The sequence below is a fragment of the Stenotrophomonas sp. STEN021 genome (assembly GCF_056760175.1).
On sequence record NZ_JBRREH010000024.1, the window covers coordinates 1 to 51,466 of the forward strand.

Consider the following 51,466-nt stretch of genomic DNA (forward strand, 5'->3'; position numbering starts at 1 on the left):
GCGCAGCCCCCGTCGGCGGCGGGGGGGTTGGGCCCCCCCCCCCCCGCCCGCCCCCCGCCCCCCCCCCCCCCCCCCCCCCCCCCCCCCCCCCCCCCACTACGGTTTGGCTTTGCCGGGAAAGCCCCTGCCGAGCATGGCTCGGTACTACCTGTTTGGCATTGCCGGGAAAGCCCCTGCCGAGCATGGCTCGGCACTACGGTTTGGCTTTGCTGGGAAGGCCTCTGCCGAGCATGGCTCGGCACTACATGCTGGTTAGCCGGTGTTCTGCACGCCCTGCGATACGCCGTTGACGCAGGCGACCAGCGCGCGCAGCAGGCCCTCGTCCTGGCGGTCGCTTGCGCGCCAGCGCTGCAGCAGGTCCACCTGCAGGATGCTGATCGGGTCGATATAGGGATTGCGCAGGCGGATCGACAAGGCCAGCCGCGGGTCCTGTTCCAGCAGTTCCTGCTGGCCGCTCAGGCGCTTGACCCAATGTGCGGTCAAGGCCAGCTCCTCGCGGATCAGCGGGAAGAACTGATCATGCAGCGGACCGGCCAGTCGCGAGAACTGTTCGGCGATGTGGATATCGCCCTTGCTCAGCACCATCGACATATCGTCGAGGAAGGTCTCGAAGAATGGCCAGTCGTGCGCCATTTCGCGCAGGGTCTGCTCATGCCCGGCATCGGCCGCCGCCTGCAGGCCACTGCCCACGCCGAACCAGCCCGGGATCACCGCACGCGCCTGGCTCCAGGCAAACACCCACGGAATCGCGCGCAGGTTGCTCAGCGCCGCATCCTGGCCCAGACGCCGCGAGGGGCGTGAGCCCAGCGTCATGCGCTCGATCACATCGATCGGCGTGGCCTGGCGGAAGTAATTCATGAACTGCGCATCGCCGACAAAGGCGCGGTAGGCCACCGAGCTCTTCTCGGCGACCAGCGCCATCACCGGCTTCCACTGCTCCTCGCGCGGCTCCTCGGCGCGCGGGCGCAGGCTGGCGCGCAGTACCGCGCCTGCCGACTGCTCCAGCGAACGCAGCGCCAAGGCGCGGATGCCGTACTTGCGATGGATCACCTCGCCCTGCTCGGTCACACGCAGGCGGCCACCAATGCTGCCGCGCGGCGAGGCATTCACCGCATGCGTGGTCTTGGTGCCACCGCGGCTGATCGAACCACCACGACCGTGAAAGAAGGTCAGCTTGACGCCGTATTCGGCGGCGGTGTCCAGCAGCTCCACCTGGGCGTGCTGCAGGCCCCAGCGCGAGGCGGCGATACCGCCGTCCTTGCCGCTGTCGGAGTAACCCAGCATCACCATCTGCACGTTGTCGCGCGCGTCCAGATGCGCGCGGTAGACCGGATCGGCCAGCAGGTCGCGCAGGGTGGCGGTGCCACGCTGCAGGTCGTCAACGGTTTCGAACAGCGGTGCGATATCCAGCGGCACGGCATTATCCGCATCGACCAGACCACCGCGGCGCGCCAGCGCCAGTACCGCCAGCACGTCGCCGCGGTCATGCGCCATCGAGATGATGTAGCTGCCCAGGGCATCGGCACCGTGGCGACGGCGTGCGTCGGCCAGTGCCGCGAATACCTTGTCCAGGCGCTGCCCGGCCTCGTCTTCGCCACGTGCCAGCACTTCGCTGCCGGCCGCATACGGCGACAGCAGCTGCGCGCGGGCGACATCGTCCAGTGCATCGAACGCATCCTGCCCGCCCAGCACTTCGGCCAGCGCGCGCGAATGCACGCTCGACTCCTGCCGCACATCCAGCCGCGCCAGATGGAAGCCAAACGTGCGCACGCGCCACAGCAGGCGGCGCACCGAGAACCAACCGGCATGCTTGCCCTTGTTGGCTTCCAGACTGTCCAAGATCAACTGGATGTCATGGATGAATTCTTCCGGCGATGCATAGGCACCCGGCGCATCCTCCACGGTGGCCTGCAGGCGTGCACGCATGCGGTCGTTGAGCAGGCGGTACGGCATGTCGGCATGACGCGGGCGCGACTTCACCTGCGGCAGCAGCTGCTGGTACTCCTGCACACGCGCCTGCACTTCAGCACTGACGCCAACCAGTTCGGTCGACTGGCTGAGCAGGCTGGCCAGCGCCAGCATGTCCTTCAGGTACAGCGCGAGCACGGCGTTGCGCTGCGCGTTCAAGGTGTTGGTGATGGTGCCGGCGTCCACGTTCGGATTGCCGTCCATGTCACCGCCCACCCAGGTGCCAAAACGCAGCAGGCGTGGCAGCGGCAGGGTGCGGCCCCAGGTGTCGCGCAGCGCCTGCTCCAGCGATTCGTAGAACACCGGGATCACCCGGTACAGCACACGGGTCAGATAGAAACCGACATGCTCGCGCTCGTCGTCCACGGTTGGCCGCACCGGCGAAGAATCGGCGGTCTGCCAGGATGCGGTCAAGGCCATGCGGAAGCGCGCGGCATCGGCCGCCTGCTCGCCGGGCGTGCGTTGGCCGTCGAGGTTGTCGACCAATGCGGCAACCATCAGCTGTTCTTTTTCCAGCAACGCGCGACGCACCGCTTCGGTGGGATGCGCGGTGAACACCGGTTCGATGTCGATCTGCGGCAACCACTGCGCCAGCTCTTCCGGCGTCACGCCCTGCGCCTTCAGCGCAAGCAGTGCGTCATGCAGGCCTTCCGGCTGCGGGCGCTTGGTGCCTGCACGCTGGTAGTCGCGACGGCGACGGATGCGATGCACGCGCTCGGCGATGTTGACCACCTGGAAGTAGGTACTGAAGGCACGCACCAGCGCTTCGGCGTCGCGCGGCGAACGCCCGGCCAACTGCGCGCTGAGCGGAGCCAACGGCGCTTGGCTTTCACGACGGGCAATCGCCGCCGTGCGCACGTCTTCCACCTCGTCGAGGAAGCCGGGCGACACCTGTTCGGAGATCAGATCACCAACCAGTGTGCCGAGGCGACGCACATCGTCGCGCAGTGGCAGATCGGGGGTGGCGAAGACAACGCTGCTGCGGTACTCGTTCATCTAAGACGTAGAGCCTGAAGAGCGGAAACCCGTCAAGCCTACCGCAAAAATCAGCACAATTTTGCAGTGCACCAAACCTGAAACAGTTGCATCTGAATGTTGTCTGGCAGCTGTCCTTTTGGACAGAAAGGTACGCCGGAGAAGTCAGTTCAAGGACATGACGAAACAGCGCTTCACCTGTAGTGCCGAGCCATGCTCGGCAGAGGCTGTGCCAGTAGTGCCCCAATGCCGAGCATGGCTCGGCACTACAGATGGGCGCCAAAGGCTACCCCTCCCCAGCCCTCCCCTTTGCGCTGCGCGCAAAAGGGAGGGAGTCGTTCGTCAGCGCTTCTTGCCGGCTTCGGCACCCAACCAACGGTCCAGCCACTCTTCGCTTTCGGCCAGCATGGTCATGATCGATTCGCGGGCGCGGTAGGCATGCGATTCGTTCGGCAACATCACCAGCCGCGAGGTGCCGCCCAAGCCCTTCACTGCGGCGAACATACGCTCGCTCTGGATCGGGAAGGTGCCGGAGTTGTTGTCATCCACACCATGAATGAACAGGATCGGGTCCTTGATCTTGTCGGCGTAATTGAACGGCGACATCTGCTGGTACACGTCCTGCGCCTGCCAGTAGTTGCGCTCCTCAGCCTGGAAACCGAACGGCGTCAGCGTGCGGTTGTAGGCACCCGAACGCGCGATGCCGGCCTTGAACAGACGCGTATGCGCCAGCAGGTTGGCGGTCATGAAGGCACCATAGGAATGGCCGCCAACCGCAATGCGTTCACGATCACCAACACCACGCTTCACCACTTCGTCCACTGCTGCCTGTGCGCTGGCAACCAGCTGCTGCACATAGGTGTCGTTCGGCTCGGTGTCACCTTCGCCGACGATCGGCATGGTCGGGTTGTTCAGCACCACATAGCCCTTGGCCAGGAAGGCCTGCGGCCCCCAATAGCTGATGGCATTGAAACGGTACTTGGAGCCGCTGACCTGGCTGGCGTCGGCAGCGGATTTGAACTCGGCCGGGTAAGCCCACATCAGCAGCGGACGCGGGCCATCCTTCTTGGCGTCATAACCCGGCGGCAGCAGCAGATCGGCGGTGAGCTCCACGCCGTCGGCACGCTTGTAGCGGATCTGCTCCTTCTTCACTCCACGCAGCTGCGGCAGCGGATGGGCGAAGTGGGTCAGCTCGACCGGCGTGGCATCAGCGGCCAAACCACGCGCGTACAGATTGGCCGGTACGTCATTGGATTCGCGATAAGTCAGGATGCGACCTGCTTCGCCTTCGATGATGCCCAGCGGCATTTCGTAGTACGGCGCCTGCGAATGGAACAGGCGCTCGCTCTTGCCGCTGGCCAGATCGACGCGGTCCAGGAACGGACGATCACCTTCAACCGATGCACCGTCACCAATGCGATAAAAACCTGAGCCATCGGCGGTCAGCTGCAAACGCGAACGGCCGCGACCGTCCATCTGCAGCAGCGGCTCGCCCGGGTCGCTGTAACGGTCATCCTCCGAACGCTGGACCAACAGCGTCGCGGCCTGATCCAGGTGATCCGGGGCGATCTTCCACTGCTTCACCTGGCGGCTCTTCCACCAGTACTCATTCAGCAGCGCCAGCTCGCCATTGGCCCAGGTTGCGCCGGCATAGCGTGAACCCAGCTGCGCCAGGGTCACTGGCGACTTGTCGAACGGCGCCGCCTGCATCAGCACCGCATCACGCACCTTGGCCTCACGCGCAGGGTCACCGCCATCCTGCGCTTCAGCCCATACCAGCGTTGCCGCAGCGTCAGCACGCCAGCTGATCGAACGTACGCCGGTCGGCACCGCGTCATTGCCGGTCGGCAGGCCATCCACCAACGGCAGTTTGGCGACGGAATGCGCCACCCTGCCCTGCGCATCCAGCACATCGATATGGCGCGGGAAGCTGCTGACCGGCACCGCATAGGAGAACGGCCGCTGCACGCGCTGGCTCAACAGGTAATTGCCATCCGGCGAGGCCGACAGGCCCAGATAGATGCCCGCCGCGCCAACCGGCTTGCTGTCACCGCTGATCGACACCCGCACCGGTTGTGCCTGCATGTAGTACTCGAACAGACGCGCGTCGTCTTCGTTCTTCAACAGGTCCTGGTAGGTGCGCACCGTGCGCACGCCCTGCCCGGCCTCGGTCTGCTGCACCGCCGGCCCGGTAGGAACACCGTCACCGTGCGGCGGCTCACCCTGCCCGGCAGGACGCTGCATGACCAGCAACGCATCACCGCCCGGCAGCCACGCATAACCGTTGCCGACAATGCTGTTCAGGCGTTCGGCTACCCGCCGCGCACTGGCGGTCTCCACATCCACCAGCCACAGCTCGTTACTGCCGGTAGCCGGATTCAGCTGGTTGAAGGCCAGGTACTTCTGGTCCGGCGACCACGCCAGCGAGGCCACCGACAGCGGCTGCGGCAGGCCGCTGATCTGGCGCTCCTTGCCATCGGAGGTGGAGGCCAGCCACAGCTTGCTGCCGAACGAGAAGCGGCTGTCGGACACGGTTTTGGGATTGATGCGCAGGCCGGCCAGCTTCAGCTCCGGGGCCGCCACCTGGGCGATGGACGGCAGCGCCGGGGTCTGCAGCAGCGCAGTCAGGTCACGCTTGGGCGACAGGTAAAGGCTGGGCGCACGCGGGGCATCCACCACCGCCTGCAACGCGGCCGACGGCAGCCGGTAGCCTTCACCCTGCTGGGCGCCCTTCTGCGCCGCAGGCGGGGTCAGCGCCATGACCGGCGGTACCGCCAGCAGCAGGCCGGCGCACAGCACCAGTGCGGCTGAAGCACGACGACGGCGGTGGGGAGACAGATTCATGGCGCATTCCTATTGGACGGAAACAATCCCCCAACTTAACAATCCCCCTCGCCGATGGCCCCTGCCGTTGGTTGGGCCCGCGGCGCGGGCACCTCGCCGCGATATACTGAGCGGCCCGTTCCGAGGGGCGCTGCGACCGTTGGGTGGACCTGTCCACTACAGCCCGTGTTCTTGCACGGACGTCACCAACGGCCAGGCTCGGACGGCTTTCACGCAACAACGGCGCCCGGCGAACGCGAGCCTGCTCGCACCACACCGGAGCTCTGAATGAACGCTGTTGCCGCTACCTTCTCGCAGGAAGGTGATTACAAGATCCGCGATATCTCGCTGTCCGATTGGGGCCGCAAGGAACTGGACATCGCCGAGCACGAAATGCCGGGCCTGATGTCGATCCGTCGCAAGCACGCCGCTACGCTGCCGCTGAAGGGCGTGCGCGTGACCGGCTCGCTGCACATGACCATCCAGACCGCGGTACTGATCGAGACCCTGAAGGACATCGGCGCCAACGTGCGCTGGGCCTCGTGCAACATCTTCTCCACCCAGGACCACGCTGCCGCCGCGATTGCCGCCACCGGCACGCCGGTGTTCGCCTGGAAGGGCGAGTCGCTGGAAGAGTACTGGGACTGCACCCTGGACGCGCTGACCTTCACCCTGGCCGACGGCACCCTGACCGGTCCGGAGCTGGTGGTCGATGACGGCGGCGACGTCACCCTGCTGATCCACAAGGGCTACGAGCTCGAGAACGGCAGCAACTGGGTCAACGAGCCGGCTTCCTCGCACGAAGAACAGGTCATCAAAAACCTGCTCAAGCGCGTTGCCAGCGAGCGCCCGGGTTACTGGGGCCGCGTGGTCAAGGATTGGAAGGGCGTCTCCGAAGAGACCACCACCGGCGTGCACCGCCTGTACCAGCTGGCCCAGGCCGGCACCCTGCTGATCCCGGCAATCAACGTCAACGACTCGGTCACCAAGAGCAAGTTCGACAACCTGTACGGCTGCCGCGAGTCGCTGGCCGATGGCCTGAAGCGCGCGATGGACGTGATGCTGGCCGGCAAGGTGGCCGTGGTCTGCGGTTACGGCGACGTCGGCAAGGGCTGCGCGGCCTCGCTGCGTGCCTACGGCGCGCGCGTGGTGGTCACCGAGATCGACCCGATCTGCGCCCTGCAGGCCGCGATGGAAGGCTTCGAGGTCAACACCATCGAATCCACCCTGGGCCGTGCCGACCTGTACGTCACCACCACCGGCAACAAGGACATCATCCGCATCGAGCACCTGAGCGCGATGAAGGACCAGGCCATCGTCTGCAACATCGGCCACTTCGACAATGAGATCCAGGTCGATGCGCTGGTGGCCTACAAGGGCGTGCAGCACGTCAACATCAAGCCGCAGGTGGACAAGTACATCTTCCCGAACGGCAACGCGATCTTCCTGCTTGCCGAAGGCCGCCTGGTCAACCTGGGCTGCGCCACCGGCCACCCGAGCTTCGTGATGTCCAACTCCTTCGCCAACCAGACGCTCGCACAGATCGACCTGTGGGCGAACAAGGACAGCTACGAGAACAAGGTCTACCTGCTGCCGAAGAAGCTGGACGAAGAAGTCGCCCGTCTGCACCTGGAAAAGATCGGCGTCAAGCTGACCACCCTGAGCCAGGAACAGGCCGACTACATCGGCGTGCCGGTCGACGGCCCGTTCAAGCCGGACCATTACCGCTACTGATTTGCTTTGCCCTGCTTTGCTTTGGCCCCTCTCCCTTTCACGGGAGCGGGGTTGGGGTGAGGGCAGCTTCGGCCGGTAAAGCCCCTGCCGAGCATGGCTCGGCACTACAGTCTTCTCGCGCACGCTGGAAGGGTAGGAATGAGGGCAGGCTTTGCAAGGAACGGGCGCCGCAAGGCGCCCGTTCTGTTTGCGGCACAATCGGCCCTACACGATTGTCAGCCGCGGCCATGACTGCACCTGTCCCCGAAGCCATCACCACACAGCTCGCCCTCGCCTGCGATGTGATCCAGCGGCAGCTGGCAGCCAACCTGCTCGCCATCTACCTGTACGGCTCCGCACTCGACGGTGGTTTGAAGCCACGCAGCGACATCGACCTGCTGGTGATCGTGGCCCAGCATCCCGACACCGTTACCTTGCGATATCTGCAACGCGACCTGCTGGCGATCTCGGCGCCGCCTGGCCGGCATCCAACACTGCGTGCGCTGGAAGCGACGGTGATCGCACAAACCGAAATCAAGCCTTGGCGCCATCCAGCACGTCGCGAACTGCAGTTCGGCGAATGGCTGCGGCAGGGCATCCTGGCCGGCATCCTGGAACCGCCCATGCAGGACCCCGACCTCGCCATCCTGCTGACCAAGGCCCGCCAGCACAGCATTGCCCTGCATGGCCCCACCCTCGCCGAACTGCTGCCGCCAGTGCCTGGGCACGACTTCAAGCAGGCATTGGCTGACACCCAGGTGTTGTGGAACACCGCAGAGGATTGGCACGGCGAAGAAGCCAATATCGTGCTCACATTGGCGCGCCTCTGGTACAGCGCACAGACCGGAAACATCGCGCCGAAGGATGTCGCCGCGGAGTGGCTGCTGCAGCATCTGCCGGAGCAGCATCACGCCGTTGTCAGGCAGGCGCGGCAGGAGTACCTCGCCCCGACCGGCGCCACTCTCCCTTGGCCTGCCGCACCACTGGCTGCTTTCATTCACACCGCCAAGGCGCGCATCACCGGGATCCTGCAGGCGGGCACCAGCTGAGTCGCCAACAAGCGACCTTTGCCGCATCATTGCCCAGCCTCCCTCCTTCCTGGAAACGCAGATGGCCAGCAGCGAAAAAGTCCAAGGCCCGGCATCGTACTTCCCGTCCATCGAGAAAACTTACGGCAAGCCGGTAGCGCACTGGCTGCAGCTGCTCGACACCGTCAAGGACAGGAAGCACATGGAACAGGTGGCCTTCCTCAAGGAACAACACAAGATCGGCCACGGCCATGCCAATGCGCTGGTCGCTTACCAGCGGGCACAGAGCGGAAGCTGACAGCACCCGTATGCGATAGGCGCATGCCCCTTTCGGACGAGAGTCACGACATGCAACCCACCCTCATCGAGCGCCCAGCTTTCACCGTCATCGGCATGGAGGCGATCTTCCGCGACGGCGAAGATGGCTACGCCGAACTCTGGCAACGCTTCATCCCGCGCGAAAAAGAAGTCACCGGCAGGGTCGACCCCGTCGTCAGCTACGGCGTATGCGAGCCGCAGCCGGATGGCACGGTTCGCTACATCACCGGCTTCGAGGTACAGGACGACGCGGCGATCCCGCAGGGCATGGTTCGCTTCCAGGTTCCTGCTCAACGCTATGCCGTGTTCACCCACACCGGCACCGCCCCGCAGATCAGTACCAGCTTCCATGCCATCCACGATCACCTGCTCGCCGAGCACGGACTACAGGCAAAACAAGGCATTGACCTGGAGCGCTACGACGCGCGTTTTGACGATCCGTTTGATCCGGCCTCGCAGATGGAGCTGCACATCCCGATCGGTTGAGCGGCAGCATGCAGTCCCAGCTGGCAACCAAGCCAAACGGGCGCTCTACGGCACCCGCTTCGCATGCGCGCGGAACGTCAGCCGCGGTGAATCGAGACACCACCATCGACCAGCATCGCCGCGCCGGTCATGAACGAAGACTGGTCCGAGGCGAGAAACATCGCCGCTGCCGCCAATTCGCACGGATCAGCGATACGCTTCAATGCATGCAACTGCGCCACCTGCGCCATCGCCTCGGGCGAACCATTCATTTCATGCGCCATCGGTGTATCGGTGCCACCGGGCAGCAAGGCATTCACCCGCAGCCCCTGCGGCCCGAACTCCGAGGCCAATGCCTGGGTCAGGCCGATGATGCCGGACTTGCTGGCGGCATAGGCGGCGGCACCGGCGAAGCCCACCGTATGACCAACGAAGGTTGAAGTGAATATCAGGCTGCCAGCTCCGCCACGCAGCATTGCGGGTGCCTGGTATTTGGCGGCCAGGAACATCGCGGTGAGGTTGGTGTCCAGCGTGCGCTGCCAATCGGCCAGAACCAGCTCCGGGGTCGGCCCCAATGGCCCCATCGTGCCCGCATTATTGAAGGCCACATCCAGCCGGCCGAACCGGTCCAACGCCAAATCGACCAAGGATTTTGCATAGCGTTCTTCGCAGACATCGCCCGGCAGGCAAACCGCGCTGCCGCCCCTGCTGGCAATCTCAGCGACAAGCCGTTCCAACTCGGCAGCGCGGCGCGCTCCCAACACAAGTGCCGCTCCTTCGGATGCGAACAACAATGCTGCAGCACGACCAATACCGGAACTGGCACCGGTGATGATCACAACCTTTTCATGTAACTGCTTCATGTAAGCTCCAATCAACGAAGGAGTTGCATGCTGCACCCACGGCGGCAGCGTCGCCCGCCAGATTCGGACACCAAAGCCGACAAGCCAGAGCCACAACCGGGGTCAACGCTCGATGGCTGATACCACGCCACAGGAGATGACATGAGCGACTTCACCGATGTGCGCTTCACCCTCGCCGTGCAGGACCTGGCAAGGTCCACCGACTACTACGCTTCAGTGCTCGGCCTGCAGATGGATTTCACGGCGCCCGGCTGGAGTTTCATGTCACGCGGCAGCTTCCGGGTGATGCTGGGCGAGTGCAGCGACGCCCTCCCTCCGCAGGCACTGGGTGACCATTCCTGGTACGGCTATGTGACAGTCTCCGATGCTGCGGCCCTGTTCCAGGAATACCGCGCAGCCGGGGCCGAGTTCACCCAGGCACTTGCCGACAAACCCTGGGGCATGCGTGAATTCGGCGTCCGCACCATCGACGGCCACCGCCTGATGTTTGGCCAGGAGCTGTAACGCAACACGCTGGTGCAGGCCAGAGGAAGTTCCGTGTGACAACGCGCAGCATCTGATCAGGAATCACCCGCATGCAGTGGATTGATGATCTTGAAGTAGAGGCCTGGAACACCGTGATCGAAGAACTGGTCTGGCACCTGCGCAACGGCCGCACGCCGACCACCATCACCCGCCAGTTCGAGCCCGAACGAGGCATCGCATTCCGCTTCAGCAGCGCGCCTCCCTGCTTCCTGGCCATCGCCGATAGCGCGCTGGAGCATCACTGGAAGGATGCCGTCGCCATCATCGGCCGTTTCCCACAGCTCAACGCCACCCGCCTGCATTGCAGTTCCGCCGGCCCGGCGCCGCCACGTCGCGGCCCCGCCTAGTTCGCCTCCGGCCGCCGACGCAGGCTGCCCAGCAGCTGATCCCATACCTGCAAGGCCTCTTCATCACTGGCGAACGCCTGCGCTGCCTCCGTGCTCAACTGCAAGGAAAGGAAGGGGCGTTGCAAGGACTCCGGCTCGCCCTGGAATTCCCACAGGAACCGGTATTCGCCACCATCGCGGACCAGCAGTTCCTCGCCTCCCAGACCGTCCACATCGCGCCTGCCAGCGCGCAGTCGCCGCGCGTCGGCAGGCAGCACAGCTGTACGTTGCAGCAGCCCAACATCGGCTCTACCCACCACTCGTGACATCACGCTCAACCGCGCCCCCGCGTGATCTGGAACCTGCAACGCGACAATCAGCTCCTCGGTATTGATGCGCGCACCATGGATGAACCCCGAATCGACGCAGAATCCGGGCCCGCTCGGCAATGCCGCTGTATCCCGATAGTGGATCCGTGAGCGCAGCGCACGAAGGTTCTCGATCGCAGCAGGACGCCTTGCCGCCTCCGTCTGCCCGCTGATCAGGAACATCACCTGATGAACGGGATCAAGAACATGGAGTTCCTGCAACTGACCCGCACGACTGCTGTCGCTGAGCCAGGATGTCTGCACCACCGCATCCGCGTCCAGATCAGTACTACCCACCCACATGGCATCACCCGCGCGGTGCTGCTTGCCACGCAGCTCTGCCTCGCGCGCGGCAAGCATCTGCTGGAAGTCGGCGCGGGATACACCCTGCTGTGTGCTGATGCGCTTGCCCGCATGGATGTAGGCGGACTGCGTTGCAGGCGCCGACAGCGCATCAATCAGAAACCGTCCGATACAGGAAGTGCTTACCGGAGATGTTGCCTGCCCCGTCTGCGTCAACATCAGCAGTGTGAGGGCCACCAAGCCACTGATGCGGCACCGGAAGCGCTGTTCTGTCATCGAAATCACGGCATTGCGCTCCATGCACCGTCCTGTTCGAAATCCAGCAGCCCGCAGCATCATCTCCGTGGCTGCCGAGATGAAAACCGCAGGGCATGGAATACCATGCCCTGCCGATCTTACCTCTGGGCGTCTCCGGTGTGGCCCCACGTGAGACACCGGAGCCTTGATTCAGGCCAGATCCGGGTGCCGGTCAACCAGACCCTGCTTGCGGCGCTCCAGCTCGGACAGCTTCGTCTGCAGGTCACTGATCTCGCCATCAAGCTCTTCCACGCTGGCTTCGATGTGATCATAAGCCTCCTGCAGCAGCTCGCGCGCTTCGCGGCGGCTGCCAGCGTTGGGCGTATCACCACGCATCGGCTTGTTGGCCGTCTCATGCATGAAGTACGCAGTTACCAGGCCAATCAACGCCACCACCATCAGGTAGTAAGCAGGCATCATCAGATCGCCAGTGGTCTCAACCAACCAGGCGGCGAGCGTCGGGGTAACACCGGCAATGATCACCGAGATGTTGAACGCACTGGCCAGCGCGCTGTAACGCACGCGCGTCGGGAACATCGCAGGCAGGGTCGCTGCCATCACACCGATCAGGCAGTTCAACAGCACCGCCAGCAACAGCAGGCCGACGAAGATCAAACCGGTGTTGCCGCTGGTGATCAGGTGGAACGCCGGAATCGCGGCAACCAGCAAACCAAGGCTACCTGCGGCGATGAACGGCCGACGGCCGATACGATCACTGGCCATGCCAACGAAGGGCTGCACGAACAGCATGCCCACCATCACCACGATGATGATCAGCACACCATGGTCCTCGGAGTAATGCAGGTTGTGCGACAGGTAGGTGGGCATGTACGTCAGCAACATGTAGTAGGTGACGTTGGTCACCAGCACGATACCGACGCAGACCAGCAGCGAACGCCAGTATCTGGTCACGATCTCCTTGAAGGAGATGCGCGGTGCGCTGCCCACTGCATCTTGGTCTTCCTTCTCCATGCGCTCGAGCTGCTCGGTGAACGCCGGTGTTTCCTCCGCTGCGTGACGCAGGTACAGGCCAATCAGGCCCAATGGTGCAGCGAGGAAGAACGGAATACGCCAGCCCCATTCAAGGAACTGCGCTTCGCCAACGATGCTGCTCAGCAATACCACCACGCCGGCACCGGAGACGAAGCCGATGATCGAGCCGAAATCCAGCCAGCTGCTGAGGAAGCCACGTCGCCGGTCCGGTGCGAACTCGGCAACGAATACCGCGGCACCGGTGTACTCGCCACCGACGGAGAAGCCCTGCGCCAGTTTGCACAGCAGCAACAGGATCGGCGCGAGTATGCCGATGCTTTCATACGATGGAATCAAGCCAATGCAGAAGGTACTGACCGCCATCAGGATGATGGTTGCCGACAGCACTTTCTGCCGGCCGAATTTGTCCCCCATGACCCCGAAAAACACGCCGCCCAGCGGACGTACCAGGAACGGCACCGAGAATGTCGCCAATGCGGCGATGGTCTGCACGCTGGGCGAGGCTTCGGGAAAAAACACCTTGCCCAAGGCATAGGCGACAAAACCGTACACACCAAAATCAAACCACTCCATCGCGTTTCCCAACGCGGCGGCAGTGACTGCTTTCTTTACTTTTGCCTTATCGATGACGGTGATGTCTTCGATTTGCAGCGGCTCATTGCGGATAGTGGATTCACCTGTAGACATGACAGGACCAGTCCTCCCGTTACTGAGTTGATTGCGTGCTTGGCCTTGGCTTGCATGAGTTCGCGCAGGCCGTGATGCGCACGAAGGAATGCCCCGCGGCGAGGCCACGGGAACGGTCAGGGACAGAGAAAACCGGGGTCATCCCGGTAAGGCGCAGTGCCGGCTGTCCAAGCATCAACAGGCAAGGTGCCTGTGCGTAATCGCTGAATGATGCTGAGCCGATGCATTCTACGCGAACAGCTGTTAAGGCTTGTTAAAGACGCGTCCACAGTGATGTCATGCAAACGCGAAGCACACTGAGCCTCAACGATGAATGCGGCGAAACATGCCTGATAGCAGCACGATGAGGCCTGTCATAGCGCAGCCTGCTGCGTAGCAGATGATGTCGCCCCACGAAAACGTGTTGCCGATGATCGTGTACATCACATCGCCACGCACATAGCCAAGCCGCTCGGCGACATGGAAGTACTGGGCGAATTCGATGCCACAGGCGAACACGAACACCATCAGCAGAACCAGATAGTCGTTGATGCGCAGTACGCTGCGGATCATCGCATAGAGCAGGACCACCACCAGCACATCGCCGAGATAGGCACGTATCCACGACACATGCGGCAGACGTGTGGCGATGATCACCTCGACAGCGAACACCAGCAGCGCCAGCAGCAGATGCCAGCGACTGATAGCGAACCTGCCACTCAGCTTCGTACTGAGCGGAACTCGATCAACGCCAGTTTGCATTGGCACCCCAGAATTCCACGGCACGTGCATAGGCAGCACGATCAATCGGCACACCGGAGCCACCTTCTTCAACACCCAGCGCATTGCGCATCATGGTGATGGGTGCCATCGGGATTTCTTCAGCAGTTGCGGTATACAGGCAACCCACGACGCCCCAGTCGGCTTCGATCGGCGAACCTTCCTTCTCCAGCTGTTCGCGGCTGTAAAGGATGACCACCAGGTAGTTGGCTACCGGCGGTTCCACACCTTCAAACCAGCGCACCAATACCGGTAGCTCCTCGCGACTACGCGCCTCGTAGCCAGAACGCAGCAGGTGCCGGTTCTGCTCGGTGACCGGTACGGTCAGGCAGCGGGTGCTGGTCCAGTTCCTGTAGACGTGCAGCTTGCAGAACGGCGCATAGCCATCGAGTATCTTGTCGGCAGCATGCGTGTTCAAGTACTGCTCGAACTGCTCGGCACTGCAGTCCTGGATGGTATTGGCACGCGGCGTGCGCGGAAACAAACGGGTACGTGCAAACGGCGTCAGGTAGATGGACATCATCGCTTCCAGCAAAGGAGGGCGACATTGTCGGCGATCAATGCGAAGACCGGAACCATCGCACGAACGCCCACTGCATGCAGTGGGCGTCCCGGATCCATCTCAGGCCTGCGCCTGCGCCTCGTGCTCGGCGACATCCATCGAAGGCGTGCGCCAACCAGAGTTGACGCCCCATAGATAGAACACGATGCCAATCGCCGCCACTAGCAACAGATCCCAGCCGTAGCCGAGGTAGCCAGCACCGCCAAACGTCGTGCTGCCAGCCCATGACACCAGCGCCAGCAACGGCAGATAGCAGATCAGCCACAACGCGCCTTTCAGCTGGCGACCGAAATCATGCCAACCGATCTTGCGCTGGTAATAGATGTACACAGGCAGGGCGACAACCATCAGCAGGATGATTTCACCGGTCAACGGCCAGCGTGCCCAGTACAGCAGCTCGGTGGCCATCACGAACGCCACACCCGCCAGTATCGGCAGCGCGATGACCCGCAACGGGCGATGCATGTTGGGCGCGGTGCGGCGCAGCGACATCACGCTGATCGGCCCGGTCATGTACGAAATGACGGTGGCTACCGAGATCACCGCCGCCAGCGTGCCCCAACCACGGAAGAAGAACAGGAACAGGAACGACACCACCAGGTTCAACCACATCGCCGGGCGCGGTACGCCCCAACGCGGATGGATGTCGCCCAACACCCTGGGGGCCGTTCCGTTCTGCTGCATGCCGTAGATCATGCGCGCGGTGGTGGCGGTATACGTCATGCCGGTGCCGCTGGGGCTGACAAAGGCATCCACGTACAACAGCATTGCCAGCCAATGCAGGTTGAGGATCAAGGCCAACTGGGCAAACGGTGAACGGAAGTCGATGCCATGCCAACCGTGCTCGGCCAGCATCTGGCTGGGTACCGCGCCGATGTAGGCCACCTGCAGCAGCACATAGATCACCGCCGCCAGCAGGATTGAGCCAACCACCGCGAACGGAATGCTGCGACCGGGGTTGCGCGCCTCGCCTGCCAGATTGACCGGGCTCTGGAAGCCGTTGAAGCTGAAAACAATACCGGCCGTGGCGATCGCGGTGAGGATGGCGGAGAAATCCAGGATCGGTGTGCCCGGCCCTTTCAATCCAACCGAGAAGTTTTCGGAGTGGAAGCCACTGGCGATCAAGGCCACACCGGTCAGCGTCGGCACGACCAGCTTGAAGATGGTGATGGCGCTGTTGGAGTGCGCGAACAACTTCACGCTCCAGAAGTTGATCAGGAAATAGACCACCACCAGCACCGCGGCGATCAGCAGGCCGGCATGGCTGAGCTCACCCATTCCACCGGGCTGCTGCACATACATGTCCTGCGCCCACTGCCACGGCCAGGACGCCATGTACTGCACCGAGGCTTCGGCCTCGACCGGGATGACCGAGACGATGGCGATCCAGTTGGCCCAGGCGGCAATGAAGCCGACCAACGAACCGTGCGAGTAATGGCTGTAGCGCACCATGCCGCCGGATTCGGGGAACATCGCGCCCAGCTCCGCGTACGTCAGCGCGATGGTGAGGATGATGGCCGCGCCCAACACCCACGCCCAGATCGCCCCTGGTCCTGCCAGGCCGGCGGCGCGCCAGGCGCCGAACAACCAGCCTGAGCCGATGATCGAGCCCAAGCCGGTAAGCATCAGGGCGATGGGGCCGACGTCACGGCGGATGGCGCTGGAGTCGTTCATGCTGGCTTTCCGGTTGAGGCGACGCCGAAGTGGCGCTGGCGTTGGATCATCGCAAACCGAACGTTAAGCCGAGCGTGGTTTTTGCTGGCTGGGCGCTACTGCCAGAACCGGCATAACCAACGGATTGCCACGGTTCATTGACATGCCGAAAGCGGCAAAGCCCTGCCCCCTCCCTTGCGCCGAAGGCGTAGGGGAGGGTTGGGGAGGGGTGCTCCGCGCAGGAAGCTCAACCTTCAAACGGTTCTGGCTTGGTGCTTCTGATTCTGCGTTCAAACGAAGTGCCGGAGGTAAGAAAAAAGCCAAGAGCAACAGCTAACAGCAAAAGCACCCCTCCCCAGCCCTCCCCTTGCCTACGGCAAAAGGAGGGGGCGTAGTGCCGGGCCATGCTCGGCGGGAGCCCTCCCGCTGGCGCATGCAGGAGCGGCGCGAGCTTCCAATGAACATCGTCCTCATCGCATACATATCTACGACGCAACTCCGACAACAGCACACCGACAGTGGCAGCACTCCCGCGTAGATGACTGCCATGTCGCCGTCCGATTCACTCAGCAATTCACTCAGCAAAGTTCCCGCCATCACCCTCGGTTTCTGGATCATCAAGATCCTCGCCACCACCTTGGGTGAAGTCGGCGGTGATGCCGTCACCATGTCGATGAACCTCGGCTACCTGATCGGTACGGCCCTGTTTGCCACCGTGTTCGCAGTTGCGGTATTCGCGCAGATCCGCTCGCCAAACTTCCGGCCCTGGGTTTACTGGTTCGCCATCATCGCCAGCACCACGGTCGGCACCACTCTGGCCGACTATGTCGATCGCTCGCTGGGCATTGGCTATACCGGCGGCACCACCCTGCTGCTCGCCTTGCTGTTGGGCACGCTCTTCGTCTGGCAACGCAGCACCGGCAGCATCTCGGTTACCCGGATCAATTCGCCGCGCAGCGAGCTGTTCTATTGGCTGACCATCACCTTCTCGCAGACCCTGGGCACCGCGCTGGGCGACTGGGCGGCTGACACCCAGGGCCTGGGCTATACCGGCGGCATCGCCTTGTTTGGCGGGCTGCTGGCGTTGGTGGCGCTGTTGTACTTCTGCACCCGCATCTCCCGCACCGCCCTGTTCTGGTCGGCCTTCGTCCTGACCCGGCCGCTGGGCGCAGTGGTCGGCGACTTCCTCGACAAACCCCTGGACCACGGCGGCCTCGCCCTTAGCCGCTATATCGCCACGGTTGTTCTGCTGCTGGCGATTGTCGCCTGTATCGCCCTGCTGCCACAGCGGCCGGCTCGCCACGCCCACTGAAATTACTCCGGCCTGCTGCGGTCTCGGCTGAAACCATTGAACATCCATCTTGATAGAGAGATATAATCCCCGTCATTCCGTCAGACCCGGCCGCTTCCGATGACCGCGCTCAGCTTCGAGTTCTACCCGCCCAAGACCGACGACCAGCGCGCCCAGCTGGACCGCACCGCCGCCAAGCTCAAGGCCCACGCGCCGGAATACGTGTCGTGTACCTTCGGTGCCGGTGGCTCGACCCTGAGCTATACCTCCGAGACCGTGCGTCACCTCAACCAGCACCACGGCCTGCAGGCGGCACCGCACCTGTCCTGCGTCGGCGGCACCCGCGAGGAAATCCGCGAACTGCTCAAGCTGTATCGCGCCATCGGGGTAAAGCGCATCGTCGCCCTGCGCGGCGACCTGCCATCTGGCATGGGCTTTCCCGGCGACCTGCGCTACGCCTCCGAGCTGATTGCCTTCATCCGCGCCGAGCACGGCGATGCCTTCCGCATCGAGGTCGGTGCCTATCCGGAAACCCATCCCCAGGCCAGCGACGCACTCACCGATCTGCGCCATTTCAAGACCAAGATCGATGCCGGCGCCGATGCCGCCATCACCCAGTATTTCTACAACCCCGACGCCTATTTCCATTTCGTCGATGCCGCACGCAAGCTGGGCGTGGACGTGCCGATCATTCCAGGCGTCATGCCGATCTCCAACTTCAGCCAGCTGCGCCGTTTCTCCGAACAATGCGGCGCAGAGATTCCGCGCTGGATCAGCAAGCGCATGCAGGCCTATGGCGACGATGCCGAATCGGTACGCAGCTTCGGCGCTGACGTGGTTGCCGGGCTGTGTGAGCGCCTGATCGCCGGCGGCGCACCGTCACTGCATTTCTACACGCTCAACCTGGCCAAGCCGACCAATGCCGTGCTGGAACGCATCGGCAACAACTGAACCGTCATCACTTCCTGCGTGCACAGCCAGCCGCTACCCTTGGCCGATGCGCCTGTTGTTGCTCCTGCTGCTCACCTGCTCCGCCCTGCCGGCATTCAATGCGTGCGCGCAGCAGATCAACCGCTGCACCAATGCACAGGGACAAACCGTCTACGGTGACAAGCCCTGCGAGGTGATGGGCGCGCGTGCACGCCTGCTGCCGAATCCACGCGCGGTTGGCAGCAGTGGCTTGTACCGCGACAGCTGCGCACGTCGTCTCAGCGAAGTGGTAGCGCAGATCCAATCGGCTGCCGATGCGCGCGATCCCAATCGTCTGTCGGGCATCTATCTGTGGACCGGGCTTTCCAATGCCGCCGCGACCCGGGTCATGGACAGGCTGGATGAGATCGTGCAGCGACCGCTGATCGACATCGCACCGGTGTTTCCGGAGGAGCCGGCCTATGTTCCTGCACCGACCGAACCCTTCACCTATACCGATGGCACGCCGGTCGATCCTGCGCAGGCCGCCGTCAGCGCTGGCTATCCGGATGTGCAGGCGATCAGCAACACCGGCAGCGGCCCACGTCGTCCAATTGCTTTGCGCCTGGAGCAGACCCTGCCGCGCAGCGCCACGCCAACGCGGACCATCCTGCATCTGCGCCGCCAATACAATTGCTTCTGGATCACCCTGTAAGCGCGACGCGATACCGTCAGCTGCTCAGATCTGCGGCCACAAAGCGCGAATCGCGGCCACACCCAAGGCGCCATGCCGACGTGCGATTTCGACATCGCCAGCACCCATGCCGCCAATCGCATAGATCGGCAACGAAACCCGCTCGCGCAGTTCGACGAAAGCATCCCAGCCCAGGCTGACCGCATCCGGATGGGTAGCGGTGGCCTGCACCGGACCCAGCACCGCAAAGTCGCAGCCCAGCTGCTGTGCCGCCTGCAACTGCGCAAGATCGTGGCAGGACGCCGCCACCAATAATGATTCCGGCAAAGGCCGTACCTGCAGCTGCAATAGCTGCTCGCTACCCAGGTGCACGCCAACACCCAGCTCACTGGCCAGCTCGATATCGCGGTTGATCAGTACTTCCACCTGCTTGCCAAAGCGCTCCACCACGGTTCGGGCCAAGGCCTGGCGCTGCGCTGCCATCGGGGTGCGCAGCTGGATGCGGCGGATGCCACCGGCGATGGCGGCCTCGATCGACCCCAGCCAGGCGTCCTCGCCGTCAGTCGGCTCAGGCGTGACCAGGTAGTGGCAGGGCTGGCGCAGCGCCGCCACCACCGGCAGGTCGGCTGGTGGCATCGAATAGCGCGCCAGCTTGTCCGGGGATACCCAGGTAATGGCCTGGCCCTCACGGCCACGCGCCGTGCCCTTCCAGTGGCGCACGCGGCGCACTTCCAGGCGCAGGCGCTTGTCCGGGTAGATCTGCGGCACGTCCATCACCCACTCGCCGATCTCGGCCTCGATGCCCAGCTCCTCGCGCAGTTCACGCACCAGCGCCTGCTCTGAGGTTTCGCCGGGCTCGCGCTTGCCGCCGGGGAATTCCCAGAGGCCGGCCATGTCGCTGTCGCCGGTGCGCCGGTTGAGCAGGATGCGACCGCGCGCGTCGGTGATGACGGCGGCCACGACGTGGATCGAGCGTGAAGGAGATGTCATGGACTGAGCATGCCGAAAACAGGGCTGTTGGTGCAATCGTTCGCTGAGCCCGTGTAGTGCCGAGCCATGCTCGGCAGGGACCTTGTCGGCGATGCATCGGACAGGTCATCGGTTTCGCGGCTTACGCCGCTCCCACAAAAACCAAGCCGACTGTAGTGCCGAGCCATGCTCGGCAGGGGCACTACCTGCGATGCATCGGACAGGTCATCGGCTTCGCGGCTGACGCCGCCCCACAAAAGCCAAGCTGACGGTAGCGCCGAGCCATGCTCGGCAGGGGCACTGCCGGTGAAGCCCATGCCGAGCATGGCTCGGCACTACAGGGGCAAATGCAAAAAAGCCCCGCACTTGGCGGGGCTTTTGGTCAGTTCAGTTGGCCGTGGCAGTGCTTGTACTTCTTGCCACTTCCGCACGGACACGGGTCGTTGCGGCCGACCTTGGGCGCGTTGGCCTCGTCGATCACTTCCGCCGCTTCCTCGTCGGCGCTGTAGCCGCCGTTGTCCTGGTGCTGGAACTGCGACATCTGCAGGCGCGCTTCGGCCTGCTGGCGCTCCAGCTGCTCCATCGCCAACACTTCTTCCTCGCTGCGCACACGCACGCGCGACAGCATGGTGATCACTTCGCGCTTGACGTCCTCCAGCATCTGCGAGAACAGCTCGAAGGCTTCCTTCTTGTATTCCTGCTTGGGCTGCTTCTGCGCGTAACCACGCAGGTAGATGCCCTGGCGCAGGTAATCCATGCGTGCCAGGTGCTCCTTCCAGCTCTGGTCGAGCACGGTCAGCATCACGTGCTTTTCCAGTGCGCGCATGGTCTCGGCGCCAACCGCCGCTTCCTTCTGCGCGAAGTGCTCGTCGACGCGGTCGATCACCTTCTGCACGATCGCCTCGGCATCCAGTTCTTCGTGCGCCTTGACCAGGCCAACCACGTCCATCTCCACGCCAAACTCGCCTTCCAGCGTGGCCTGCAGGCCCTGCAGGTCCCATTGCTCATCCACCGAGTTCGGCGGCACGAAACGGGACACCAGGTCATAGATCACGTCGCCGCGGATGCCGTCGATGTTTTCCTTGACCGACTCGGCGTCCAGCAGCTCATCGCGCTGACCGTAGATCACCTTGCGCTGATCGTTGTTGACGTCGTCGAAGTCGAGCAGGTTCTTGCGGATGTCGAAGTTGTGCGCTTCAACCTTGCGCTGTGCCTTCTCGATCTGGCGGCTGACCATGCGGTCTTCGATGACGTCGTCTTCCTTCATACCCATCATGCGCATCGCCTTCTGCACCCAGTCAGAGGCGAAGATGCGCATCAGGTTGTCTTCCAGCGACAGGTAGAAGCGGGACGAACCCGGGTCACCCTGACGGCCGGAACGACCGCGCAGCTGGTTGTCGATACGGCGAGATTCATGGCGCTCGGTACCGACGATGTGCAGGCCGCCAGCAGCCTTGACTGCTTCGTGACGTTCCTGCCATGCCGCCTTCAGTGCGGCCTTCTGCTCGTCGCTGATGTCTTCACCCAGCTCGTGCAGTTCGGTTTCCAGCGAGCCGCCGAGCACGATGTCAGTACCACGGCCGGCCATGTTGGTGGCGATGGTAACCGAGCCCGGGCGACCGGCGTTGGCAACGATGGTCGCTTCGCGGTCATGCTGCTTGGCGTTGAGCACTTCGTGCTTCACGCCAGCCTTGCGCAGGTGCTCGGACAGCATTTCCGAGGTTTCGATCGAGGTGGTACCCACCAGCACTGGCTGGCCGCGCTTGGCGCATTCTTCAATGTCCGCCAGCACCGCGTTGAACTTGCCCTTGCGGTTGAGGAACACCTGGTCCGGGTAGTCCTTGCGCACGGTCGGCTTGTTGGTCGGGATGACCAGCACTTCCAGGCCGTAGATGCTCTGGAATTCGAACGCTTCGGTATCGGCCGTACCGGTCATGCCGGACAGCTTCTTGTACATGCGGAACAGGTTCTGGAAGGTGATGCTGGCCAGCGTCTGGTTCTCACGCTGTACCGGCACGCCTTCCTTCGCTTCCACCGCCTGGTGCAGGCCGTCGGACCAGCGGCGACCGGCCAGGGTACGGCCGGTGAACTCGTCGACGATGACGACTTCGCCATCACGCACGATGTAGTCCACGTCACGCTGGTAGATGGCGTGCGCGCGCAGTGCGGCGTTGAGGTGGTGGACGACGGTCAGGTTCTGCGCGGCGTACAGGCCGTTGTCGTTGTCCGCTCCAATGATGCCGGCTTCGCGCAGCAGCTCTTCGGCGTGTTCCATGCCGGCTTCGGACAGGAAGACCTGCTTGCCCTTCTCGTCGACCCAGTAGTCGCCCTCGCCTTCCTCGGCTTCCTGCTTGATCAGGCCCGGCACCACGCGGTTGACGCGGATGTACAGCTCGGGGGAGTCGTCGGCCGGACCGGAGATGATCAGCGGGGTACGCGCCTCATCGATCAGGATGGAGTCGACTTCGTCGACGATGGCGTAATGCAGGCCGCGCTGGTAACGGTCGGCACGGGTCAGCGCCATGTTGTCACGCAGGTAGTCGAAGCCGAATTCGTTGTTGGTGCCGTAGGTGATGTCGCTGCCGTAGGCCTCGCGCTTGTCGCTGTGCGGCATGCCCGGGTAGACCACGCCGACGCTCATGCCCAGCCAGTTGTACAGCTTGCCCATCTGCGCCGAGTCGCGGCGGGCCAGGTAGTCATTGACCGTGACCACATGCACGCCCTTGCCTTCCAGCGCGTTGAGGTAGACCGGCAACGTTGCCACCAGGGTCTTGCCTTCACCCGTGCGCATTTCGGCGATCTTGCCCAGATGCAGCACCATGCCGCCGATCAGCTGAACGTCGTAGTGGCGCATGCCCAGCACGCGCTTGGAGGCCTCACGGCAGACCGCAAAGGCTTCCGGCAGCACCTTGTCCAGGGCTTCGCCAGCGGCGATGCGCTCACGGAACTCGGGGGTCTTGGCCTTCAGCTGGTCATCGGAGAGCTTCTGCATCTCCGGTTCCAAGGCATTGATCTTGGCGACGATACGGTTGAGCTGGCGAAGCTGGCGCTCGTTACGGCTGCCAAAAACGCGGGTAAGCAGGCTGTTGATCATTGAAGGAACCGGTTTGAATGAAATGCCGTGCGACCTGGCTCACCCCCTGGGTTCACCGGTCACAAACGAAACAGGGCGCAATGCGCCCTGTCGATGGCAACGCCTATTGTAGCTTGGGGCGGACGCTTGAGTTTCAAGCACCCCCAAACAAGTCAGCCGGAGCTGACCTGCTGCCCATCAGCCACGGCTGACCCGGCCGACCGGCGTATTGCCGCCCTCGCCGAGGAATTTGCGCGGATTCATCACCACGCCGTTCTGCCAGACCTCGAAATGCACGTGGGCGCCGGTAGAACGGCCGGTAGAGCCGGCCTTGGCCACTTCCTGCCCGGCCCGCACCAGCCCGCCTTCACGCACGGTCAGGCGCGAATTGTGCGCGTACAAGGTCTTGTAGCCGTTGCCGTGGTCGATCTCGACCACATTGCCGTAACCGCCCTTCACGCCGGAGAAGCTGACCACACCGTCGGCCACGGCCAGCACCGGGTCGCCTACACGGGCGTGGAAGTCCATGCCCTTGTGGTTGCCAACACCGCGACCGAACGGGTCGGCACGGCCACCGAAGCTGGAGGTGACGTAGGTATTGCGGATCGGCATGCGCGAGGGCACGGCGTTCTGTTCGAGCTGGTGGTCGAACAGCAGCGACTCCATCACCGACAACTGCTTGCCTGAAGCAGCGAAACGCTGCTCCAGCACCTGTAAGTCGCTGTTTACCGCGCTGACCGGGATGTCCTGGGTCGGTCCGGGTTCGCCTTCACCCATACCCGGAGTTTCCTGGAAGTCGAACTCGCCGTCTTCCAGCTTGCCCATCTGGGTCAGACGCTCACCCAGGGCATTGAGCCGGGTGGCCTGCGCCTGCAGCTCGCCAAGGCGGGCGGCGAGTGCATTGACCTGGGTCTGAGCGTCGGCGCGGACCTTGGCCAGCTCCTGTTCCTGATGGTCAACCTTGGACTGCAGCGCCGCATCACCGGCCATGCCGATGGCGAAGCTCAGGGCCACGCCCATCAGGCAGCCAAGGCCAAGTACGCTACCCAACAGGGCTTGAGGACGATCCTCAAAGAACATCTGAACACGTGAAAACGGCGTCTTGGCCTTCTGTTCACGCGTTTTGATTACGATCTTTTTAAATGTCATTGAAAAATTCTTATGTCAGAGCCGAAATCCAGTGTTCGTTCCCGTTCCGCGCCCAAACAGGCGCTGGAAGCGGCGATGGCGGACAAAGCAGGAAATCCGCTGCGCCGGGCCCTGTGGCTCGATGCGATGGACTGGCAATTGCGCCCCCATTTGCCGCCGGCGCTGGCTAACCGTTGCCGGTTGGCCAATGTGGACGGCGAACACCTCGTTTTTCTCGTCGAATCGCCGGTGTGGCACGCCAAAGTAAGGCTTGCCGAAGACCAGCTGCTCGACGCGGCCCGATCCATCGGGCTGAAGGCCACCCGGGTGACCGTCAAGACTGCGACTGCGTCCGCGCACTCCCCAGTGCGTAACGATCAACGCAGCACAGCAGTAAGCGAAGCCACGCATAAAGGACTGCGCGACGCCCTGGCTGCCCTGCAGGATGTGAAATCAACAAAGTCCTGAGGGGCCACCGGGCGCCTGATCGGCCCCGGTCTCCACCCGGCCTTTCAAATGACCGGATTGAAGCCAGCAGGAATCCTAGCCGCGGAATGCAGCGAAGGAGTTAGTCTTTTGTTAATTAAAAGTTAAATTCAGGCTGAAAGCCTGATCGGGTTCACACAACGACCACAAATGGGAATAGTCGTGCTCCGTAAAAGCCGCGTCTCTTACGAACTCGCCTCTATTTAACTTAGGCGTAGGCCGGGATGCCGTACAGCACCGGATCCGCGGCTACTGGAGAGTCGTAGCTGGCCCATTCCCAGGCACTCTGGTCGGCCAGAAGGGCGCGTACCAGCTTGTTGTTCAGCGCATGGCCGGACTTGAAGCCCTCGTAGGCACCCAACACCTGCCCACCGGCCAGATACAGGTCGCCGATGGCGTCCAGGATCTTGTGGCGGACGAATTCGTCGGTATAGCGCAGGCCGTCGTCATTCAGTACGCGGAACTCGTCGAGCACGATGGCATTGTCCATCGAGCCGCCCAGGCCCAGGTTGCGCTCACGCATGTACTCAAGGTCACGCATGAAGCCGAAGGTACGGGCCCGCGAGATCTCCTTGATATAGGCGGCCGAGGAGAACTCGATCTCCACCCGTGACTGCTTGGCCGGGATCATCGGATGATCGAACTGGATGGTGAAACCCAGCTTGTAGCCCTCGTACGGCTCGAAGCGAGCAATCTTGTCACCGTCGCGCACTTCCACCGTCTTGAGGATGCGCAGGAAACGCTTGGCCGCGTCCTGCTCGACGATGCCCGCCGACTGCAGCAGGAACACGAACGGGCCGGAAGAACCGTCCATGATCGGCAACTCCGCCGAGGACAGCTCAACGATGACGTTGTCCACGCCGAGGCCGGCCAGGGCCGACATCAGGTGCTCAACGGTCTGGATCTTGGCGCCTTCACAGGTCAAACCAGTGCACAGGGTGACTTCGGTGACCAGATCGGCACGCGCCGGGACTTCCACCACCGGATCCAGATCCACTCGTCGGAACACGATGCCATGGTCAACCGGTGCCGGGCGCAGGGTCATATAGACCTTGTCACCACTGTGCAGGCCGACGCCGGTGGCGCGGATCGTGTTCTTGAGAGTGCGTTGCTGGATCATGTGTATGTAAGGCCGGAGGGGCCACGCACGCGCAGCCAGGGGGACAAACAAGAATAACACGCGTTAACACGCGCCCTTTGCAGTGCCAAATTCGGCCGTCAGCTGCCGTCCAGTACCGAAAATATCGCCGGGCCGGCCTTGGCCCGGCGATAAAGGACATGGTATTCCCGCCGGGGTGGACAGCCCCGACGTATCAGCTCTGTTTCCAGGCGCCGACCAGTCCGACCCACGGCGCCGTTGCCGGCGCACGCGATGATCGGGCCTGGATGGCCCCCGCTACCGCATCAGTCAGCCTGGCGGCGCAGGAACGCCGGGATGTCCAGGTAGTCGTTCGGCAGCTCTGCAGCAGCCGGCGACGCCGACGAGGTGGAAGCAGACACGGTGTCCGAGCTCGGACGACGCAGGCCCATGCCCATGGTGTGACCCACGGCCTTGGCCACGGCATCGGCCGGGCTCTCGTACTCGTCGAACTCGGCCTGGCCGGTGGTGGCGTTACGCACCAGCTTGATCGGGCCGCGCTCGCCCGGACGCTGGGCGTTCTTGGCAACGGCACGGTTCAGGCCGGTGGCAACCACGGTCACCTTGATCTCGTCACCCAGATCCGGATCGATCACGGTGCCGATCACCACGGTGGCGTCTTCCGAAGCGAAGGCATGCACGGTACGGCCGATTTCGTCGAACTCGCTCATGGTGATGTCGGTACCGGCGCTGATGTTGACCAGCACGCCATTGGCGCCGGCCAGGTTCACGTCGTCCAGCAGCGGGTTCTGGATCGCGGCTTCGGCAGCTGCCTGGGCGCGGTCATCACCACGTGCGGTGCCGGTGCCCATCATCGCCAGGCCCATTTCCGACATCACGGTGCGCACGTCGGCGAAGTCGACGTTGATCAGGCCCGGACGCACGATCAGATCGGCGATGCCCTGCACGGCGCCCTGCAGCACGTCATTGGCAGCACGGAAGGCCTGCACCATGGTGGCGTTGCGGCCGAGTACGGTGATCAGCTTTTCGTTCGGGATGGTGATCAGCGAATCGACGTGCTGGCTCAGCTCCTCGATGCCCTTCAGCGCCACCTGCATGCGGCGACGGCCTTCGAACGGGAACGGCTTGGTGACCACGGCCACGGTCAGGATGCCCATTTCCTTGGCCAGCTGTGCCACCACCGGTGCAGCACCGGTGCCGGTGCCGCCGCCCATGCCGGCGGTGATGAACACCATGTCCGCACCCTGCAGGGCGTCCATGATGCGCTCACGGTCTTCCAATGCGGCCTGGCGGCCGACTTCCGGGTTTGCGCCTGCGCCCAGACCCTTGGTTACGTTGGTGCCCAGCTGCAGCTGCAGCTTGGCGCCACAATTCTTGATGGCCTGCGAGTCGGTGTTGGCGGTGATGAATTCCACGCCATCCACGCTGCTGTTGACCATGTGCGCCACGGCGTTGCCGCCGCCGCCACCCACGCCAACGACCTTGATCACCGCGTTCGGTGCCATCTTTTCAATCAGTTCGAAATGCGCCATGTCCATGTCCTCTCTATTGCCGTGATTGGGTCGGGCATCCGGGAAGAATCCTTCTCCTTCTGCGCCCGCCCGCACCGGCGAGTTGTTTTAGGTGTACCGCTTCGGGTTGCCCCTGCACGGTGGTTGTTGCTTGCTTCAATGACTGCGTTACAGCACTTCGTCTTGCCTTACTGCTTGCCCTTCTGACTGCCTCACTGCCCTGCTACCGGTACCGCGCTCAGAACTCGCCGCGGAACCAATTCTTCAATTTGTTGAACATGCTGCCGGCGCGCCCGGTGGGCAGCGACGGACGCCGCGGGTGTTCGATCTGGCTGCCCATCAGCAACAGGCCAACGCCAGTTGCGTGCACCGGATTGCCGACCACTTCGCCAAGGCCGGTGACGTGCTGCGGAATGCCAACGCGTACCGGCATCTGCAGCATTTCCTCGGCCAGCTCGACCACGCCTTCCATCTTCGAGGCACCGCCGCTGAGCACCAGGCCCGCACGCACCATTTCCTCGAAGCCCGAGCGACGCAGTTCGGCCTGCACCATCTCGAAGATTTCCTCGTAACGGCCCTGCACCGCCTGCGCCAGCGAATGACGCGGCATGCGACGCGGCGGACGGTCGCCGACCGACGGAACCTGGATGCTTTCCTCGGCGGTTGCCATCTGTGCCAGCGCGCAGGCGTAGCGCACCTTGATCTGCTCCGCTTCCGGGGTCGGCGTGCGCAGCATGTGGGCGATGTCGTTGGTGACGTGGTCGCCGGCAATCGGCAGCGATGCGGTATGGCAGATCGCGCCCTGGATGAACACCGCGATGTCGGTGGTACCGGCGCCGATATCAACCATCACCACGCCGAGCTCGCGCTCGTCGGCGGTCAGCACCGCCACGCTGGAGGCCAGCGAGGACAGCACCAGATCGTCCACCTGCAGGCCGCAGCGCTGCACGCACTTGCTGACGTTTGCGGCGGCAGACTGTGCGCAAACCACCAGGTGGGCATGCACCTCCAGGCGCACGCCGGTCATGCCGACCGGATTGCGGATGCCTTCCTGCGAATCGTCCAGCACGTACTCGCGCGGGATCGCATGCAGGATCTTCTGGTCGGCCGGTATGGCCACGGCCTTGGCCGCTTCCAGCACGCGATCCAGATCGCCCCAACTCACTTCGCCTTCGCGGATCGGGGTGATGCCCTGCGAGTTGCGGCACTGCACGTGGTTACCGGAGATCGAGGCATACACCGAACGGATCTCGCAGCCGGCCATCAGCTCAGCTTCTTCGATGGCGCGCTGGATCGACTGCACGGTGGATTCGATATCCACCACCACGCCGCGCTTGAGACCGCGCGATTCGTGCGAGCCGATACCGATGACCTCGATCGGGCTGCCCGGCGAGTACTCGCCGACCAACGCCACCACCTTGGAGGTGCCGATATCCAGGCCAACGATCAGTGATTTGTCACCCTTGCGGTTCATGTCCTGTCCTGCGTCTGCTTTGTTGCCGGCGGCGGGGTTCCCCAGCTCAGCGTGAATCCATTGGTATAGCGAAGGTCGGCGCGCACGATCGGCACCTGGGTGCGGGTCAACTGCGGCAGCACGCGTACGAAGCGGCTCAAGCGTGAGCGTGCATCGTTGCGCCCAACAACCACTTCGGTGCCGTTATCCAGCGCCAGCGACCAGCTGCCGCGCGCGTCCATCGCCACTTTGCGTACGTCCACACCTGCCGGTGCGAACAGAGCGCGCGAATCGTTGTACAACTCGACCACTTCGGTGGTCATGCCATCGGGGCCATCGAGTTCGGGCAGCGGCGCGTTCTCCAGACCGTGCGGCACCGCAAACAAACGGCCTTGCTCGGACAGCAGGCGATCCTTGCCCCAACGTGCAAACGGGCGGTGCTCGACGATGCTCACTTCCAGCACATCCGGCCACTGCTTGCGGACCTGCGCGCTCTCCACCCACGGTAGCTTTTCGACCGCGGCCTGCGCGTCCTGCAGCTTCACTGCGAAGAAGCCCGAGCGCGCATATGGCAGCAAGGTCTTCTGCAGCTCTTCCGCCGGCACGCGCTTGAACTCGCCATGTACGCGTAGCTTGGCCAGCGGCCAGCGTTCGGCGCCGACCCAACCATTGACCACCGCGACCACCGGCAGCACCACCAGCGCAATGGCCAGCAACCAGGCGAGCATGCGCAGGATGGCATTCATCGTGCGCCCTCCCCTGCAGCGCGGCCGCAGGCCACCGTCGCAGCCCGCAGCGCGGTTGCGTGGGTACGGCACAGCGGCAGCGCGACAGACATCATTCGCCCTTGGCCTCCTGGAAGCCGTGGGTGACCACCTGCTGGACAACGGCACCGATGTCGCCCGCACCCATCATCAACAGCAGATCGCCGTCCTGCAGCACGTCGGGCAGCACCGAAGCCAGATCGGCGGAATGACTCACCACCACCGGCTCGCTGCGGCCACGCGCACGGATCGCACGCGCCAACGACTTGGAGTCGGCACCCGGAATCGGTGCTTCGCCGGCTGGATAGACTTCGCTCAGCACCAGCGCGTCCACTTCCGACAGCACCGCTGCAAAGGCATCGAACTGATCGCGGGTACGGCTGTAACGGTGCGGCTGGAACGCCACCACCAGACGCTTGTCCGGCCAGCCGCCACGAGCAGCGGCAAACACTGCTTCCAGCTCACGCGGGTGATGACCGTAGTCGTCGATCACGCGCACCTTGGCACCCTTGTGGGTGGTGACTTCGCCAAGGTCGTTGAAGCGACGGCCAACGCCCTCGAACTTCTCCAGCGCCGAGGCGATGTCTTCCGGTGCCACGCCCAACTGCCAAGCCACCGCAGCGGCGGCCAGTGCATTGAGCACGTTGTGCTTGCCCGGCAGTGCCAGGGTGACCGGCACGCTGGTGCCTTCCGGCAGGCGCAGGGTGAAGCGCATGCGTGGGCCATCCTGCACCACGTCCTCGGCACGCACGTCGGCATTGCTGCTCAGGCCGTAGCTCATCACGTGACGCGGGGTCTTGGCGGCCAACGCAGCCACTTCCGGATCATCGATGCACAGCACCGCCAGCCCGTAGAACGGCAGGCGCTGCAGGAACTCGGCGAACGCTGCCTGCACGCGGGCGAAGTCGTTGCCGTAGTTCTCAAGATGGTCGGCGTCGATGTTGGTGATCACCGCCACCAGCGGGTTCAACCGCAGGAAGCTGCCATCACTTTCATCGGCCTCGGCCACCAGCCACTGGCCGCCGCCGAGCTTGGCGTTGGCACCGGCCGCCAGCAGCTGGCCCCCGATCACGAAGGTCGGGTCCAGCTTGCCCTCGCTCAGGATGGCGGCGGTCAGCGAGGTGGTGGTGGTCTTGCCGTGGGTACCGGCGACGGCGATGCCGCGACGGAAGCGCATCAGCTCGGCCAACATTGCCGCACGCGGCATGATCGGAATGCGCTGGCTGCGCGCTTCCATCAGCTCGGGATTGTCGTCGCGGATGGCGCTGGAGACCACGATGCAGTCGGTGCCCAGCACGTTGGCGGCGGAGTGACCGCGCATCACGCGCGCGCCCAGCCGCGCCAGACGGCGGGTGGCGGCGTTGTCTGCATTGTCGGAACCGGAGACTTCATAGCCCAGGGTCAGCATCACTTCGGCGATGCCGCTCATGCCGGTGCCGCCGATGCCGACGAAATGCACGCGCGGGAAAGCGCGGACCAGGTCGGTGGTGTCGTTGAGGCGGCGGATCATGCCTGGCCTCCGGTGTGGCTGGCGCGGGTGCGCGGTGCCGTGTTCATGCTGCTTCCTCAAGAATGATGTCTGCGATGCGTTCGGCCGCATCGACCTTGGCCAACCCACGCGCGGCTTGCGCCATCTGCACACGGTGGCCGGGATTGTTTGCCAGCGTGCGCAGCACGCCTTCCAGGTTGGTCGCCAGCGCGTCGTCCTGCTTGAGCAGTTCGGCGGCACCGCGTTCGACCAGATATTCGGCATTGCGGGTCTGGTGGTCGTCGACCGCAGCGGCGAACGGCACCAGCACGCTGCCGATACCGACAGCACACAACTCGGCCAAGGTCGACGCGCCGGAACGGCACACCACCAGATCGGCCCAGCTGTAAGCGGCCGCCATGTCCTTGATGAACATGTCGACGCGGCCTTCCACACCAGCTGCGCGATACGCCTGCAGCGCTTCTTCGTGCAGCTTCTCGCCGCACTGGTGCCAGACCTCGATGGCGACGCTGTCACCCAGCGCGGCCAAGGCCTTGGGCATGGCGTTGTTCAGGGCGCGTGCGCCCTGGCTGCCGCCCAGCACCAGCACCCGCATCGGTCCACTGCGACCGGCCAAGCGCTGCTCCGGTGCCGGCAATGCAGCGATCTCGGCACGCACCGGATTACCGACCACCTCTTCCTTGCCACCGGCAAAGCTGCCCGGGAAACCCGACAGCACGCGGCGCGCGAAGCGCGACAGGATGCGGTTGGTCATGCCCGGCGCACGGTTCTGTTCGTGCACCAGCAACGGCAGGCCATGCAGGCGGGCGGCAATGCCACCTGGTCCGGACGCAAAACCACCAAAGGCCACCACCGCACGCGGCTTGCGATCACGCAGTACATAGCCAGCACTGCGGATCGCGCGCATCACCCGGATCGGCGCGCCCAGCAGGGCCAGCTTGCCCTTGCCGCGCAGGCCGGAGATGGCCAGCGTGTCGACGTGGATGTCGTGCTGCGGAACCAGACGCGTTTCCATCGCGCCTTCAGCACCCAGCCAGGTGACCGGGACGCCGCGCTCGCGCAGCACCTTGGCCACGGCCAGACCCGGGAAGATATGGCCGCCGGTACCGCCGGCCATGATCATCACCGGACGTTGGTCCTTGTTGGTATTCACGGAGGCCATTACGCGATCCTCCCGAAGGTCGGCTCGACACGCTGTTGCATGCGGCTGGTGCCACGTGCTGCGCTGCTCTGCACTGCCGCGGCAACCGAGGTCGCGGTATCCATGCGCGGCTCGGCCGGTGCGGCGTCGTGCGTTTCGGCAACGTCCAGTTCGACGCCATCGAGGTCCTCGCGGACTTCCTGGCGGCGCACCGCACGGTTGTATTCATAGGACACGCGCAGCAGCAGGCCCATCGCCACGCAGGTCATCATCACGCTGGAACCGCCGGAGGAAATCAGCGGCAGGGTCAGGCCCTTGGTCGGCAGCATGCCCAGGTTCACGCCGATCGAGACGAAGGTCTGCAGGCTGATCCACAGCGCAATGCCGAAGGCGATGTAACCAGCAAAGTGGCGACGCATTTCAATGCAGCGCAGGCCCAGCCAGAACGCACGGCCGACCAACAGCACGTACAGGCTGATGATGCCGCAGACGCCAAGGAAGCCCAGCTCCTCGGCGATCACCGAGAAGATGAAGTCGGTATGCGACTCGGGCAGGTAGTTGAGCTTCTGGATCGATGCGCCCAGACCCACGCCAGTCCACTCGCCACGGCCGATCGCCATCAGCGCGTTGGACAGCTGGTAGCCCGAACCCAACTGATCCTGCCACGGGTCCATGAACGAGGTGACGCGGCGCATGCGGTAGGGCTCGAAGATCACCAACGCGATCAGGCCCGGCAAAAGCAGCAGCACCGGCAGGATGATGCGCTTGATCTGCGCGCCGCCCAGCACCAGCATGCAGGTGGTGATACCCAGCAGCAGCATCGAGGAACCAAAGTCGGGCTGCAGCAGCAGCAATACCACCAGCACGCCAACCACGCCGACTGGCTTGAGCATGGCCTGCCAGGTGGCATTGACCTCGTCACGGAAGCGCACGAGATAGCTGGACAACCAGACGATGTACAGCACCTTGACCGCTTCCACGGTCTGGAACTTGGAGATACCAAGGTTGATCCAGCGCTGCGCGCCATTGACGCTGCTGCCCAGGCCCGGCACGAACACCACGATCAGCAGGGCAAAGCAGCCCAGCAACAGCAGTTGGTTGTACTTCTCGATTTCCTTCAACTCCACCCGCATCGCCACCGCAGCGAGGATCACACCGATGGCGATGAAGATCAGGTGGCGGGTCAGGTAATAGAACGGACTCTGCGTCAGCGCGATGGAGCTGGAAGCCACCATCACGATCCCGATCGAAGCCAGCGCCACGGCGGCGCCGAGCAGCCACTTGTCGTAGCTGCCACCAATGGCTTCAAGTCGGGTTGCCTGACGCGAGTAGTCGTCCATCAGCGCACCTTTAGCGTTGCCAGGCCGATCAACACCAGTACCACCGAGATGATCCAGAAACGCACGATCACGCGCGGCTCAGGCCAGCCCTTCAGCTCGAAGTGGTGGTGGATCGGCGCCATACGGAACACGCGCTTGCCGGTGAGCTTGAACGACGCCACCTGGATCATCACCGACAGCGTTTCGATCACGAACACACCGCCCATGATCACCAGCACCAGTTCCTGGCGCACGATCACCGCGATGGTGCCGAGCACCGCGCCCAGCGCCAGCGCGCCGACGTCGCCCATGAACACCATGGCCGGATAGGTGTTGAACCAGAGGAAGCCAAGGCCCGCGCCGGCAATCGCCGCGCAGATGATGACCAGTTCACCGGCACCGGGAATCTGCGGAATCTGCAGGTAACTGGAGAACACCGCATTGCCCGAGGCATAGGCGAACACGCCCAGCGCACAGGCCACCAGCACCGTCGGCATGATCGCCAGACCATCCAGACCATCGGTCAGGTTGACCGCATTGGAGAAGCCGACGATCCAGAAGTAGGCAATCGCGACGAAGCTGATGCCTGCCAGCGGCAAGGCGATCGACTTGAACATCGGGATGTAGAAGGTCAGCTCAGCCGGCACCACCGCGGTCTTGTACAGGAAGATGCCTGCGGCAAGGCCAAAGATCGACTGCAGCGCGTACTTCCAGCGCGACTTCAGGCCGTTCGGGTCGCGCTTGGCGATCTTCAACCAGTCGTCGTACCAGCCGATCGCACCGAAGCACAGCATCACCACCAGCACCAGCCACACATAACGGTTGCGCAGGTCACCCCATAGCAGCACCGAGACCAACACCGTGGTCAGGATCAAGCCGCCACCCATGGTCGGCGTGCCGGCCTTGGAGAAATGCGACTGCGGGCCGTCCTTGCGGATCGGCTGACCGCCCTTGAGCTGGGCCAGGCGACGGATCGCCATCGGGCCCAACCACAACGACAGCGACAATGCCGTCAGGGCGGCGAGGATGCCGCGGAAGGTGATGTAGTTGAACAACCGGAACAGGCCGTCCAACTGCTGCAGCCAACGGGCCAATTCAAGCAACATGTGTAGTGTCCTCGCCGCGCTTCAACAGCGCAGTCACGATCTTGTCCATGGCGCTGCCGCGCGAGCCCTTGACCAGGCAACGCACACCAGCATGAAGTTCGGTTTCCAGTGCGGCAGCCAGCGCGGCGTGGGAGTCGAAGTGACGCCCGCCTTCGCCGAATGCCGCCGATGCCGCTGCGCTCAGCGGCCCCAGCGAATACAGACGCTTCAGCCCGGCTTCGCGGGCACGCTGGCCGGCCTGCGCATGCAATGCCTGCGCGTCCGGGCCCAGCTCACGCATATCGCCCAGCACCAGCCAGCCTTCGCCCTTGCCCGCAGCCAGCGCGGTGATCGCCGCTGCCAGTGAGCCCGGGTTGGCGTTGTAGCTGTCATCGATCAGCACCGCGCCGCTGTCCAACACATGGGCGACCTGGCGACCAGCGACCGGGCGCGCCTGCGCCAGGCCTTCGACCACCAGCGACAAGGCAATCCCGGCGGCCAACGCCATCGAGGCGGCGGCCAATGCATTGAGTACGTTGTGCCGACCCGGCAGCTGCAGCACCACCTCGGCATCGCCTTGCGGCGTACGCAGCCGGAAGCGGGAACCCGCCTCGTCCAGCACGATGCCGGTTGCGGTGACGTCGGCGCTGACGTCCAGACCGAAGCGGATCACCTGATGGTCACCAGCACGCGCAGCGAAGTACGGCGAGAACGCGTCGTCGGCGTTGACCACCGCAACACCGCCATCGCGCAGGTCGTCGTAGACGGCTGCCTTGGTGTTGGCGATCTCCAGCAGGCTGCCCATGCGCTCCAGGTGTGCTGGCGCGACATTGTTGACGATGGACACGTCCGGTGCGGCGATGGCAGTCAGGTAGGCGATATCGCCCGGCTTGCCGGTACCCATCTCGTAGATGGCGAAGTCGGCATCTTCCGGCGCGTCGATCACCGCCAGCGGCAGGCCGATCTCGTTGTTGCGGTTACCCGGCGTGGCATACACATGCTGGCCCAGTACCGCAGCAGCGTGCTGCATCACCGCCAGCAGCAGGTTCTTCACGCTGGTCTTGCCGTTGCTGCCGGTGATGGCGAACACACGGGTAGCGCGCTGCTGCTGCATTGCTGCTGCAATCTTCGCCAGCGCCAGCTCGGTGTTGGCAACCACGATCTGCGGCACCTCCAGCGGCAACAGGCGATCGACCAACAGGGCGCTGGCGCCCTGCTCGACCGCGTTGGCGGCAAAGTCATGGCCATCGAAACGCTCACCGCGCAGGGCGACATACAGACTGCCCGCTGCCAGCGTGCGCGTGTCATTGCTGACCGCAACGATGCTGGCGTCGTCGCCGTGGATTTCGCCACCGGCCCAATGGGCAATCAGCGACAGCGGCGTGCGCTTCATGGACGCACCTCCGCAGCAGCGGAACGACGCGCCTGCAGCGCACGCGATGCCACATCGGTGTCATCGAAAGGATGTTTGATACCTGCAATCTCCTGGTAGGGCTCATGGCCCTTGCCGGCGATCAACACGATGTCGCCAGCCCCTGCCTGTGCGACCGCGGCGTCGATGGCGCGGGCGCGATCGCGCACCACGTTCACCTGCGCAGGCGTCACAAACCCGGCCATGATGTCGGCGACGATCACGTCACCATTCTCGCCGCGTGGATTGTCGTCAGTGACGAACACCACGTCGGCCAATTCCTCGGCAATCGCCGCCATCTGGGGGCGCTTGCCGGTGTCGCGCTCGCCACCGCAACCAAACACGCACAGCAGGCGGCCATCCAGATGGCCGTGCAGGCTGCGCAGCGCCTGTTCCAGCGCATCGGGAGTGTGTGCGTAATCGATGACCACGGTCGGCTCGCCCTGACCACCGAGGCGGTTCATGCGGCCGCGGATCGGCTGCAGCTGGCCCAGCACCTCGGCGATGCATGCGCTGGTTTCGCCCAGACCATGCAGCGCACCGGCCACGGCCAGCAGATTGTCGACGTTGAAGCGCCCCAGCAGCGGCGAGCGCAGCGCATGACGTTCATCACCAATGACCAGATCGAAACCCAGGCCCTGCCCGTCCAGCACCAGCTTCTCGGCGCGGATGGTGGCGCCCGCCTGGCCGGTCGAGCTCAGCCCGATCGCCTGCACGTCGGCTGCCAGCGTGGTGATCAGTTCACGGCCGAAGGCGTCGTCCAGATTGATCGCCGCTGCCTTCAGGCCCGGACGATGGAACAGCTTGGCCTTGGCCGCGCCGTAAGCTTCCATGTCGCCGTGGTAATCGAGGTGATCACGCGTGAGATTGGTGAACACCGCCACGTCGTAATGCACGGCATCGACGCGGCCCTGATCCAGGGCGTGCGAGCTGACTTCCATCGCCACTGCCTTGGCACCGCCATCGCGCAGCTGGGCCAGCACTTCATGCATCTGCAGCACCAGCGGCGTGGTGAAACCCGTCGGCACCACATCGCCGTACAGGCCAACACCCAAGGTGCCGATCGAGCCGCTGGGCGTGCCCAGCAGATGCCAGGCCTGGCCGAGCAGCTGCACGGTCGAGGTCTTGCCGTTGGTGCCGGTGACGCCAACCATGGTCATCGCCCGCGAGGGCTGCCCGTGGAACTGGTCGGCCATCGCGCCCATGCGCGTACGCAGACCGGGCACGGCGATGGCATCGGCCGGTGCTGGCAGTTCGGCCGGTGCCGGCGGATCAAACAGGATCGCGGCCGCGCCGGCAGCCTTGGCCTGCTCGACAAAGCCCAGCCCATGCGCGCCAAAGCCGGCGATTGCGACGAACGCATCACCGGTGCGCACATGCCGTGAATCCAGAACCAGGCCGCCGATCTGCGGGTCCTGCGGCAGGACCAGATCGGGCAGCAGTTGTGACAACTTCATTGTGTGGCTCACTGGCGCACCTCCGTGGCGGCAGGCGTCGGAGCGACGGCCGTCGGCAGTGCGGCATCAAATTCGGCAGAGGCGTTCGGCGCCTCGTCCGGGTCCTGCGGGATCGGCAGCGGCGCAGCACTGCTGCCCGGCTTGCCACCCACCTTGCCTGCGGCCTGCGCGGCCAGCCACGACTGGATGTCGTCCGGCGGCACATCCATCAAGCGCAGCGTGCCTTCCATCACGTGGTGGAACACCGGTGCGGAGACCAGACCGCCGTACTGCAGCGAGCCTTGTGGGTCGTTGACCACGATCACCGCGGCGTAGCGCGGCGCGGTTGCCGGCACGACACCGGCGAACAGCAGGTTGTAATGGCCACGCTCGTAGCCATTGGGGCCGTTCTTGCGCGCGGTGCCGGTCTTGCCGGCCACGTGGTAACCAAGGATCGCCGCCTGCTTGGCGCCGCCATTGGTGACCACGGTTTCCATCATCCGCACGACTTCGCGTGCCACTTCCGGGTCGATGACCTGGCGTGCTTCGTTGCGCTGGCCCTTGATGAAGGTCGGCTGGATTACCTGCCCACCATTGGCCAGCGCCGAGTACGCCTGCGCGATCTGCAGCGGCGTCACCGACAGGCCGTAGCCGTAGGACATGGTGGTCTTGGTGGTGCCATACCAGCTCGGGCTGCCCGGGCGCGCGACCACACCCGACGATTCGCCGGGGAAGCCACTGTTCGGGGCAACGCCGTAGCCGAAGCCACGCACCGAGTCGTAGAAGGTCTGGTCCGGGATGCGCGCCACGATCTTGGCCGCACCGATGTTCGAGCTGCGGGTGATCACGCCGGTGACATTGAGCACGCCATTGTTACGCGGCACGTCACGGATGGTGTAACGGCCCAGCGACATGTAACCCGGATTGGTGTCGATGATCGTGTCCGGCGTCACCACGTGGTTCTGCAACGCGGTGGCAATGGTCAGCGGCTTCATCGTCGAGCCGGGCTCGACCAGATCGGTAACCGCGCGGTTGCGGCGCGTGTCCGGGGTCGCACCACTGACCGAATTCGGGTTGTAGGTCGGCAGGTTGGCCATGGCCATCACTTCGCCGGTGGCCACGTCCATGATCACGATGGAACCACCAGCAGCCTTGTTGGTGGTGACCGCATTGCGCAGCTCGCGCATCGCCAGGAACTGGATGCGGCGGTCGATGCTCAGGGTCAGGTCCTTGCCAGGCTCGGCAGGACGCACCAGATCGATGCTCTCGACGATCGCGCCCTTGCGGTCGCGGATGACCCGCTTGGCGCCCGGCTTGCCGCGCAGCCATTCGTCGAAGGCAAGCTCCAGGCCTTCCTGGCCGAGATCATCGATGTTGGTGAAGCCGAGCACGTGTGCCATCGCCTCACCCTGCGGGTAGTAGCGACGGAACTCGCGCTGCGAGAACACACCCGGAATCTTCAGCGCGACCACCTGCTCGGCCACATCCGGATTGATCCGGCGGCGCAGGTACATGAATTCCTTGTCGGCCTTCTGGGTCAGCTTGGTGGTCAGTTCATCCACCGGCAGCGACAGCGCGCGCGCCAGCTCGGGAATACGCTCGGGCGTGCGCAGCAGCTCCTGCGGATTGACCCAGATCGAGGCCACCGGCGTGGACACCGCCACCGGCTCGCCATTGCGATCGGTGATCATGCCGCGCGAGGTCGGGATCGGCACATCGCGCAGGAAGCGGGCTTCGCCTTCGCGCTGGTAGAAATCGTTGTTGATCAGCTGCACATACGCGGCACGGCCGACCAGCGTCACCGCACACAGACCCAGCCCCACGCCAACCATCAGCATGCGGTTGCGCAGGTTGAACTGCGTGCGGGTACGGTTGCGGCTGGGCTTGTTCATGGCCGGATCACCACGATGTCAGCGGCCTCGGGGAACTTCATGCCGAGGCGACCACGGGCTTCCTGGTCCACGCGCGTGGCCTGGGCCAGGGTTGCCTGTTCCAGCTGCAGGCGGCCGAACTCGATGTTGATCTCGTCGCGGGCATGCTCCAGCTTGGACAGCTCCACGAACAGCTGGCGGTGGCGATGGCGCATGAACACCACGCCGATTGCCGAGGCAATCGTGCACGCCAGCAGGACGATCAACAGCAGGCGGCTCATCCGGCCACCTCGCACTTCTGGGCCACACGCAGCACCGCGCTGCGCGAGCGCGGGTTCATCGCCAGCTCGTCGTCATCGGCCTTGATGGCGCCACCGATCAGTTCCAGCGTCGGCACGAAGGCCTGCAGTTCCGGCAGCCGACGATTGGTCGGCGGCGCCTTGGCATGGCGGTTCATGAACTGCTTGACGATGCGGTCTTCCAGTGAGTGGAAGCTGATCACCGCCAGGCGGCCACCGGGCTTGAGCCGCGCCATCGCCGCGTCCAGACCGGCTTCAAGGTCGGCCAGTTCGCGGTTGATGTGGATGCGGATGGCCTGGAAGCTGCGGGTGGCCGGATGGATCTTGTCCTTGCCACGCGGCATCACCGAGGCGATCAGCTCGGCCAGCTCAGCGGTACGCGTGAACGGCTGCTTCTCGCGCCGGGCAACGATGGCGCGGGCGATGCGGCGGCTCTGGCGTTCATCGCCATAGGTGAACAGCACGTCGGCGATTTCGCGGTCTTCGGCGCGGTTCAACCAATCTGCAGCGCTCTCACCCGAGTCCGGGTCCATGCGCATGTCCAGCGGACCGTCCTTGCCGAAGCTGAAACCACGCTCGGCCACGTCCAGCTGCGGCGAGGACACACCGAGATCGAACAGAACGCCATCCAGACCGGCAGCGGTTTCGCTCCAGTCCAGCAGATCGGCAAAGCTGCCGCGATAGATCGAGACACGGCCGTCCGGCGCGAAGTCGCGCTCGGCCACGGCAATGGCCTCGGGGTCCTTGTCCATGACCAGCAGGCGCCCGTCCGCGCCAAGCTGGCGCAGCACGCCACCAGCGTGACCGCCGCGACCGAACGTGCCATCCAGATAAGTACCGTTTTCGATCACCCTCAGGCCCTCAAGGACCTGGGTGTACAGCACCGGCAGGTGAGCCGCCGGCGGCTGCGACACCGGAGGGTGACCGGCCTGCGCTTCACCGCGCACCCGGGCACCCCGGCTCACAACTTGAGATCGAGAAGCCCATCGCCCAGATCCTCGTCAGACAACGTCTGCTGGATCAGTGCGCGATGCGCTTGCTCGCTCCACAATTCGAACTTGTCACCCATGCCCATCAGCACTGCTTTCTTCTCGATGCCCACCGCACTGCGGTGACTGGACGGCAGGCTGATACGGCCATTGCCATCCAGTTCCAGATGGGCGGCCGAGCCGACAAGTTTCTGCTGCAGGGTGCGCACTACACGCTGGGTATTGGGCTTTGCCATTACGTCGTCCCGCACCCGCTCCCACTCCTGCTCTGAGTACAACCACAAGCAACCGGCTTCGAAGGGGTTGTAGGTCAGCACAAGGCGATTACCGCTGGCACGCGCAACCAGGTCGCGATAGGCGGTTGGCACCGCCATGCGTCCCTTGTCGTCAACCGTGATGGCAGTCTCACCCTGGAACACGCCTGTGGCACCCGTTCGTTGGTTTTGCTTGGGAAGTTATTGAACCACGAAAAACCACAAAAAACCCGGTTTCCCCTCTGATGCCCACCTTAGCAGCGGCCCTAGGGTTGTCAACAACTTTTCGCGCACAAAATCACGTGCCGCATCAATGGTTTGCACCAATGTTTAGAGAGTTGTTCAAGGTTTATCCACAAGTTACTGGTTTACTTCAAATTTTGAGATTTGTATGAAATTCAGTGGTGTAGAGGCAGCGTGAAAACGGGGCCGCAGCCCAGCCGCCATTCAGCCGCACTTGGCTGACACCCGCGCAAAACGGCACACTCCGTGCATGTGCCTTGTCGCTCTCGCCTGGAAAACCCACCCGCACTGGCGCCTGCTCATGGCCGGCAACCGTGACGAGTTCCACGCCCGCCCCACCGCGCCACTGCAGCGCTGGTCATCGCCCTACGACAACGTGATCGCCGGCCGCGATCTGCGCTCCGGCGGCAGCTGGATGGGCGTGAATGTGTACGGCCAAGCCGCCGTGGTCACCAATGTGCGTGACCCGAGCGCAGCCATCGGCGGGCCTTCGCGCGGTGAACTGATCGCCAGCTACCTGGCCGGCGGACAGCCGGCCACGGACTATGCCGACACTCTGGCCAGCCGGGCGCCGGCGTTCGCACCGTTCAATCTATTGGTTGCCGACGCCGAGAGCTGCAGCTATCTGGGCAACCACCCGCAGGTCCGACAGGATCTGGCGCCCGGCGTGCACGGCATGTCCAACGGCGCACTGGATGCCCCCTGGCCCAAGACCCGCCGCCTGATGGGCGTGCTTGAGGATTGGTTGGCCGCCGGTAGTGACGGTCTGGAGCCGCTCTGGGCGGCGCTGGCCAATGAGCAGCAGGCAGCGGACGCGGCGCTGCCCGCCACCGGAATTTCGCGGGAATGGGAGCGACAGCTCTCCAGCGCTTTCATTCGCGGGACCGACTACGGCACCCGCGCCAGCACAATCGTGGCGATCGGCCAGGATGGTGGTGGCTTCATCCACGAACGCCGGTTTGGCCCGGATGGCGTGTATCTGGGGGAGGTGCGCATGGAGATTGGGAAAGAAGGCTTTGGCTCCTAGTTCCCTCCCATTCGCCGCAGGCGAAGGGGAGGGCTGGGGAGGGGTGTTTTTGATCTTGCTTTGGCTGTGGGTCAAATCCAACGCAAGATCAAAAGCCCCCCATCCGCCCTCCGGGCACCTTCCCCCGCAGGCGGGAGAAGGGAAAGAGGACAGCTAGGCAGAAGCAGGAACCAAAGCCGAAGCCGAAGCCGAAGCAGCAGCCACAGCCACAGCAAAAGCCGAGCCAGCGCGCAGCAAAAGCCACAGCCGCACCCTCCCCTCCACGATGCGCAGCGAGCCAAGCAAAAAATCCGAAGAGCAACAGCCCCCTTTAGTAAAGGGGGCGCGCCGACAGGCGCAGGGAATTGGAAGGCTAAAGGCCAGGGGCCCAAAATTTTGCCTTGCAAAACTTTGGGGCTTTTTCTGCCCAGCGGGCAGAAAAAGCGGCGGAGTCGGCCGATAAGCCGGGTTTTGTCGTGGACAGTCATTCCTCTAGGCGCTACGTCACCGTAACGCTCAAGCAACCTACCCGGACCCGACGCGGGCCACGCCATTAGGTCCCTATTTGGTCTTGCTCCAGGTGGGGTTTGCCGTACCGGTCTGTTACCAGACTCGCGGTGCGCTCTTACCGCACCATTTCACCCTTACCACGCACCCGAAGGCCGTTCGGCGGTATCTTTCTGTTGCACTTTCCGTCGGCTCGCGCCGCCCAGGCGTTACCTGGCACCTTGCCCTGTGGAGCCCGGACTTTCCTCGGCATTCCCGAAGGAATGACGCGACTGTCTGGCCGACTCCGCCGCGCGTATTGTCGCACGTCCAGCACCACACCGGCCGATCATTTCATTCAGCTGCAAGCATCCGGTAACGCAGCGGTCGCACGCCGTCATGCGTGAATGACAGCAACCAGCCTTCATGCAGGATGTCGATCTGCTGGAAGTCCGCGTGCGCACCACTACCCAGCAACTGCCGTGACAGTTCATCCAGCGCCGCCAGCGCCCAGCTACGCAGCACTGCAGGATCGGCATCTTCGACGAAAGCCACTGCCGGCAACGGCCAGTTGTCGTACAGCAACAACACATTGCGCGATTGCCGGGCATAGCCCGGCTTGTGCAGGACCTGACGTTTCTTCTCCACCGCCCAGCGCATCACCTCCACCCACCAGCGCTCAGGCTCATCGCCTGCCCACGGACTGCCTTCATAGGTATCGGCCAACAACTGCCGCAACAATGGGCTATCCCATTCGGCCCGCGCCTCCTCGGTGCGATGCTGCGGCACCGGCCGCACCCAGCCGGAGTTGATGCCGTTCAACTTGGCCTGCACCTGTTTGAAGGCCTCAGGCACCACTTCCATGCATTCCACGCCGATCCGCGTATCGCCGGCATCCAGCATGAAGTCCGGGCTCTCGCGCTTGCTCACCCGCAGCGGATAAACCAGCTCCGACGCCCAGGCGGTCAACCAGCGCACCATCATCCAGCGCTCGCGCTGGGTCTTGATCTCGCCGCCAGTGCCACCCGCCAGCGGGTGCTCGCGCAGGTCCAGTTGCTGGCGCAGGCTGGCAGCATCGGCCGCCGCCCACATCGCCTCAGTCGTTGCTGCCCTGTCCATACAAAGCCTTGCGCGACGCGCCGCTCAGTTCGGCCGCCAGCTTGGCAGCAGTGGAAGGCGGCAGGTGCTCGTTCAATTTGGCGTACAGACGTCGGCCTTCGGCGATCTTGGCTTCTTCATCGTCGCCGGCGCCCTGCACCATCACCACGAACTCGCCCTTGCGCTGGTTGTCGTCGGCCAGCACCTTGGCCAGCAGTTGCTCCAGGCTGCCATCGAGCACGGTTTCGAACAGCTTGGTCAATTCGCGCGCCACCACCGCCGGACGTTCACCACCAAAGGCCGCCGCCATATCAGCCAGCGATTCGGCGATGCGGTGCGAGGATTCATAGAACACCAAAGTGCCGGTCTCGGCCGCCAGCTTGTTCAGGCGCTCGCGCCGGGCTGCGCCCTTGGCCGGCAGGAAGCCTTCGAATACAAAGCGATCACTGGGCAATCCGGCCACACTCAAGGCGGCAATTGCCGCGCAGGCGCCTGGGACTGGACTGACCTTGACCCCGGCTGCTCGCGCCGCGCGCACCAGACGGAAGCCAGGGTCGCTGACCAGCGGCGTACCCGCATCGCTGACCACCGCCAGCGACTCACCGCCCAGCAACCGCGCCACAACGCGCTCGGCCATCGCCTCTTCGTTGTGGTCGTGCAGCGCCACCAAGGGTTTGCTGATGCCAAAATGCGATAGCAGCTGACCGGTATGACGGGTGTCTTCCGCGCAGATGGCGGCCACCGAACGCAGCACCTCCTGTGCACGCGGGCTCAGATCGCCAAGGTTGCCGATCGGCGTGGCAACGACATACAAGGTGGCAGCAGCAGTACTCATCATCGGTATTTCCGTGGGCCAAGGGTAGAATCGTACCGTTTCCCCCGCCCGGCACTGCCGCGCCCTGTCGAACGGACCTCAAATGAACAAGCCAGCCGCACGGATTTCCGCCCTGTCATTGTCGATGCTGCTGTTCGTCGGCTGCGCCACCACCAGCGTAGCGCCGACCAGCTCCCCCGCCCAGCAGGCCGCTATCGCCCTGCTTGAACAAGGCAAACCGCGCGACGCGGCACAGCAGCTGGAAGCCCAGGCCGCACTGGTACGCGGCGCCGCCAAGAGCCCCTTGCTGGCCGATGCCGCCTTTGCCTGGCAGGAAGCCGGTGACAGCGCGCGTGCGCGCATGCTGATGGCACAGGTGCAACCACGCCAGCTGTCCGGCGCCACCCGCCAGCGCTTCAACCTGCTGCAGGCCGAATTGGCGTTGGGCGACAAGCAGCCGGCGACCGTGCTGCAGGTATTGACCGAAAATCCGGCGGCGCTGCCAGCGCCATTGCAGGCACGCTGGTACCTGGCCCGCGCGCAGGCGCTGGAAGCCACCGGCGACGCCTTTGCAGCAGCCGCCGAGCGCGCCCGCGCCGGCGCCCTGCTCAGCGGCACGGCACGCAATGACAACCAACGCGCCATCACCCGCCTGTTGGCCGGCCTGAACGACACCACCCTCAGCAGCCGTGCCGCCGCGCTGCCGGTCGGTGATCCGCTCTACAACCACGCAGGCCGCGCTCTGATCGGCCGCGGCCTGCCGCTGCCGCGTCCATTCGACCGCGATACCACCTCACAGCTGGATACCAGCAAGCGTCCTGCCGCCGATGCCGACGGCTACCGCCCACCAGTGAAGATGGCAGTGCTGTTGCCGCTCAGCGGCAACCTCGCAGCCGCCGGTGCCTCGGTTCGTGATGGCCTGCTGGCCGGCTACTACGGCGAAAGCCGTCGCCGCCCGGCCATCGACTTCATTGACACCAAGGGCACCGCCAGCGGTGCCGGCGCGGCCTACGACAAGGCGGTCGGCAACGGCGTCGACTTCATTGTCGGCCCGCTCGGCCGCGACGAAGTCGACGCGCTGTTCCACCGCAGCGAACTGCCGGTACCGCTGCTTGCCCTGAATCGCGGCAAGGACGCACCGCCGCCGGGCAGCGCGGCTTTCTCGCTGGCACCGGAAGACGACGGCCTGATGGCCGCCGAGTACCTGCTCGGTCGCGAGCGCCGCAACGTACTGGTGATCGCCAGCAGCGACGACGCCGGCCGTCGTTCCAGCGGTGCCTTCAAGGAACGCTTCAGCGAACGCGGCGGCAAGATCGCAGCGACCATCAATGTCGGCGAAGTTCCTGCAGATATCACCGCGCAGCTGCGTCAGGCAACCGGAATCGACGCGATCCTGCTCGCGGTCAAGGGCAACCAGGCGCGCGTACTGGCGCCGCAGCTGGCCTTGGCCGGCTTGGGCGGCGTCAGCCGTGTCGGCACCTCGCAGTTGACCGCAGGCACCGGCAAGGCCGAAGACGATGTCGCCCTGGATGGCATCGCCTTCCCGACCGATGCCTGGAGCAGCCGTGGTGTTGCCGGCCTGCCAGCCGCGGCAGCAGTTGCCACCACGTTGCCGACCGCACGCGGCGGCGCCGGCCGCCTGTTTGCCTTCGGCTATGACGCCTGGAAAATCACCGCTTACATGGAGAAGCTGGCCAACAGCACCAGCGGCGGCCTCAGCGGTGCCACCGGCACCCTGCACCTGGACGGTTTCGGCAATGTGCTGCGCACGCCGGCCTGGTCCACCTTCAGTACTGGCCGCCCGGTCGCCATCGGTGATGGTCGCTGAGAAGAACGAACGCGGTGCAGCGGTGGAAGCCGCTGCCCGTGTCCTGCTTGAAAAGGCCGGGCTGCAGTGGCGGGCCAGCAACGTGCGCTTTCGCGGTGGTGAGCTGGACCTGGTGATGTACGACCGCGATGCAGCCAGCCTGGTCTTTGTCGAAGTGCGTTACCGCCGCTCGGCCCAATTTGGCGGCGGCGCTGCCTCCATCGATATCAACAAGCGCCGCAAGCTGGTCCGCGCCGCCCAGCTCTACCTGAGCCAACACCCCACGCTGGCCAACCACCCCTGCCGCTTCGATGTGGTCGAAGCCAGCGGCGAACCGCCACGCCTGACCTGGATACGCGACGCGTTCCGCGCCGACGACTGCTGATGCCAAGCATATTCACCCATGCCGCGATCCCACTCGCACTGTGGTGCGCCAGCGAGCGCGGACGCGTTTCCGCGCGTCTGCTGGGTGCGGGCGTTGCTGCGGCAATGCTGCCCGATGCGGACGTACTGGCCTTCGCCCTGCATATCCCCTACGCCGATAGTTTTGGCCATCGCGGTGCCAGCCACTCATTGCTGTTCGCCACGCTGCTGGCAGCCCTGGCAATCGCCTTTGCCAAGGCACTGCGTGCGAGCCGCCTGCAGGCGTTTGCATTCGTCTTCATCTGCGCGCTGTCGCACCCTTTGCTGGACGCCCTGACCTCCGGCGGCCTCGGCGTCGCGCTGTGGTGGCCATGGAGCGATCAGCGTCTGTTCGCACCGTGGCGGCCCATCCGCGTATCCCCCTTCGCCAACAACTTCTTCAGCGCGCGCGGCCTGCAGACCGTACTGTCCGAACTGCGTTGGATATGGCTGCCTTTGCTGGTGGCCGTGATCGGCTGGAAGATGGTTCAATCGCCGCAGGGTTGGCGCCACCGCGCCGACGACTGAGCCACCCGGGGGAAACCATGCGCCACCGCCTGCTGCAGTCTTCAAGACTGCTGCTGTCCTGCTGCCTGTTGCTGCTGTCCATCCCTTCCTTCGCCGCTGCCATCCCTGCCGCCGGCGAGTTCCCGCCTTCGATCGCACTCGGAAAGAACCTGCCGGGCGAACTGGTCGACCTGCAACAACGTCGCGGCAAGGTGGTCATCATGACCTTCTGGGCGAGCTGGTGTGGCCCCTGCATGCGCGAACTACCCGTGCTGGCCCACCTGCAGAGCGTGGTTGGCAAGGACGCGCTGGAGGTCATCGCGGTGAACTGGGACGAACCGCGCGCGCAGGTGGTGGACTTTGCCCGCCGCAACCGGAAGCTCGACCTGGAATACGTACTCGACAGCAAGGGCAAGGCTGCCGAGGCCTATGGGGTGAAGGCCATCCCCCTGATGTTCGTGCTGGACCAGGATGGCCGCATCAGCGCCGTCCATCGCGGCTATTCGGAAGAGTCGTTGCCGGAGATCCTGGAGCAGGTACTGGCCCTGCTGCCCGAACATGTACGCACGCGGCCAGCGCAGAACATCAAGACCGGCAGCAGCGGATGACACGGCCTAGAATGGGCCGGTGAACACACCTCTTTCCGACGCTTTCAAGCACACCCTCTCACAACTGCTGGGCGACGGCTGGCGCACCGACGCCAGCTCACTCGCAGCCCATGCGCAGGACAACTCCTGGCGACACGCCTTGCCACAAGGTGTGGCCCTGCCAAGCACACGCGAACAGGTTCAAGCCATCGTCCGCGCCTGCCGTGAACACGGCGTGCCCCTGGTCGGTCGCGGCACAGGCACCGGCACCACCGGCGCTGCGGTACCCACGGCTGGCGGCATTGTGCTGTCGTTCGCGCGCATGAACCGCATCGTTGCGATACAACCCGGCGATCGCTGCGCGGTGGTCGAACCCGGCGTACTCAACGGCGATCTGCAACAGGCACTGATGCCGCACGGCCTGTTCTGGCCGCCGGATCCTTCCAGTGCGGATATCTGCAGCATCGGCGGCAACCTGGCCTGCAATGCTGGCGGCCCGCGCGCGGTGAAGTACGGCACCAGCCGCGACAACGTACTTGGCCTGGTCGCGATCACCGGCACCGGTGAGTTGATCCAGTGCGGTGGCCCTTACACCAAGGATTCCACCGGCTACGACCTCACCCATCTGCTGGTTGGCAGCGAAGGCACACTGGCGCTGATCGTCGAGGCAACACTCAAGCTGACCCCGCGCCCGCGCAGCCAGGCTGGCCTGCGCGTGCTGTACCGCGATGCCGAAGCGGCTGCCGCTGCCGTATCGCGGGTGATGGCACAACCGGTAACGCCGACCACGCTGGAATTCATGGACGCCCGCAGCCTGCAGCTGCTGCGTCACAACGGTGCGCAGGTGCCCGAAGCCGGCGCGATGTTGCTGATCGATGCAGACGGTGATGAAGACACCCTGCCCTACCTGTTGAATGCCTTGGCCGAGGCGGCTGAAGGCGACGGCATGCTGGCGCTGGATGTGGCCACCGATGGCAGTGCGCGCGACAAGCTGTGGGCGGCACGCCGCGCGTTGTCGCCAGCACTGAAAACCATCGCACCAGGCAAGATCAATGAAGACGTAGTGGTGCCGGTATCGCAGATCCCGGCGCTGGTGGAAGGCGTGCAACAGCTATCGGCGCAGGCGCGGTTGCCGATCGTGACCTTCGGCCATGCCGGCAACGGCAACCTGCACGTCAACATCCTCTATCACCCGGATGATGCAGACGAGAACGTGCGCGCGCATGCGGCCCTGCCCAAGGTATTTGCATTGGCGCTGCAGCTGGGCGGCACCTTGTCGGGTGAGCATGGCATTGGCCTGGCCAAGCGCGATTTCATGGCGCAGGCGTTTTCGGCAGGAACCTTGGCGACGATGCGCGCGATAAAGCTGGCGCTGGATCCGGACGGCATCCTCAATCCGGGCAAGGTATTGCCGGAGGCGTAGGATTGAGCGGCCGGGCTTTTGTGGGAGCGGCGTGAGCCGCGAAGTCACTGCAGTTCCAGGTCGCAGTTTCGTCGAACTCTGAGAAATCTTCAGCTTCGCGGCTTACGCCGCTCCCACAACCCACACCACCGCCAGCTCAGGCGATCGCTTCGGCATAGCGGCAGGACAGCAGTGCCTTGATCAGGAAATCGACCTGGCTGGTTTCGCGGGCGTCCACCCACATCACCGGCAGGCGGTGGCCTTCGCCGGCCAAGGCGTTGCGGAATTCGCTGAAACTGAAATCAGGCTCGCGGTCCTGGCAGGTCACGCCCACGGCAAAGCAGGCATCCGGTGCCAACGCACGGAAACGCTCCAGCAGTGTCAACGTACTTGGCAGCGCGCGCGGGTTGAGTGCGCTCACAAGTACGATCACGCCAATTGCGCCTTCCGCCACGATCGGCCACATGAAATCCAGGTAGGCCTGGCCCGGCACGCCATAGACGTGCAGCAACTCACCATCACCCAGTTCAATGGAGCTGTAATCCAGCGCCACCGTCGTATGCGATTTATCCTCGAATGCTTCCAGCGCCGCTTCGTCGCTGATCGGCATTTCCGTGCTGATCGGTTCCATGTCCGAGATCGACCGGATCGCAGTCGTTTTACCCGCACCCATTTCACCGACAAAAACCAACTTGGTTGCCATAGCCGTCAGACCTGAAGCCCCTTGGAAAAATTGAGCCCGAATCGCTTGGCGATACGTGTGAAGAAACCGGACACCTTGTTGCCCGAACCCTGCACGGGTACAGCCTCGGCGCCACTGCCATCAAGCAGCCCGGTACAGGCCGCCGCGGCCATGATACGGGCAATATCATCCAGCGACGTGCCGGTCGCTTGCGCCAGTTCACCCGGTTGCCAAGGCCGTAGCATCATCGCCGCCATCGGCAGCAGCCATTGCACCGGCAGTTTACCGGTCTCGACCTCGGGCCAGCCGCGCAGCTGACAGGGGCTTGCGCTCTCCCGTTGCAGCAGCGGCTCCGGCGACAGCGCTGCCGCCTGCCAGCAGAAATCCTCGAATGCATGGGTGCTGACCGCGTCGGCCATGCATTCATCCACCGACTCGGCGCTGCCCAGCTGCGACAGGGTCCAACCCGGCTCGGCGGCGGCCTTGAGAAAATTTTCGTAGGGCAGATCGCGCAGCAGGGTTACCCGCGTATGCGTGGCATCGATCAGCAGCTTGACCAGGCCCATGTGCAGAAGACAGGGTTTGCCCCTGCTGCCACTCAAACTGCGGAACAGCGTGCGCGGCTTGAAACGCTCGCCACTGTCATCAGACGCCAACAGCAGCTGTCGCAACTGCTGGAAAATGTCGCGGACGCTGGCGCCATAGGCCACGCCCGGAATAGTCAGACCCGACAGCATCTTGCGCGTGACCGCCAACACCGGCAAACCCTGCTGGTTGGCCTCGCGCAGCAACTGCTGGCCATTGCTGTCATCGATGCAGGCCACCAGCAGATCCACAGGTTGGTGATTCCACTCCTGCACCTCGGCCTGGATGTACTCGGCCATCAGCAACGAGCTGGCAACCTTCAGCCGCATCATGTGCAGGACATCCAAACCCTGGCAGCCGATCACGGCGGCAGAGATTTTGCGGGCGGGTGCACTCATGGTGTCGATCAAGTCTGTGAGTCGAAGCTCTATCGGCGTGGGGGGGGGGGGGGGGGGGGGGGGGGGGGGGGGGGGGGGGGGGGGGGGGGGGGGGGAGGGGGGGGGGGGGGGGCGGCGCGGGGAGGGGGCGGCGGAGGGGGGGGGGGGGCGGG

The 51,466-nt window shown here is 64.2% G+C and carries 45 protein-coding genes, 1 other RNA gene and 1 riboswitch; of the genes, 16 read left to right on the forward strand and 30 right to left on the reverse strand.

Annotated elements, in window-relative coordinates:
- Nucleotides 1-252 precede the first annotated feature (252 nt).
- Nucleotides 253-2,964: a phosphoenolpyruvate carboxylase gene (gene ppc, locus ACVOL0_RS07200; protein WP_481548515.1), complete on the reverse strand. Its 2,712-nt coding sequence runs from the start codon at nt 2,962-2,964 to the stop codon at nt 253-255.
- A 321-nt stretch (nt 2,965-3,285) separates the two neighbouring features.
- Nucleotides 3,286-5,787: an alpha/beta hydrolase family protein gene (locus tag ACVOL0_RS07205; protein ID WP_481548516.1), complete on the reverse strand. Its 2,502-nt coding sequence runs from the start codon at nt 5,785-5,787 to the stop codon at nt 3,286-3,288.
- 116 nt (nt 5,788-5,903) lie between these two features.
- A riboswitch (S-adenosyl-L-homocysteine riboswitch) is annotated at nt 5,904-6,022 on the forward strand.
- A 32-nt stretch (nt 6,023-6,054) separates the two neighbouring features.
- Here ACVOL0_RS07205 and ahcY point away from each other — a divergent pair.
- From ahcY to ACVOL0_RS07225, 4 genes are all read left to right on the forward strand, one after another.
- Nucleotides 6,055-7,500, forward strand: a complete 1,446-nt coding sequence (gene ahcY / locus ACVOL0_RS07210; RefSeq protein ID WP_481548517.1) for an adenosylhomocysteinase — start codon at nt 6,055-6,057, stop codon at nt 7,498-7,500.
- A gap of 227 nt (nt 7,501-7,727) precedes the next feature.
- A complete protein-coding gene (locus ACVOL0_RS07215; protein WP_481548518.1) occupies nt 7,728-8,528 on the forward strand; it encodes an aminoglycoside adenylyltransferase family protein in 801 nt (266 codons plus the stop codon).
- A 61-nt stretch (nt 8,529-8,589) separates the two neighbouring features.
- On the forward strand, nt 8,590-8,805 hold the full coding sequence (locus ACVOL0_RS07220) for a DUF4287 domain-containing protein (protein ID WP_481548519.1): 216 nt from the start codon (nt 8,590-8,592) through the stop codon (nt 8,803-8,805).
- Nucleotides 8,806-8,855: 50 nt separating this feature from the next.
- Entirely contained in the window at nt 8,856-9,311 is a 456-nt protein-coding gene (locus ACVOL0_RS07225) for a GyrI-like domain-containing protein (protein WP_481548520.1), read from the forward strand.
- A 77-nt stretch (nt 9,312-9,388) separates the two neighbouring features.
- Here the strand turns inward: ACVOL0_RS07225 and ACVOL0_RS07230 are convergent, their stop codons facing one another.
- Nucleotides 9,389-10,153: an SDR family oxidoreductase gene (locus ACVOL0_RS07230; RefSeq protein WP_481548521.1), complete on the reverse strand. Its 765-nt coding sequence runs from the start codon at nt 10,151-10,153 to the stop codon at nt 9,389-9,391.
- A gap of 141 nt (nt 10,154-10,294) precedes the next feature.
- Between ACVOL0_RS07230 and ACVOL0_RS07235 the strand changes: the two genes are divergently transcribed.
- Together ACVOL0_RS07235 and ACVOL0_RS07240 are read left to right on the forward strand one after the other, a co-directional pair.
- On the forward strand, nt 10,295-10,657 hold the full coding sequence (locus ACVOL0_RS07235; RefSeq protein WP_481548522.1) for a VOC family protein: 363 nt from the start codon (nt 10,295-10,297) through the stop codon (nt 10,655-10,657).
- A 71-nt stretch (nt 10,658-10,728) separates the two neighbouring features.
- Entirely contained in the window at nt 10,729-11,025 is a 297-nt protein-coding gene (locus ACVOL0_RS07240; protein WP_481548523.1) for a hypothetical protein, read from the forward strand.
- On the opposite strand, the gene ACVOL0_RS07245 is transcribed toward ACVOL0_RS07240, so the two are convergent.
- The 5 genes from ACVOL0_RS07245 to ACVOL0_RS07265 all read right to left on the reverse strand — a co-directional run bounded on the left by ACVOL0_RS07245 (nt 11,022) and on the right by ACVOL0_RS07265 (nt 16,647).
- Nucleotides 11,022-11,975, reverse strand: a complete 954-nt coding sequence (locus tag ACVOL0_RS07245; protein WP_481548524.1) for a T6SS immunity protein Tli4 family protein — start codon at nt 11,973-11,975, stop codon at nt 11,022-11,024. The two genes, ACVOL0_RS07240 and ACVOL0_RS07245, sit on opposite strands and share 4 nt — an antisense overlap.
- 147 nt (nt 11,976-12,122) lie before the next feature.
- Nucleotides 12,123-13,652, reverse strand: a complete 1,530-nt coding sequence (proP, locus tag ACVOL0_RS07250; protein ID WP_481548525.1) for a glycine betaine/L-proline transporter ProP — start codon at nt 13,650-13,652, stop codon at nt 12,123-12,125.
- A 303-nt stretch (nt 13,653-13,955) separates the two neighbouring features.
- The gene (locus ACVOL0_RS07255) at nt 13,956-14,393 is read right to left on the reverse strand and encodes a ribosomal maturation YjgA family protein (RefSeq protein ID WP_481548528.1); all 438 of its coding nucleotides are present in this window, start codon (nt 14,391-14,393) and stop codon (nt 13,956-13,958) included.
- Entirely contained in the window at nt 14,377-14,931 is a 555-nt protein-coding gene (locus ACVOL0_RS07260) for a DUF3228 family protein (protein WP_481548526.1), read from the reverse strand. Before ACVOL0_RS07260 ends, ACVOL0_RS07255 begins: the two co-directional genes overlap by 17 nt.
- A gap of 102 nt (nt 14,932-15,033) precedes the next feature.
- A complete protein-coding gene (locus ACVOL0_RS07265; RefSeq protein WP_481548527.1) occupies nt 15,034-16,647 on the reverse strand; it encodes an APC family permease in 1,614 nt (537 codons plus the stop codon).
- Between the two features lie 526 nt (nt 16,648-17,173).
- Here ACVOL0_RS07265 and ACVOL0_RS07270 point away from each other — a divergent pair.
- From ACVOL0_RS07270 to ACVOL0_RS07280, 3 genes are all read left to right on the forward strand, one after another.
- Nucleotides 17,174-17,938: a COG4705 family protein gene (locus tag ACVOL0_RS07270; protein ID WP_481510226.1), complete on the forward strand. Its 765-nt coding sequence runs from the start codon at nt 17,174-17,176 to the stop codon at nt 17,936-17,938.
- Between the two features lie 99 nt (nt 17,939-18,037).
- Nucleotides 18,038-18,868, forward strand: coding sequence for a methylenetetrahydrofolate reductase [NAD(P)H] (gene metF, locus ACVOL0_RS07275; protein ID WP_481510227.1), 831 nt, complete (start codon nt 18,038-18,040; stop codon nt 18,866-18,868).
- A gap of 46 nt (nt 18,869-18,914) precedes the next feature.
- Entirely contained in the window at nt 18,915-19,541 is a 627-nt protein-coding gene (locus tag ACVOL0_RS07280) for a DUF4124 domain-containing protein (protein ID WP_481510228.1), read from the forward strand.
- Between the two features lie 24 nt (nt 19,542-19,565).
- Here the strand turns inward: ACVOL0_RS07280 and ACVOL0_RS07285 are convergent, their stop codons facing one another.
- The 3 genes from ACVOL0_RS07285 to ACVOL0_RS07295 form a co-directional block, all read right to left on the reverse strand.
- The gene (locus tag ACVOL0_RS07285) at nt 19,566-20,510 is read right to left on the reverse strand and encodes a Nudix family hydrolase (protein ID WP_481510229.1); all 945 of its coding nucleotides are present in this window, start codon (nt 20,508-20,510) and stop codon (nt 19,566-19,568) included.
- Nucleotides 20,511-20,871: 361 nt separating this feature from the next.
- The gene (gene secA, locus ACVOL0_RS07290) at nt 20,872-23,583 is read right to left on the reverse strand and encodes a preprotein translocase subunit SecA (protein ID WP_481509756.1); all 2,712 of its coding nucleotides are present in this window, start codon (nt 23,581-23,583) and stop codon (nt 20,872-20,874) included.
- Between the two features lie 177 nt (nt 23,584-23,760).
- Nucleotides 23,761-24,711 carry a M23 family metallopeptidase gene (locus ACVOL0_RS07295; RefSeq protein ID WP_481509757.1) on the reverse strand — a complete coding sequence of 317 codons (951 nt, stop codon included), beginning with the start codon at nt 24,709-24,711 and terminating at the stop codon, nt 23,761-23,763.
- A 12-nt stretch (nt 24,712-24,723) separates the two neighbouring features.
- On the opposite strand from ACVOL0_RS07295, the gene ACVOL0_RS07300 reads away from it, so the two are divergent.
- A complete protein-coding gene (locus tag ACVOL0_RS07300; RefSeq protein WP_481509758.1) occupies nt 24,724-25,158 on the forward strand; it encodes a DciA family protein in 435 nt (144 codons plus the stop codon).
- 226 nt (nt 25,159-25,384) lie between these two features.
- Here the strand turns inward: ACVOL0_RS07300 and lpxC are convergent, their stop codons facing one another.
- The 14 genes from lpxC to mraZ form a co-directional block, all read right to left on the reverse strand.
- Nucleotides 25,385-26,296: a UDP-3-O-acyl-N-acetylglucosamine deacetylase gene (gene lpxC, locus ACVOL0_RS07305; protein WP_481509759.1), complete on the reverse strand. Its 912-nt coding sequence runs from the start codon at nt 26,294-26,296 to the stop codon at nt 25,385-25,387.
- A 284-nt stretch (nt 26,297-26,580) separates the two neighbouring features.
- Nucleotides 26,581-27,807: a cell division protein FtsZ gene (ftsZ, locus tag ACVOL0_RS07310; RefSeq protein WP_282266376.1), complete on the reverse strand. Its 1,227-nt coding sequence runs from the start codon at nt 27,805-27,807 to the stop codon at nt 26,581-26,583.
- A gap of 217 nt (nt 27,808-28,024) precedes the next feature.
- On the reverse strand, nt 28,025-29,260 hold the full coding sequence (gene ftsA, locus ACVOL0_RS07315; RefSeq protein ID WP_303748900.1) for a cell division protein FtsA: 1,236 nt from the start codon (nt 29,258-29,260) through the stop codon (nt 28,025-28,027).
- Nucleotides 29,257-29,985, reverse strand: a complete 729-nt coding sequence (locus ACVOL0_RS07320) for a cell division protein FtsQ/DivIB (protein WP_481509760.1) — start codon at nt 29,983-29,985, stop codon at nt 29,257-29,259. Before ACVOL0_RS07320 ends, ftsA begins: the two co-directional genes overlap by 4 nt.
- 91 nt (nt 29,986-30,076) lie before the next feature.
- Nucleotides 30,077-31,513 carry a UDP-N-acetylmuramate--L-alanine ligase gene (gene murC / locus ACVOL0_RS07325; protein WP_481509761.1) on the reverse strand — a complete coding sequence of 479 codons (1,437 nt, stop codon included), beginning with the start codon at nt 31,511-31,513 and terminating at the stop codon, nt 30,077-30,079.
- A 43-nt stretch (nt 31,514-31,556) separates the two neighbouring features.
- On the reverse strand, nt 31,557-32,654 hold the full coding sequence (gene murG, locus ACVOL0_RS07330; RefSeq protein ID WP_481509762.1) for an undecaprenyldiphospho-muramoylpentapeptide beta-N-acetylglucosaminyltransferase: 1,098 nt from the start codon (nt 32,652-32,654) through the stop codon (nt 31,557-31,559).
- The gene (gene ftsW, locus ACVOL0_RS07335; RefSeq protein ID WP_481509763.1) at nt 32,654-33,973 is read right to left on the reverse strand and encodes a putative lipid II flippase FtsW; all 1,320 of its coding nucleotides are present in this window, start codon (nt 33,971-33,973) and stop codon (nt 32,654-32,656) included. The genes murG and ftsW overlap by 1 nt, the downstream gene beginning before the upstream one ends.
- Nucleotides 33,973-35,058: a phospho-N-acetylmuramoyl-pentapeptide-transferase gene (mraY, locus tag ACVOL0_RS07340; protein WP_057627465.1), complete on the reverse strand. Its 1,086-nt coding sequence runs from the start codon at nt 35,056-35,058 to the stop codon at nt 33,973-33,975. The genes ftsW and mraY overlap by 1 nt, the downstream gene beginning before the upstream one ends.
- Nucleotides 35,048-36,430, reverse strand: coding sequence for a UDP-N-acetylmuramoyl-tripeptide--D-alanyl-D-alanine ligase (locus ACVOL0_RS07345; protein WP_481509764.1), 1,383 nt, complete (start codon nt 36,428-36,430; stop codon nt 35,048-35,050). The genes mraY and ACVOL0_RS07345 overlap by 11 nt, the downstream gene beginning before the upstream one ends.
- A complete protein-coding gene (locus ACVOL0_RS07350) occupies nt 36,427-37,905 on the reverse strand; it encodes a UDP-N-acetylmuramoyl-L-alanyl-D-glutamate--2,6-diaminopimelate ligase (RefSeq protein ID WP_481509765.1) in 1,479 nt (492 codons plus the stop codon). The genes ACVOL0_RS07345 and ACVOL0_RS07350 overlap by 4 nt, the downstream gene beginning before the upstream one ends.
- An 8-nt stretch (nt 37,906-37,913) precedes the next feature.
- Nucleotides 37,914-39,776: a peptidoglycan D,D-transpeptidase FtsI family protein gene (locus tag ACVOL0_RS07355; RefSeq protein ID WP_481509766.1), complete on the reverse strand. Its 1,863-nt coding sequence runs from the start codon at nt 39,774-39,776 to the stop codon at nt 37,914-37,916.
- Entirely contained in the window at nt 39,773-40,036 is a 264-nt protein-coding gene (ftsL, locus tag ACVOL0_RS07360) for a cell division protein FtsL (protein ID WP_282266357.1), read from the reverse strand. Before ftsL ends, ACVOL0_RS07355 begins: the two co-directional genes overlap by 4 nt.
- Nucleotides 40,033-41,001: a 16S rRNA (cytosine(1402)-N(4))-methyltransferase RsmH gene (gene rsmH / locus ACVOL0_RS07365; RefSeq protein WP_481509775.1), complete on the reverse strand. Its 969-nt coding sequence runs from the start codon at nt 40,999-41,001 to the stop codon at nt 40,033-40,035. Before rsmH ends, ftsL begins: the two co-directional genes overlap by 4 nt.
- Before the next feature lie 14 nt (nt 41,002-41,015).
- A complete protein-coding gene (mraZ, locus tag ACVOL0_RS07370) occupies nt 41,016-41,462 on the reverse strand; it encodes a division/cell wall cluster transcriptional repressor MraZ (protein WP_282266355.1) in 447 nt (148 codons plus the stop codon).
- A gap of 328 nt (nt 41,463-41,790) precedes the next feature.
- Between mraZ and ACVOL0_RS07375 the strand changes: the two genes are divergently transcribed.
- Nucleotides 41,791-42,567 carry an NRDE family protein gene (locus tag ACVOL0_RS07375; RefSeq protein ID WP_481509767.1) on the forward strand — a complete coding sequence of 259 codons (777 nt, stop codon included), beginning with the start codon at nt 41,791-41,793 and terminating at the stop codon, nt 42,565-42,567.
- Between the two features lie 423 nt (nt 42,568-42,990).
- Here ACVOL0_RS07375 and rnpB read toward each other — a convergent pair.
- From rnpB to rsmI, 3 genes are all read right to left on the reverse strand, one after another.
- An RNA gene (gene rnpB, locus ACVOL0_RS07380) (RNase P RNA component class A) lies at nt 42,991-43,341 on the reverse strand.
- Nucleotides 43,342-43,386: 45 nt separating this feature from the next.
- On the reverse strand, nt 43,387-44,151 hold the full coding sequence (locus ACVOL0_RS07385) for a hypothetical protein (RefSeq protein WP_481509768.1): 765 nt from the start codon (nt 44,149-44,151) through the stop codon (nt 43,387-43,389).
- Nucleotides 44,129-44,965, reverse strand: a complete 837-nt coding sequence (gene rsmI, locus ACVOL0_RS07390; RefSeq protein ID WP_481509769.1) for a 16S rRNA (cytidine(1402)-2'-O)-methyltransferase — start codon at nt 44,963-44,965, stop codon at nt 44,129-44,131. Before rsmI ends, ACVOL0_RS07385 begins: the two co-directional genes overlap by 23 nt.
- Nucleotides 44,966-45,047: 82 nt before the next feature.
- Between rsmI and ACVOL0_RS07395 the strand changes: the two genes are divergently transcribed.
- Genes ACVOL0_RS07395 through ACVOL0_RS07415 form a run of 5 tightly spaced genes read left to right on the forward strand, consistent with a single transcriptional unit; the run spans nt 45,048 to nt 49,670 of the window.
- A complete protein-coding gene (locus tag ACVOL0_RS07395; protein WP_481509770.1) occupies nt 45,048-46,772 on the forward strand; it encodes a penicillin-binding protein activator in 1,725 nt (574 codons plus the stop codon).
- The gene (locus ACVOL0_RS07400) at nt 46,762-47,136 is read left to right on the forward strand and encodes a YraN family protein (protein WP_481509771.1); all 375 of its coding nucleotides are present in this window, start codon (nt 46,762-46,764) and stop codon (nt 47,134-47,136) included. The genes ACVOL0_RS07395 and ACVOL0_RS07400 overlap by 11 nt, the downstream gene beginning before the upstream one ends.
- Nucleotides 47,136-47,681 (forward strand): metal-dependent hydrolase, encoded by a 546-nt coding sequence (locus ACVOL0_RS07405; protein WP_481509772.1) that lies wholly within the window; start codon nt 47,136-47,138, stop codon nt 47,679-47,681. The genes ACVOL0_RS07400 and ACVOL0_RS07405 overlap by 1 nt, the downstream gene beginning before the upstream one ends.
- Before the next feature lie 17 nt (nt 47,682-47,698).
- The gene (locus ACVOL0_RS07410) at nt 47,699-48,268 is read left to right on the forward strand and encodes a TlpA family protein disulfide reductase (RefSeq protein ID WP_481509773.1); all 570 of its coding nucleotides are present in this window, start codon (nt 47,699-47,701) and stop codon (nt 48,266-48,268) included.
- A gap of 19 nt (nt 48,269-48,287) precedes the next feature.
- Nucleotides 48,288-49,670, forward strand: coding sequence for an FAD-binding oxidoreductase (locus ACVOL0_RS07415; RefSeq protein ID WP_481509774.1), 1,383 nt, complete (start codon nt 48,288-48,290; stop codon nt 49,668-49,670).
- 136 nt (nt 49,671-49,806) lie between these two features.
- On the opposite strand, the gene ACVOL0_RS07420 is transcribed toward ACVOL0_RS07415, so the two are convergent.
- The gene (locus ACVOL0_RS07420; RefSeq protein ID WP_481510971.1) at nt 49,807-50,361 is read right to left on the reverse strand and encodes a GTP-binding protein; all 555 of its coding nucleotides are present in this window, start codon (nt 50,359-50,361) and stop codon (nt 49,807-49,809) included.
- Complete coding sequence (locus ACVOL0_RS07425; RefSeq protein WP_481510970.1) at nt 50,358-51,314, reverse strand: hypothetical protein; 957 nt, start codon at nt 51,312-51,314, stop codon at nt 50,358-50,360. The genes ACVOL0_RS07420 and ACVOL0_RS07425 overlap by 4 nt, the downstream gene beginning before the upstream one ends.
- Nucleotides 51,315-51,466: the final 152 nt, after the last annotated feature.

Excerpts from the sequence above, each read along its gene's own strand:
- ACVOL0_RS07205 (WP_481548516.1), bottom strand. The coding sequence starts at position 5,787 with ATGAATCTGTCTCCCCACCGCCGTCGTCGTGCTTCAGCCGCACTGGTG.
- ACVOL0_RS07295 (WP_481509757.1), bottom strand. The coding sequence starts at position 24,711 with ATGACATTTAAAAAGATCGTAATCAAAACGCGTGAACAGAAGGCCAAG.
- ftsL (WP_282266357.1), bottom strand. The coding sequence starts at position 40,036 with ATGAGCCGCCTGCTGTTGATCGTCCTGCTGGCGTGCACGATTGCCTCG.
- murG (WP_481509762.1), bottom strand. The coding sequence starts at position 32,654 with ATGGCCTCCGTGAATACCAACAAGGACCAACGTCCGGTGATGATCATG.
- ACVOL0_RS07285 (WP_481510229.1), bottom strand. The coding sequence starts at position 20,510 with ATGACATCTCCTTCACGCTCGATCCACGTCGTGGCCGCCGTCATCACC.
- ftsW (WP_481509763.1), bottom strand. The coding sequence starts at position 33,973 with ATGGACGACTACTCGCGTCAGGCAACCCGACTTGAAGCCATTGGTGGC.
- metF (WP_481510227.1), top strand. The coding sequence starts at position 18,038 with ATGACCGCGCTCAGCTTCGAGTTCTACCCGCCCAAGACCGACGACCAG.
- ACVOL0_RS07300 (WP_481509758.1), top strand. The coding sequence starts at position 24,724 with ATGTCAGAGCCGAAATCCAGTGTTCGTTCCCGTTCCGCGCCCAAACAG.
- ftsA (WP_303748900.1), bottom strand. The coding sequence starts at position 29,260 with ATGAACCGCAAGGGTGACAAATCACTGATCGTTGGCCTGGATATCGGC.
- ACVOL0_RS07385 (WP_481509768.1), bottom strand. The coding sequence starts at position 44,151 with ATGGACAGGGCAGCAACGACTGAGGCGATGTGGGCGGCGGCCGATGCT.
- ACVOL0_RS07225 (WP_481548520.1), top strand. The coding sequence starts at position 8,856 with ATGCAACCCACCCTCATCGAGCGCCCAGCTTTCACCGTCATCGGCATG.
- ACVOL0_RS07230 (WP_481548521.1), bottom strand. The coding sequence starts at position 10,153 with ATGAAGCAGTTACATGAAAAGGTTGTGATCATCACCGGTGCCAGTTCC.
- murC (WP_481509761.1), bottom strand. The coding sequence starts at position 31,513 with ATGATCCGCCGCCTCAACGACACCACCGACCTGGTCCGCGCTTTCCCG.
- ppc (WP_481548515.1), bottom strand. The coding sequence starts at position 2,964 with ATGAACGAGTACCGCAGCAGCGTTGTCTTCGCCACCCCCGATCTGCCA.
- rsmI (WP_481509769.1), bottom strand. The coding sequence starts at position 44,965 with ATGAGTACTGCTGCTGCCACCTTGTATGTCGTTGCCACGCCGATCGGC.
- ACVOL0_RS07345 (WP_481509764.1), bottom strand. The coding sequence starts at position 36,430 with ATGAAGCGCACGCCGCTGTCGCTGATTGCCCATTGGGCCGGTGGCGAA.
- mraY (WP_057627465.1), bottom strand. The coding sequence starts at position 35,058 with ATGTTGCTTGAATTGGCCCGTTGGCTGCAGCAGTTGGACGGCCTGTTC.
- ACVOL0_RS07270 (WP_481510226.1), top strand. The coding sequence starts at position 17,174 with ATGTCGCCGTCCGATTCACTCAGCAATTCACTCAGCAAAGTTCCCGCC.
- ACVOL0_RS07220 (WP_481548519.1), top strand. The coding sequence starts at position 8,590 with ATGGCCAGCAGCGAAAAAGTCCAAGGCCCGGCATCGTACTTCCCGTCC.
- ACVOL0_RS07405 (WP_481509772.1), top strand. The coding sequence starts at position 47,136 with ATGCCAAGCATATTCACCCATGCCGCGATCCCACTCGCACTGTGGTGC.
- ACVOL0_RS07265 (WP_481548527.1), bottom strand. The coding sequence starts at position 16,647 with ATGAACGACTCCAGCGCCATCCGCCGTGACGTCGGCCCCATCGCCCTG.
- ftsZ (WP_282266376.1), bottom strand. The coding sequence starts at position 27,807 with ATGGCGCATTTCGAACTGATTGAAAAGATGGCACCGAACGCGGTGATC.
- ACVOL0_RS07255 (WP_481548528.1), bottom strand. The coding sequence starts at position 14,393 with ATGCAAACTGGCGTTGATCGAGTTCCGCTCAGTACGAAGCTGAGTGGC.
- lpxC (WP_481509759.1), bottom strand. The coding sequence starts at position 26,296 with ATGATCCAGCAACGCACTCTCAAGAACACGATCCGCGCCACCGGCGTC.
- ACVOL0_RS07375 (WP_481509767.1), top strand. The coding sequence starts at position 41,791 with ATGTGCCTTGTCGCTCTCGCCTGGAAAACCCACCCGCACTGGCGCCTG.
- ahcY (WP_481548517.1), top strand. The coding sequence starts at position 6,055 with ATGAACGCTGTTGCCGCTACCTTCTCGCAGGAAGGTGATTACAAGATC.
- ACVOL0_RS07245 (WP_481548524.1), bottom strand. The coding sequence starts at position 11,975 with ATGGAGCGCAATGCCGTGATTTCGATGACAGAACAGCGCTTCCGGTGC.
- secA (WP_481509756.1), bottom strand. The coding sequence starts at position 23,583 with ATGATCAACAGCCTGCTTACCCGCGTTTTTGGCAGCCGTAACGAGCGC.
- ACVOL0_RS07350 (WP_481509765.1), bottom strand. The coding sequence starts at position 37,905 with ATGAAGTTGTCACAACTGCTGCCCGATCTGGTCCTGCCGCAGGACCCG.
- ACVOL0_RS07410 (WP_481509773.1), top strand. The coding sequence starts at position 47,699 with ATGCGCCACCGCCTGCTGCAGTCTTCAAGACTGCTGCTGTCCTGCTGC.
- ACVOL0_RS07425 (WP_481510970.1), bottom strand. The coding sequence starts at position 51,314 with ATGAGTGCACCCGCCCGCAAAATCTCTGCCGCCGTGATCGGCTGCCAG.
- ACVOL0_RS07395 (WP_481509770.1), top strand. The coding sequence starts at position 45,048 with ATGAACAAGCCAGCCGCACGGATTTCCGCCCTGTCATTGTCGATGCTG.
- ACVOL0_RS07235 (WP_481548522.1), top strand. The coding sequence starts at position 10,295 with ATGAGCGACTTCACCGATGTGCGCTTCACCCTCGCCGTGCAGGACCTG.
- ACVOL0_RS07240 (WP_481548523.1), top strand. The coding sequence starts at position 10,729 with ATGCAGTGGATTGATGATCTTGAAGTAGAGGCCTGGAACACCGTGATC.
- ACVOL0_RS07215 (WP_481548518.1), top strand. The coding sequence starts at position 7,728 with ATGACTGCACCTGTCCCCGAAGCCATCACCACACAGCTCGCCCTCGCC.
- ACVOL0_RS07320 (WP_481509760.1), bottom strand. The coding sequence starts at position 29,985 with ATGAATGCCATCCTGCGCATGCTCGCCTGGTTGCTGGCCATTGCGCTG.
- proP (WP_481548525.1), bottom strand. The coding sequence starts at position 13,652 with ATGTCTACAGGTGAATCCACTATCCGCAATGAGCCGCTGCAAATCGAA.
- ACVOL0_RS07355 (WP_481509766.1), bottom strand. The coding sequence starts at position 39,776 with ATGAACAAGCCCAGCCGCAACCGTACCCGCACGCAGTTCAACCTGCGC.
- ACVOL0_RS07260 (WP_481548526.1), bottom strand. The coding sequence starts at position 14,931 with ATGTCCATCTACCTGACGCCGTTTGCACGTACCCGTTTGTTTCCGCGC.
- ACVOL0_RS07280 (WP_481510228.1), top strand. The coding sequence starts at position 18,915 with ATGCGCCTGTTGTTGCTCCTGCTGCTCACCTGCTCCGCCCTGCCGGCA.
- ACVOL0_RS07400 (WP_481509771.1), top strand. The coding sequence starts at position 46,762 with ATGGTCGCTGAGAAGAACGAACGCGGTGCAGCGGTGGAAGCCGCTGCC.